Raw genomic sequence first — 55,523 nt, forward strand, 5'->3', positions numbered from 1 at the left:
GGCAGCGCGGTGCCGTAGTAGATGTCATGCATGCCGTCGACGCCGGCCGGCTGCCATTCGTTGACCTCGACGATCACCTTCTTGGCCAGGTCCAGCCAGGTCTTGTTGTTGCCGACCGAGGTGGAGGGCACCAGCGAACCATCCTCGCGGATGGCCGAGACCTCGATCACGGCGGTATCGATCTCGCCATAGAAACCGAACCACACGTGCTGGGCCACGTGGCTGAGGTGGATGTCGATGTAATCCAGCTTGCCCTCGTTGATGCGGTTGCGCGCATCCGGGTCGCTCTGGAACGGCATGCGCATGGCGATGCCATCGGCCTTGGCCAGCGCGCCATCGAGTTCCGGCGCGGTGGAGGCGCCAGTCATCAGGCTGATCTGGAAGGGCTGGCCCTGGGCATGCACCGCTTCGATGCGGCGGGCCAGTTCGACGGGAACGGCCTTGGGATACCCGGAGCCGGTAAAGCCGCTCATGGCCACGGTTTCACCGGGCTGGATCAGCGCGGCTGCGGCCTCCGCGGAGACCACGCGGTCACGAAGACGCGCGTTGGCGATGCGATCAACAGACATGACGACACGTGTTGCTGGGGGGAATTCCGATTATCGGCCATCCTCATCCGTACGGGGGGTTCTACCTTCGTGGAATGGCTTTTCCCGCAGGGGTCACCCAAACCCGCCGGTTTTGTTTTGCAGTGCAGCGTGCAAAGTGCTTCCGCAGCCCGCACGATGGACCCGCATCCCGACGTGGGGGAGGGAGCAGAGCCCGCTGGCAGTTCGCTGCAAGCGGGCTTTTTTATTGCCTGTCGTCCAGTATGAATACGCGGTTCCCATCGGGGGTCGGATCCTTTTGCCACAGGCAAAAGGCTCTGACCCCACCAGCGGCATCAACCGGCGGCATCTCGGGGTCAGAGCCCTTCGCCGTTGGCAAAGGGATCCGACCCCGCGAGAATCAGCCCATGACCCTCGCCCCCGCTGAACTGTCCGCTTCCCTGCAGCCCGTCGTCGACCGCGCTCTGGCGCGTCTGGCCCAGGTCCTGCCCGAGCCCATCCCGGCCAACCTGCTGCCGCTGCTAACCCGGCTGGCGGTGGCCAGCGACTTCGCACTGGACACCCTGGTGCGGCAACCGGCCTTGCTGGCGCAGCTGGCCGCCCCAGGCTGCCCGCCGATCCCGGCGCCGGTGCTCGATCCGCTGCAGCCCAGCGACTGGCCGGCGCAGATCCGGCGCTGGCGCACCGCGATGTCCACACGGCTGATCTGGCGTGACCTGGCCGGCCTGGACGACGTGCCGCAGACCCTCGCCGGTGCCACCGCCCTTGCCGAGGATTGCCTGCGGCTGGCGCTGGACGCCCTGCAGCAGGAATTCGCCCAGCGTCACGGCGTCATCGCCGATGAACACGGCATCCCGCAGCAGCTGGTGGTGTTCGGCCTTGGCAAGCTGGGCGGTGGCGAGCTCAACTTCAGTTCCGATGTGGACCTGGTCTACGCCTACCCGCAGGGAGGTGAATCCGATGGACCGCGTCCGTTGGCGGCGGAAGAATATTTCGCCCGTCTCGGCCAGCGCCTGGCCAAGCTGCTGGATGAAACCACCGTCGATGGCTTCAGCCACCGCGTCGACCTGCGCCTGCGTCCGTTCGGCAGCGCCGGCCGCGTTGCACTCTCGTTCGCGGCGATGGACCAGTATTTCCAGCGCGAGGGCCGTGATTGGGAGCGCTATGCGTGGCTGAAGGCGCGCGCGGTGGCCGGCGATATCGAGGCCGGTGAGGCGTGGCTGCAGACCCTGCGCCCGTTCGTGTACCGCCGCTACCTGGATTTCACCGCGCTCGATGGCCTGCGCGAAATGAAGGCGGCCATCACCGCCGAAGTCGCACGCCGCGAACTGCACGACGACATCAAGCGCGGCGCCGGTGGCATCCGCGAGATCGAATTCCTGTGCCAGGCGCTGCAGCTGATCCGCGGTGGTCGCGAACCGGCATTGCGCGAGCGTCGGCTGCTGGTGGCGCTGGACGCACTGGTGGCCGCCGGGCAGATCGCGCCCGAGGATGGCAGCGCGCTGCGCGAGGCCTACCTGTTCCTGCGGCGCCTGGAAAACCGCCTGCAGATGCTGCGTGACGCGCAGACCCACGTGCTGCCCAGCGACGCGCTTGACCGCGAACGCATCGCTGTTGGGCTCGGGTATCCGGACTGGGAGGTGCTGCGCGCGGCGCTGGCCGTGCAGCAGCAACGGGTCGGTACCGAATTCGCCGCGCTGCTGGCACCGCGCAAGGGCCAGGCCGCGCCCGACGCACTGGCCAACTATTGGCGCAGCCTGCCCGAAGGCAGCAACGCACCGCTGCTGGCCGAAGCCGGTTTCCTCGATGCCAACGGCGCCGACCAGTCGCTGCGCGATTTCGCCCAAGGCACCGGCGTGAAGTCGTTGTCCGATGCCGCGCGTGCGCGGCTGGATCGCGTACTGCCCGCGTTGCTGCATGCGGCCACGCGCTCGCCACAGCCCGATGCCGCGCTCAAGCGCGTGCTTGGCCTGCTGCAGGCGGTGCTGCGCCGGACGAGCTATCTCGCCTTGCTGGACGAACAGCCCAGCGCACTGGCGCGGCTGGTGGACGTGCTGGCGCGCAGCGCGCTGCTGGCCGAACGGTTGGCGGCGTATCCGCTGCTGCTGGACGAACTGCTGGACGTGCGCGTGTCCGGGCCGATGCCGGATGCCGCCGGCATGCTGGCCGAGTGCCAGCAGGTGCTGGCGGTGGAAGATCCCGAATCCGCACTGCGCTGGCTCAATGAAACGCGGCTGGCACTCAGCTTCCGCATGGCGATGGCCACGCTGGATGGCCGCCAGGGCGCGGTCGACAGCACGCGTCAACTGGCCGAGCTGGCGCAGGCCGTGGTGGTCACCGTGTTGGCGATGGCCGAAGCGGACATGCATGCCGCACACGGCGAGATTCCCGGCGGACGTTTCGCGATCATCGGTTATGGCAGCCTCGGTGGTCTGGAGCTGGGCTTCGGTTCCGATCTGGACCTGGTGTTCCTGCACGACAACCCGGCCGGCGTAGACGCCAGTGATGGCGCGCGTCCGCTGGAACCGGGGCGCTGGTATGCGCGCCTGGCGCAGAAGGTGATGGCGCTGCTCGGTGCGGTGACCGCCGCCGGGCGCCTGTACGACATCGACGTGCGCCTGCGCCCGGATGGTGGCAAGGGTTCGCTGGTGTCTTCGTTGGCCAGTTACACCGAATACCAGCGCGAACGCGCGTGGACCTGGGAACACCAGGCGCTGGTGCGCGCGCGTGGCGTGGCCGGCGATGCCAGCCTGCTGGCCGACTTCGAGCAGGTGCGTGCGCAGACGCTTGGGCGTGAGCGCGACACCGGTGTGCTGTATGCGGACGTGCTGAAGATGCGCGGCCGCATGCGCACCGAACTGGACCGCAGCGATGCCGCGCGGCTGGACCTGAAGCAGGGCGCGGGTGGCGTGGTGGACCTGGAGTTCCTGCTGCAGACCGGCGTGTTGGCGCGTAGCGCGCAGCATGCAGCGCTGCTGCAGCCGCGCGACACGCCGTCGTTGATCGATGCGCTGGCCGTTGCCGGTTTCCTGCCGGAAGACACCGCGCAGGCGCTGCACGGAGCACATGCCACGCTGCTGGATGTGGGCCTGGCCTGCACCCTGGACCGGCGCCCGCGGCTGGCACCGACCACGCCCGCGATTGAAGAGGCGTGTGCGGCGATTACGGCAGCGTGCATCGCCGCGGAGCTGCCGTTCGCCTGAGTGGGTGCAAATGCTGCAACAACTTTGGGTGGCTGCCGACCGTTGGTCGGCACAATCTGTCGGCAGCGATGGGTTCTGCAGGGCGTGCCGACCAACGGTCGGCACCCACCGGATCAATGGTCCTGCGGATGGCCCACCGGATCAATGATCTGAGCGTTGGCCCGCTGTTGGTAGGTGCCGACCGTTGGTCGGCACAATCTGTCAGCAGCGATGAACGCTGAAGGAACGTGCCGACCAACAGTCGGCACCCACCGGGTTCAAGGTGTGTGCCAACCAAGGTTGGCACCTACCAGAGCAACGGCGGTCAGCTGGTGGTGCGCAGCGGCGCCATCTTCCACAACAGCGCGCGGAACGGGGCCAGCAGGCAGACGCCAATCGCCAGCTTCACCGCCAGGTCGCCGGCAGCCCAGCTCACCCACGGCAGGGTCGAACCGGCAAACGCGATCGACCAGAAAATGGTGGTATCCACCGTGGCGCTGCAGGTGGTGGCCACCATCGGTGCGCGCCACCAGCTGCCACGGCGCAGGCGGTCGAACACGGTGATGTCCAGCAGCTGGGCCACGATGAAGGCCGAGCACGAGGCAATGGCGATGCGCGGGGTGGCCACCCAGATCGACAGCAGCACCGCCACCGCGAAACCGATCCACGCCACGCGGCGGGCGGGGCCTGGGCCGAAGCGGCGGTTGATCAGGTTGCTGACCAGGAACGCGACCGGGTAACTGAAAGCACCCCAGGTCAGCCAATCGTTGATCGGGTACTGCACCAGTACGTTGGACAGCAGCACCACCGCGCCCATGGCCAGCACCGCCAGCACCAGGGCGCGGGCGGTCAACGGGGCAAACACAGGGGCAGGACGCACGGACATGGCGAGCCAGGGGGACAAAGGGGATCGCCCATTATCCGCCCGGCCCGCGGCAATGCCAAAACCGGCCGTTCAGCTTTACAGCGTTTCGCTCATCACATCGCCGGCGGCATAGGCGGTCGGTACATAGGCCAGCGCCTGGCCCTGCGCGCTCTTCACGGTCCAGCCGGCACCCGCGTCGGTCGGGTCGAAGCGCACCTGCTGGCCGACGACGAAACCGGCAATCGGGTCATCGCCTGCAGCCGCCGGCCATTGCAGCGTTGCGGTCTGGTCGGCCTTGCCGGGCACCTGCAGGTGCACCTGGCGATCACCGGCTGGCGTGGTGGCGACCTGCTTCACTTCCATCGGTGGCAGCGGCACCGCCGGCGTGCGTGCGGCGACCTTGCCGTTGCGCTCGCTGGCCTTGAACGGGGCCTTGGACAGTTCGGCCAGTCCCATCGACGTGGCCAACGGAATCGACAGCACGATCAGCGACGTGACCAACACGCTGGTCTGGCCGCTGTTCAACTGCGGCGCGGCGCCGGCATGGACGGTGGGCACCACCAGCGCCGAAAGCAGCAGGGCAGTGGCGGGAACGCGCAGGCAACGGAACATGGAGACCTCCTGGTCAGGGTGGGGACGGCGGCTCAGCGCCGGGTATCGAAGATGTCGCGCGGGCCGGTGGCCTCGGGCAGATATTCCAGTGGACGGCCCTGGTTGTCCTTCAACTGCCAGCCCTGGTCGGCGCCGGTCGGTTCGAAGTTCACGGTCTGGCCCACGGTGAACTGCACGGCGGGATCGCCGATGCCGCGCGGGTACTGCATCGATGCGGTGTTCTGCGGATCGTTGGCATCGCGCAGCAGCACTTCGCGGCGGCCATCCACGGTGGTGGCGATCGCACTCACCTGCATCTGCGGCAGCTTGATCTGCTGCGGGCGGGCCAGCGGCCGGCCAGCGTCGGCGGCATCCTGGGCTTCCTTCGCCGCCGCCGCGCGGGCCGACGTCACCATCTGTGTGGACATCTCCAGGCTCGGTCCCTGCGGACCCGGGTCATGGATGATCACGATGCGGCGCTCTGCATGAGCGGCCGTGGACCAGGCCAGGCTTGCGACGATCAGCATCGGCATCAGGACGGCGGGCAGGGTACGCATGTCGTTCTCCTTGCTGGATTCAGGGCGTGGCGGCGGCAGCACCAGCTACCGGCACGTGAGGGATCACCAGTTCCTGCTGCAGCTGGCTGCGCTGGTGCAGGAAATCGAACACCGATTCCACCGTCACCACCGAATAGTTGCCGGAGATGCGTTCGCCGGCCGGATGGTCAGTGGTGGTGGCGTTGGCCACGAACAGGCGCGCACCCACGCGCTTGCCGAGGCCGATATGCAGCACGCTGGGTTGGTACTTCTGCTGGCGCAGCCACTGCTGCGCCTGTTCGCGCTTGACGATGGCCGGCGCGCCTTCGGCCTGTGCCATCGCCGCGGCCAGCACTTCCAGCACCCACTGGTTGGAGTTCTGGTAGTCGGTGGCAAACGGGTAGGCAACCACGTTGTATTTGGTTTCGTGCAGCGCCTTCGGCTGGATCGACGGCGACACCAGCATCGCTTTCAACGCGGCACGCAACGGTGCCGATGGCACGCCGATGCGCAGGTCGGTATGGCCGCCGCTTTCGCCGACGAAGTTGCCCAACCCTTCGTGGTACAGCTGCGAGCTGTCGGTCTTGCAGCGGTTGAGCAGGTGCATCGCGCGCCAGCGGCCATTGTCCTCACGCACCAGGAAGGCCAGGTGGCTGTGGCGCAGGCCGTAGCGGCTCAGGTCCTGGCCACCGCGCGCGGCCACCACCACGTCCACATCGGGCAGCGCGTCCAGGCGCTCAGCGGTGGTCCAGGCCACGTCCAGCATCGCCGCCTGCGCGGCCACGCTCGGGTAGCGCTCGCGGCATTCGGTGCTGTTGGCCCAGGCCGGTGCAGTCGCCAGCAGGCTGGCGATCAGCAGCGCGGCGCGGGGCAGGCGGGAGAAACGATCCATGTCGATACCTTCAACGGCGGGCAGGCCCGCGCGCCGATCATACGCCGGTCAGCGCAGGGGACGATCCACGCCCTTGCGCTTGAGTTCCCGGTCACAGGCGTCGCTGATCGGGGCCACCGGCAGCGGCGGGCGCTGGCCCTTCGGATCGCGCAGCGCCGGTTGTTCGCGATACGCGTCCAGCTGCTGCTGGCATTGATACGAGATCGGATCCAGCTCGGTGGGCGTGGTGGAACAGGCAGCGAGCAGGGCCAGGGGCAGCAGGAGCAAGGTACGCATGAAGACGTTCAGAGTGATGGGGGACGCTGGACTCTAACCGCGTAGCCGGATCGAAATGTTCAGAAATCGCTGGGCACCCGGGTAGTGCCGGCCGCTGGCCGGCAACGACAGGGTGTTCGGCAATGGGTACAGCGTTGCCGGCCAGCGGCCGGCACTACCGTGATGCCAGGCGCCGAGGATTGCCGGCCAGCGGCCGGCACTACCCCAATGCCAGGCGCTGTTTCACTTCCGCCGCCACCCGCGCGGTCTCGCGCAGTGGCTCGATGCGGTCGTACTGCCAGTCCAGCCAATGCGCCTGCAGCCGCCCGCGCTCGCGCAGCTGCTGCTGGAAGCGTGCCAGCCGGCCCTGCACGGTATCGGCCAGTGCCACCATCGCCGGCATGCGCGTGGCGCAGGCTTCAGACAGCAGGTTCACTGAATCGGGCGAGACCACCACGCGGTTGGCCCAGCCGAGCAGGCCGCCATAAGGATTCGTACCGTCGCCGCCGTCGCCCCAGATCACGTGCGGCAGGTCGGCGAACGTCGCGCGCAGGATCTCGGCCAATGCCGGTGGCGTGCGCCGCGAAGTCGTGGCCAGCAGGCTGCCGCCCTCAGCGCGGATCTGATCGGCCAACGCCTGGAACACGCCCACCATCGCGGTCTCGTCCCAGGGCGCCAGCGGTGTCGGCCCGCCCACCAGCAGCGCGGTGCGCGGGCCGGGCAGGGTACTGAAGCCAGCGAACGCGGCACGGCCCCAGGCCAGCCAGTCGTCGTCCACCGGGTTGAGACTGCCGAGCAGGGTCAGCACATTGCTGCCACGCAGGGCATCGTGTTCGGGCACCACCACCATGTCCCAGTGGCGGGCGCTGATGCGCGGGTCGAGGATCTGTACCACCTGGCTGCCACGCGCACGCAGCACGCGCAGGGCGCCGGCGGCCTGGCGGCCACAGCCGATCGCCAGCGCCGGAGTCTCGGCGGCCAGCGACGCGAACGCCTCGCCATAGCCGTTCACATCGCCCGGCAGGCGCCGCGGCGACAGCCAGCGCCAGGGCGCACGGGGCTGCAGGACCATCGGCTGATGGGTACCCAGACGCAGCGCCGAGGCCAGCGCGACCGCCTGGCGGACATTGCCGGCACGGCCGTCAGTGACCGTCCAGGGCGCGCTCGATCGTTTCACCATTGGCATTAATTCGTTTCAGTCCTGCTGGGTGTTGCAACAGTCGCGACACTCTACACTGCGGCTCGTCGATTAGCCCCGCGCCGCCCGCGGGCACTGACCTTCCCTTAGCCGCCCTGGAGATCCACTGATGTCCCACGCGCTCGACGCTGCTGCCCTCGACCAGCTGTTCCGCACTGCCCGCACCCAGAACGCCTTCCTCGACAAGCCGGTCCCGGCCAGCCTGCTGCAGGAACTGTACGACCTGGTGAAGTGGGGACCGACCGCGGCCAACACCACGCCGGCCCGTTTCGTCTTCGTCACCTCGAAGGAAGCCAAGGCCAAGCTGGCCCCGGCCCTGTCCGAAGGCAACCACGACAAGACCATGGCCGCCCCGGTCACCGTCATCATTGGCTTCGACCTGGACTTCCACGAGAAGCTGCCGTACCTGTTCCCGCACACCGATGCCAAGGCCTGGTTCGACGGCCCGCAGGAAGGCCGCCACGAAGCCGCCATCCGCAACGGCAGCCTGCAGGGCGCCTACCTGATCCTGGCCGCGCGCGCGCTGGGCCTGGATGCCGGCCCGATGTCGGGCTTCGATGCGGCCAAGGTGGATGAAGCCTTCTTCGCCGGCACCTCCATCAAGTCGAATTTCCTGGTCAACCTGGGTTACGGTGACTCGGCGGGCCTGTTCCCGCGTCTGCCGCGCCTGTCGTTCGACGAAGCGGCGCGCATCGCGTAAGTCGCTGTATCGATTCCGGGCCGCCGCCTTGGCGGTCCCTGCTGTACCCACCCTACGATCCGGAGAGTTCCTGAGATGAGCGCCACCCGTAAACTGCTGCTGCCGCTGGCCCTGACCCTGGCCATCGCCGCCTGCTCCAAGCCGGCCGACACCGCTGCCCCGGCGGCTGACGCCGCCGCCCCGGCCACCACCGAACAGGCTGCCACCCCGGCTGCCGATGCTGCCGCCGCCGCGCCGGCCGCCGAAGCGATCCAGATCGCCTCGGGCACCTACAAGCTGGACCCGACCCACACCGACGTGCTGGCCCAGTGGAGCCACTTCGGCTTCTCCAACCCGAGCGCGCACTTCGGCAACGTCGAAGGCACCCTGGTGTACAACGCCGAAGACGTGACCAAGTCCACCGTGGAAGTGAAGCTGCCGTTGAGCGGCCTGAACAGCTTCACCGCCAAGTTCGACGAGCACCTGAAGAGCGCCGACTTCTTCGACGCCGCCAAGTTCGCCGATGCCACCTTCAAGAGCACCAAGGTGGAAGCGGCCGGCACCAACAAGCTGACCGTCACCGGCGACCTGACCATCAAGGGCATCACCAAGCCGGTCACCCTGGACGTGACCGTCAACGGCGGCGGCGAGCACCCGATGGCCAAGGTTCCGGCCGCCGGCTTCGATGCCACCACCACCCTGAAGCGCAGCGATTTCGGCGTCGGCGCCTACGCCCCGAACGTCAGCGATGAAGTGAAGATCCGCATCACCACCGAAGCCACCGGCGAAAAGCCGGCGGCTTGATGCACCCAACTCACTCGTCGTGAGAAGGCAGAAGGCCCGCTGAAAAGCGGGCCTTCTTTTTGGGGCGTGGGGGACGCCTTGGTAGATGCCAACCTTGGTTGGCACACGAGCACTCCGCAGGCCAACCGAGGTTGGCCACTACCGGTTCATGCAGGGCGGGAGAGTGCTTTGGTAGGTGCCAACCTTGGTTGGCACACGAGCACTCCGCGGGCCAACCACGGTTGGCCACTACCGGTTCATGCAGGGCGGGAGAGTGCTTTGGTAGGTGCCAACCTTGGTTGGCGCACGAGCACTTCGCGGGCAAACCAAGGTTGGCCACTACCGGTTCATGCAGGGCCGGAGAGTGCTTTGGTAGGTGCCAACCTTGGTTGGCACACGAGCATTTCGCGGGCCAACCAAGGTTGGCCACTACCGGTTCGTGCAGGGCCGGAGAGTGCTTTGGTAGGTGCCAACCTTGGTTGGCACACGAGCATTTCGCGGGCCAACCAAGGTTGGCCACTACCGGTTCGTGCAGGGCCGGAGAGTGCTTTGGTAGGTGCCAACCTTGGTTGGCACACGAGCATTTCGCGGGCCAACCAAGGTTGGCCACTACCGGTTCATGCAGGGCCGGAGAGTGCTTTGGTAGGTGCCAACCTTGGTTGGCACACGAGCATTTCGCGGGCCAACCAAGGTTGGCCACTACCGGTTCGTGCAGGGCCGGAGAGTGCTTTGGTAGGTGCCAACCTTGGTTGGCACACGAGCACTCCGCGGGCCAACAAGGTTGGCCACTACCGGGTACGCGTGTTCAGCGCAGCGCGCCCAACCATGCCACGCACGCTTCGCTCGGGCTCTGCTTGGCCTTCACCGTCATCCCACTCACGCGCGCGAAGGTCTGCGCGGCCTGCGCCACCACCTGGCGTGCGATCAGCGCCGCCTGCTTGGTCGCGGCCTGCTGTTTGCGCAGCTGCACGATGTTGATCGACGGCCGACCCACCGGGGCATATTTCTGGTCACGTCGCAGCACGTCGGCCACCTGCGCCACTTCGAATTCGGCCTGCAGGTAGCGGTGTTGTGCCTCCACCAGTTCACGCAGCGGTACGCGCAGGGCAGCGGTGTCGGCGAAGGCGGCCAGTGCGGTATCGCAGGCGGCGTCATCGGCAAAGCGGGTACGCAGCGCATCCACGCTGGCCAGGGTCAGTTTGGCCATGTGGCCCTCGTTGCTGCAGGAAAGGAGCGCGATTGTCGCATTGCTTGGCGTGCTCCGGGCCGGGAGGCCTCCGCTTTGGTAGAGTCGACTGTTAGTCGACGGCTTTTGGCGCGATGCCGGAAACCCCCGCGCTGCGCGCGGTAGTCGACTCTACCTGGCTGGCATTTCAGGCGCAGCCGCATCCACGGAAGGAAGACCCATGCAGGACACGCAGTACTGGTTGAATGAATTCTGGACGGGCCTGAGCGTGCTCGACCTGCTGGGCGGCAGCCTGCTTGGCACGTTGCTTGGCCTGGTGCTGGGCATCTTCGCCTGGCGCTGGCTGCACCGCCGTGGTTGGTTGCAGCGGCGCAAGCGCTGGCATCACTGGCTGCTGGCCAGCTACGTGGTGCTGCTGCCGCTGGCCACCGCCTTCTTCGGCCTGCAGCTGGGCTTCACCGCCGGCGCGCACCGCGCGCTGTTCAAGCAGCTGGATCATTTCCAGCCGCACCTGCAGACCCTGGTGGAAGGCTGGAGCGAAGGCTTCACCGATTCGCTGGACGACCCGCGCATGCGCGAGGCATTGCGCAGCCAGGGCACGGTGGGCGATGTGGCCGACACCATCGCCTCGGCCTACCTCAGCGAACATCCGTTGCCTGGCCTCGACCGTCTGGGCAACGGCCCGTTGGCACGCGGCACCGGCTGGGTGATCGGCAAAGTGCGCGAAGGCCTGCTGCGCGGCATGGTGGAAGACACGCTGGTGGACAAGGCAGGCACGATCGGCCTGGAGCCGAAGGTTGTGCGCGAGGCGCTGACCATGCATGTGGATGAGCTGCTGCACACCCGTGGCGTGCTGCGGCTGGTGAAGGCGCAGATCAACGGCATGATGCCCGGCGTGTACTTCGGGCTGCTGTTGCCGTTGCTGATCATCGCGCTGCTGGTGGCGCTGGAGATCTGGGCCGCGCAGCGGTTCGGGTGGACGCGGCGGGTGGCGTCCAGCGCGGTAGTGCCAGCCGCTGGCCGGCAGCTGCAGGTTCCTGCCGAAGGTTCATGAGGTTGCCGGCCAGCGGCCGGCACTACCCAGCCAGGCAAGAAGGTGCATGAGCGGCGGCGGAGCCCCTGTAGAGTCGAACCTTGCTCGACTCATCGCGCGCAGCGCGATGCGTGCGGGTTTCGGGCTGCTGCCGCTGCTGATCATCGCGCTGCAGGTGGCATCCAGCGCGGTAGTGCCGGCCGCTGGCCGGCAATTGCAGGTTCCTGCCGAAGGTTCATGAGGTTGCCGGCCAGCGGCCGGCACTACCTGTTGCAGGGCGTGCGGACCAACGGTCCGCACCCACCAAGCAGGGTCCGCACCCACCGGCTGCCCGGTCAATCGCCGTCGGTTTCGTCCGGGTGGGCCTTCCAGTAGCCGGTGGAACGGATCCAGTCGCGCGGCACGCCCAGGTGGCCTTCGATGAACTTGCGCATCATCCGGGCGCGGCGCGATTCGGTGGCGATCCAGTAGAAGACATCGCCGTCCGGCGCTTCGAAGTCGGTCAGCATGTCTTCCAGCAGCGTGCTGCTGGCCGCCGGGAAGCCGTTGCGCTCCAGCCAGTGGATACGCACGTTCTCGTACTGCGGCAGGTCCTGGCGTTCGGCTTCATCGCTCACTTCGATGAAGGCCTGCACCTCGGCATCCTCCGGCAGCACGTCCAGCCAGCGGGCGATGGCCGGCAGCGCGGTTTCATCGCCAATCAGCACATAGGCGTCGTAGCTGTCGGCCACCACGAACGAGCCGCGCGGGCCGCCGATCACCAGCGTGTCGCCGGCCTTGGCCTGCTCGGCCCACGGCCCGGCAATGCCCTGGTCGTGCAGCACGAAGTCGATGGCCAGCTCGCCGGTCTCGTGGTCCCACCAGCGCGGGGTGTAGTCGCGGGCCGGTGAGGGCTCCTTGCCGGCCGGATAGCTGCGGCCTTCGGCGGTGACCACCGGCAGCACCATCTCGCCGCTGGCATTGGGGAAGAACAGCTTGATGTGGTCGTCAGCGCCGGGCGAATCGAAACCGGCCAGCTCGGCGCCACCCAGCACGATGCGGCGCATGTGCGGGGTGACCTCTTCGGTGCGCAGCACGGTCAGTTCACGGAAGCGCACATCCAGGCGCAGGCGCGTGTTGTTGTGTTCGGTCATGGGGTTACCTGTAAAGGTGTCGCGCGGGGGCGCGCGGCGTAGGGGCGACCTGGCTGGAGTCAGTCTGGCTGGGTCGTTGAAAAGGATTGGCTCTCGCTACCGGCATTGCCGTTGAGCAGCGCGGACGCCCGCGTCAGCAGCGCCGCCACTTCTTCCGCCTCGCCCTCGGCCCAGCGGCCGTGGTGGTGCACCAGCGCCCGCTTGAACTCGCGCAGGGCGCCGGCCAGCGGCGGCGGCAGCGAGGCCTTGGTGATCTCGCGGGCGCGGTCGAAGGCGCGTCGCTGCGCCAGCCGCACCTGGGTGCGCTGCACCTTCAGCTCGAACTCGCCGGCGGTGGTGATGCGGAAGATCCGCTTGCCATCCACTTCCTCGGCCTCGATCCAGCCGGCCTGCTCGAAGCTGGCCAGCAGCGGGTACATGGTGCCGGCGCTGGGCGTGTAGGCCTGCATGAACTGGTTGCTGATCAGCTGCATCAGCTCGTAGCCATGGCGCGGCTGCTCGCCGATCAGGGCCAGCACCAGCAGGCGCAGGTCGCCGCGGCTGAGTACCCTCGGCTGGCCGTTGCGGCGTGGCACCGCCGGATCGGTGGAGCGGGTTCTGGGAGAAGCGGTACGGCTCATTTCGATATATCGGTAAACGAGTGTGCAAACGATATATCGATATATCGAAGCCGACAATCACCGATCCGGCCACAAGCAGGTCAGTTTTGGGCCACGGCCGGCCCCGCGCACAGCAAAAAGGGCGCCCCTTGCGAGGCGCCCCGGGCAACACTGTGGAAGGGAGTGAGGCAGGGCCAGACGGCGGACCGAAGCGGGCGAGGCCAACACTCAAGGCCTACCCTGAGGGCAGGGCGGGGGGCGATCCAGAGGCAGGTGCGACACGTTGTCGCCCGTTCAGCGCCAGCACGCGGAGCCGATACAGGTGGGCATGGCGCTGCCCTACAACCGTCATCGGCAGCGGTAACACTGCGTCCTGCACATGGGCGCAGCGGCCCGCAAGCGACAGCCCGCGCAGCCAACAAGGCCCGCCGCAGGGCCTTCAGCGGGCCCGGCAAGCCCCTTGCGGACACTGGCCGGTTGCATCCATACGCCTGCGTAGCCAAGTGACGAAAGCCCTTGGTGCGCTACACTTTGCGGTCTAGAAATCTATACAACAGTCGCGCGCGTGCGTGCGGTTATGGGAGCGCTAATGAACTGGTTGAACGAGGTGCTGAACAACGACCCGAATCCTGTGGAAACCCAGGAGTGGATCGAGTCGTTGAAGGCCGTTATTGATGTCGAGGGCTCCGAGCGCGCGCATCAGCTGCTGGAAGGCATGGTGGAACTGACCCGTCGTTCGGGCGCCTACCTGCCGTTCTCTCCCACCACCGAGTACGTCAACACCATCGAGCCGCAGCTCGAGGCCAAGAGCCCGGGCAATGCCGAGCTGGAATGGCGCATCCGTTCGATCATCCGCTGGAACGCGATGGCCACCGTGGTGCGCGCCAACCGCAAGCCGGGTGACCTGGGCGGCCACATCGCCTCGTTCGCCTCCGGCGCCACCCTGTACGACGTGGGCTTCAACCACTTCTGGCGCGCCCCGAGCGAAAGCCACCCGGGCGACCTGCTGTTCATCCAGGGCCACAGCGCCCCGGGCATCTACGCGCGTTCCTTCCTGGAAGGCCGCATCAGCGAAGAGCAGCTGGACAAGTTCCGCATGGAAGTGGACGGCGGTGGCCTGTCCTCGTACCCGCACCCGTGGCTGATGCCGGAATACTGGCAGACCCCGACCGTGTCGATGGGCCTGGGCCCGCTGGCCGCCATCTACCAGGCGCAGTTCATGCGCTACCTGGAAAACCGTGGCCTGATCGAGAAGTCCGACCGCAAGGTGTGGTGCTTCATCGGCGACGGCGAGAGCGACGAGCCGGAAACCCTGGGTGCCATCGCCCTGGCCGGCCGTGAAGGCCTGGACAACCTGATCTTCGTGGTGAACTGCAACCTGCAGCGCCTGGACGGCCCGGTGCGCGGCAACGGCAAGATCATCCAGGAACTGGAAGGCGTGTTCCGTGGCGGCGGCTGGAACGTGATCAAGCTGCTGTGGGGCGGTTACTGGGATGCCCTGCTGGCCAAGGACAGCGACGGCGTCCTGAAGAAGCTGATGATGGAAACCGTCGACGGCGAATACCAGAACTGCAAGGCCTTCGGCGGCGCATATACCCGCGAGCATTTCTTCGGCAAGTACCCGGAAACCGCTGCGATGGTTGCCGGCCTGAGCGACGACGACATCTGGCGCCTGAACCGTGGTGGCCACGACCCGCACAAGGTGTACGCCGCCTACCACCAGGCCGTGAACACCAAGGGCATGCCGACCGTCATCCTGGCCAAGACCGTGAAGGGTTACGGCATGGGCAGCGCCGGTGAAGCGCTGAACCCGACCCACCAGACCAAGAAGCTGGACGACGAAGCGGTGCGCCACTTCCGCGACCGCTTCAACATTCCGGTGACCGACGCGCAGCTGGCCGACGGCCAGGTGCCGTTCTACCACCCGGGCCCGGATTCGCCGGAAGTGCAGTACCTGCAGGAACGCCGTGCCGCGCTGGGCGGTTACCTGCCGCAGCGCCGCCGCAAGGCCGACAAGACCTTCGTGGCGCCGAAGCTGGAAAGCTACGAGCGCTTGCTGAAGAGCAGCGGCGAGCGCAGCTACTCCACCACCATGGCGTTCGTGCAGAGCCTGAACATCACCCTGCGTGACAAGGAACTGGGCCCGCACATCGTGCCGATCGTGGCCGACGAAGCCCGTACCTTCGGTATGGAAGGCCTGTTCCGCCAGATCGGCATCTACGCGCCGTTCGGCCAGAAGTACAAGCCGGTGGACGCGGACCAGCTGATGTTCTACCGCGAAGACCAGAGCGGCCAGGTGCTGCAGCAGGGCATCAGCGAGCCGGGCGCGATCAGCTCGTGGATGGCCGCCGGTACCAGCTACTCGGTCAGCAACGTGCCGATGCTGCCGTTCTACATCTACTACTCGATGTTCGGCTTCCAGCGCGTGGGCGACTTGGCCTGGCAGGCAGCGGACATGCGTACCCGTGGCTTCCTGCTGGGTGGCACCGCCGGCCGCACCACGCTGAACGGTGAAGGCCTGCAGCACGAAGATGGCTTCAGCCATCTGGTGGCCGGTGGCATCCCGAACGTGCGCAGCTATGACCCGACCTTCGGCTTCGAAGTGACCGTGGTTCTGCAGCACGGCACCAAGCGCATGATGGAAGACCAGGTGGACGAGTATTACTACGTCACCCTGATGAACGAGAACTACACCCATCCGGAAATGCCGGAAGGCGCGGCCGAAGGCATCGTCAAGGGCATGTACCTGCTGACCGACGCCGGCAAGCCGAAGAAGGGCGAGCTGCGCGTGCAGCTGCTGGGTTCGGGCACCATCCTGCGCGAAGCCATTGCCGCCGCCGAGCTGCTGGACAAGGACTTCGGCGTGACCGCCGACATCTGGAGCTGCCCGAGCTTCAACGAACTGCGTCGCGATGGTTTCGACGTGGAACGTGCCAACCGCCTGCATCCGGAAGGTGAGCAGCGCAAGGCCTACGTGACCGAGCTGCTGGAAGGCCGCCAGGGCCCGGCGATTGCCGCCACCGACTATGTACGTGCGTATGCGGACCAGATCCGTGCGTTCGTGCCGATGTCGTACACCGTGCTGGGTACGGATGGGTTTGGTCGTTCGGATACGCGTGCGAACCTGCGTCGGTTCTTCGAGGTGGATCGCTACTACATCGCGCATGCCGCGATTGCGGCGCTGGCGAAGGAAGGGAAGATGACCGCGAAGGATGTGGCCCGGGCGATCAAGCAGTACAAGATTGATCCGGAGAAGGCTAATCCTGTTGGGGTTTGATTTCGTCAATTAATTGACGTGAGAAAGGGCGGCCATTGGCCGCCTTTTTTTTTGCATGCCTCGGTTGATAGTATTGAGCGGACTTTAGATGATCAGGGCAAATGGAGCGCTATGCGTCTTACGAGAATTAAGGAAACCTTGGCCGAAGGGCCCGCCGCTGCTTTGGTGTTTTTTCTTCAAGCTCTGGATGAGCAGCTATATGATAGAACTGATCATAGCTACAGGGCCCCGGCACTTAATACATATACGCGGACGTTGGAGTTGCAAGTTCTTGCAAGTAGCAACTTCAAAGCCGGAATTGGTAAGGAGGCGTTGCGACCTTTCGTTGAAGAGCTGAAATGGAGTGTCTCAAGAGATGTCGCATTATCTGCTGAGCAACGAGCGCTTTGCCAGGTGCACGTTGATTCAGCCTTGGACTCCATATCCGAACCGGACAGAATTGCTCGAAGTTTGGCGGGCCTCAGGATATCCCTCGGCAATTATTTCGATCTCGTAAAGAAGAAGATTGAGGACCAGATAGTGAATAGCCCTGAGAAAAGGGGCGATCTCTATCATCTGGCGTCATCCTTCATTGTTCAAGCTGAGGCAATAGGATATCCACGCAGACACACCTACCATACGCTTCAGCGAGTGGGCCACGGTATAACGGATGAGCGGCTTAGAGACCCTCGCTCAATTATAGGATTTTTCTTTTCCCAATTTGAGGGGCGAGCTGAACACGACTGCACGCTAATTGTCTCAAGTGAAGCATCCCGTATGAAGGACCTCATGGGGAGATTCGGAATTCTTCCAATCGAGGGTGATTTGAATCTGGATGGACTTAGTGCTAGGCAGGCAAACTTCGCTGAAATTAGGGCTGCTCAGCAGATGTTTGTAAGGATCGAAGGAATAAAGGCGCCCAGCGTTGTAAGAGCAGCTCAAGTTGCGGGAATACGTTACTCGTCATTCTCAGCAATTGTTCGATCTGTCGATCACGAGTTTGATTCAGGGAATGAGCCGCTAATTCTGGTGGAGCGCAAGTCGGATAATAAGAGGTTTATAGTGAGGGAAGATGGCGATCCGATGCGCCGATGGTCCCCTTCCGCGGGAAAGAATGAAGAATACATGATTCTCCTGGCGGATGCTGTTCACGGAAAGCATTTGACTGAGGAATCGAAGAGGAGGTTGTTAAAGGCTGTTACATATCACAGCTCTGCACTTGACACATCCTCGGTGCCCCACAAGCTGACCACTCTATGGGCTGGGCTTGAAGGCCTGCTCTCTACGCCAAGAAAGGGCATGTCGCGTATTGACTTCTTTGCGGAATGCATACTTCCAGCGTTGAGTCTCAACTATCCTGAGTATCTCCTTAATTCCTTAATGACTAGGCTGTACGTCCTTCCTGGAGTAAAGGAGGAAATCGAAGGTCAGGTTGGAGGAGCGTACTCTGAGTTGGAGAAGTTTGCGAGATTTACTCTGTGCAAGGAGTTTGATAAGAGGCGAGCTAAGGTTACTCATATGATGGGGCATAACGAGCTTTTAATAAGATTTAGGTGCTTTGAGATTTGGGGTAAGCTTAGTTCGGCATCGGCCATGTGCGAGACGATTTCAGCGCACAGGCGTAAGGTTAAGTGGCACATTGAAAGGGTGTATTCAATGCGCAATTCAATCATGCATGATGCATCGGCGCTTCCATATGTTGAGGTGCTGGTTGAAAACATTCATGGTTACATAGATATTCTGATTGAGTCTATTGCAAAAATAGCGGTTGCTGCCGAAGAGTCTGTTTCTATTGAGAGCGCTATTCTCTACATGGCTTCGTTGGAAAAGTATAGGATGGGGTACTTGAAGGGATTGAGTGGGGCGCGCGTTTCTTCTTCAAATATCGATGAGATGATTTTTGGAAAGGTGGTTGGATTGAATCTTGATTTTTGACTGTCTGATGATAGAGGCGCTCCTTGGTCAATGCGGTCCTGAGGAGATTAGGTGGGGGCGGATTCTAAGTTTGCACAGTCACTAGGTTCTCCTGCGGGCGCTGCCTCTGCCAAATGCTCCAATCCGGAAGGAGGGCGCACGTCGTTCTTCAATATGGATAGCTGGTTTCGAGATCTTTAACTGAATCAGACCAGGTATAGTATGTTTTTCTATAGCTGATTAGGCTTGCCGTCAACGATTGTGGGAGGGCAAAGTTGGCGGTCGTGAGTAATCCTCTTCGACTGCCATCATTAGGCCGGATGATATTTATTTTTCGACCTGCTACTCCCGCACCTGCAATCGCTCAATGGCCTGCGCGGTCAACGCCACACACGCCATCTTCAACCCCTCCATCACCCGATCCCCCACGTACTCCTCGGGCGCACCATTCTGCCGAGTCCGCTCCGCAGCCAGCATCAGCTCCGCCACCACGCGCAGCGCCGCCAGTGCGCAATCCGCGTCCGCGAGTTGAAGACAGCGTCCAGGCAGTTGATGCCGTTCCGGCCAAGGCTGGCCGTCTGCAGCCACACCGCTGCCAATGCGGCGCAGCGTGGCGATAAATGCGTTGGGATCGGCGGACGGTTCGCGCTCGGGTTCGGCGTTGTCCGGATCGTACTGCGCGTGCAGGGAACGGAAGTCCGATGTGTTCATGGCAATGCTCCGTACAGAACAGATAGCAGCGCCACCAACAAAGGTGGCGGACGGTGCGGGCTCGAAAACCGGTATGTACCAGACCGGCGGATCCGAAGATCCCCACGCACCGCCCGCCATGGAACGCGAACGGATTGCCAGCCGGCGCCACGCGAGGTGACGCCGGCCGGCAAGCGCATACATCTGGTACAGAGACGGGTTTTCGAGTCCCGCGCCACCCTTTTCCGGTGGCACACCAAGAGATACCCGTGCAGCAACCAAATGCCAAGAAACCATAGGACTGATGATTGCCAGTCCTGACGCTTTCGGCATTGTCGCACACGGTGTTAAGCCAGCAAGCGATTGCACCGCAAGGGTCTTGAAGTGCTTGGCGCTATTGGCCCCAAGCGCAGGAGCGCCCGCAGCGAGGGCGATGGCCTAGGGCCAATCGCGACAGATTGGAGCAGCGGCTCAGCCGGGCGGTGCCTCGGCCGTGGGCGCGAAGGTCAGACGGACCCGTACCCGCGCATGCAGCGCGACGCCCTCAACCACGACCGGATCAAAGCGCCATTGGTCCACTGCGGCAAGCGCCGCACGATCAAGCTCCCGCGATCCGCTGGACCGCGCCACCATCACGTTGGAAACGTGGCCCAGCTCATCCAGTTGAGCAATCAACAGCACCGCCATGGGAGCCTGCAGGAAGGTATCGGGCGGTGTGGCAAGGGCCGTTGAATACACAGCGGCAGGCGCCTGCTGCAGCTTGAAGGTGGGGTTGTCACCGCGCTCCACGAACACTTCAGTGGAAACCTGCGGGTCTGCCGCCATGGCCATGGCAGGTGCAGCGCCCAGCAGCATCAGAACGAGGTTCAGTGCCAGGGCGGTGTTCAAACGGGGCATGCGTGGTTTCCATTCCGGTGCGCTGCCAGCATAGCGGCCATCCCCTGGCATCGCTTGCCTTGAATGCCGGCTTGCAGGACTGCTGCGCGGATCACACAGGCGCGCCCGGCCGTGGCCATAGCACATCGTCGCGCTCCAGGTCGTAGTCGCTGCCGAAGGCCAGTGCAGCCTCGCGTGGCGGGAGGTCCGCGTAGCAGCCCAGCAGGTACTCATCCATGCCGGCGTCGCTATGGTCGATGGCGAACAGGTGGAGGAGCTCCTTGTCGAAGGCTTCCAGCCACGCGGTGTCGAACGTGGTCACGGTCGTCCTCCAGAGGGGGAGCTGAGTTTGGCCGCGGTAGATCTCACAGGATGGAATAGGAGCTCGACAATCATTTGATTTCATTCTGGTCCGATTGCCGGCCCGTGCAAGTCAAGGTAGAAAAGGGCTGCGGCATGTTCGGGGGAACATTCACGGATGGCCTTCACATGATCGGGAATAGGTGGGGAACTTCGCTCCGCCGTCGGAGCGACAATGAGATGGAGGCAGTGCATGGATTCGGTTTCAATCCGCCATCCCCAAAAAGGGGAGTTCTTTCTCCTTGAGCCAGGGGCGATAAGTGGCCCTGCCTGCGGGGTCGTCTTCGAGAACCTGGATCGCCTGTTGTCTCCTCCTCGCATGATCTTGCTGCCGGAGGATGGCGGCGTCCCCTCCCTTCGCGAGCCGCCGCGCCTGGTACTTAGATTGAGCGAAGGACCGCCGCCTGGGGATCTGGAGTCGGGGTTCAGCGGCTACTGGCTGGTCTCTGAGCGGCTGCATGACGTGATGGTCTCCGTCGATCCCCACGCCTTCGCCTTTGCGGAAGCCGACTATCGTCTGGAAGACGGTAGCCGGGGTGATCGCCACTTCCTCTGCACCGTGGTTCAGGTCGTTGACGCGTTGGACGAAGGTGCGTCCAAGCTCTTCATTGACACCACCGAGGAATTCATCAACGGGAAGTTCTACGACTTGGGCGGCGGTGCGAGTGTGACGTTCGACCGGCAGAGGCTGGGGCAGGCCCACGTCTTCAGGACTCCATTCTCCGGCTCTGTGTTCTGTGACCGCGTGTTTAGGGACGCCGTGGCTGCAGCCGGTATAGAGACTGACAGCGATGCCGACGGCGTGTGGTTGACGGATGCCGCGGATATTTAGGGTGTAGCCCATGCCGGCAGAGAATTAATGAGTGGCTGGCCTTCACATAACTGACAGCCGATGCCTTCGCGAAACCCGGCTATGTCTCTACGTTGGAGTGCAAACATCTGGATGAAAGGAAAAAGCATGGAACCGTCGAAGCCGCCCCATTCTGTGCCTGGCGAGTACTTCCTCCTAGTGCCTGATGCCACGCGTCGGAGAAAAGCAGCAGTGCGCTATGCCGGCCCAGTGCGCGGTTGGCTTTCCGGAGGGGACTTCAGGCTGTGAGCACGCGGGAATGACTCGAAGAAGACGTGGAAGGCTGACACCCTCTGATAAGCTCTTCGAACGCCTATTTAGATTGATTCTGAGGTGAGACAAGCAATGACTTCGAATCTGCCAAAGAAGGGCGAGTTCTTCGAGTTGCGCCCAGATGCCCGACGGCGCGGCAAAGGGCATGGCGTCGTTTTTGAGAACGAGTCTTCCCTGAAGACGCCTCCAAATTTCCTCTTGCGTCCCGATCAGGGGGGCTTCCCGCCTCTGCGCGAGACCCCGTGTCTAGTGTATTACCCAAGCGAAGGGTGGCCGCCGGAGGATCTTGAAGCTGGGATGAGCGGCTATTGGCTCGTTTCCGGGCGTCTCCGCGAGGTGATGGAGGCTGTGGACCCAGGCGCTTTTGCGTTCAAAGAGACTGACTATCGGTTGGCTGATGGAGCAATCGGCGGCCCCTATTTCCTTTGCGACGTCATCAGGACCATTGATGCCTTGGATGAGGCAGCATCCCAGCTGAAAATCATCGTTAGCGACGACTATGAAGAGGGAAAGTACTACGGTCTGACTGGCGACGTGCGCCTCGCGTTCAAGCGGGAAGTCATCGGCGATGCTCACGTGTTCCGGCTCTCCTACTACGAAGGTGTCTTTTGCGACCGCACATTCAAGGAGGCGGTCGCAGCCGCGGGATTGGTCGCCGACGGCGCTTCCAACGGTCTGTGGTTCTACGATGCGGTGAACTGCTGAGACTCGGCGCTGCTGGAGTCAAGGATGATTTGTGGCCGGACATACCACTCATTTGCAGGATCATCACGCGATAGAGCAGCAGACGCTGAGAACGCGAACAACTGATGGCAAGCCAGTTGCGGCATGCCGAAGTGTTGCACGGCTCACATCAGCACGCCTGACCGTGGTCAAGGCGCATCGTCGCGCCCCAGGACGTAGTCGCTGCCGAACGCCGGTGCCGCCTCGCGCTGTGGAGGGTCCGAGTCGTAGCCCAGCAGTTACTCGTCCATGCCGGCATCGGGATGGTCGATGGCGAACAGGTGGAAGTGCTCCTTGTCGAAGCCTCCCAACCAGACGGGGCGATCTTGGCCATAGTCCTCCTCCAGAGGAGAAGCTGAGTTTGGCCGCCCATGCCCGCAGAAAATTCATGGACGTACTAAAGACTGTGGAAGCGATTGCCGGTCAAGTATGACCCTTGTCGAGGGCTATCTGCTAGCTGGCTGACCTCTGATCCCACGGGGCGTAGGTGCTACCGTCGCTGCACTGGTAGTTTGCAGGCCTTCACATAACTGACAGCCAATGCCTTCCCGGAACCCGATTATGCCTCTACGCTAGAACGCATGCCTCTGGAAGAGATGAAAAAGCATGGAACCGTCGAAGCCGAACCATCCTGTGCCGGGCGAATTCTTCCTCCTGATGCCTGATACCACGCGCGGAGGAAGGGGGCACGGGGTTGTATTCGAGAACGTGAAGCAGCTGCGCACACCGCCGCGCCTGATCCTGCGACCCGAAAAAGGGAGTTTTCCGCCTATGGCGGAGAAGCCGTCGCTGGTCTACTCGGCAAAGAAGGGGAGCCTCCCAGAGGATCTGGAGGGTGGCATGAGCGGCTACTGGATGGTCTCCGAACGATTGCGCGACGCTCTTGTCTCTGTAGATCCGGCTGGCTTCGAATTTGTAGAGTGCGACTACCGCCTTGCCGATGGATCCGAAGGCCCGCGCTACTTCCTGTGCGATGTGACACGTGAACTCGATGCAGTGGATGAAGGCGCCTCGCAGTTTCGGATCATCACTGATGAAGGCTATCCAGGAGGGAAGTTTTACGATCTCAAGGGTGGAGCCAGTCTGGCGTTTCGGAAGGATGTCGTCGGTCAAGCGAAGGTATTCCGAACGCCTTACTCGGGAGGCCTTGTTTTCTGCAGTAGGGAGTTGCGGGATGCTGTTTGGGATGCCGGCATCGGTGGGCCTGGTGAATCGCGAGGGCTGTGGTTCACCGATGCTGCAGATATCTGATCCAGCTGATTGAGTTCAAGGATGAGGTCGCGCCATGCCACGTAAAGGCCCGGTTCTTCAGAAGCATCATGTACTTGAGCAACAAACGTTTGAAAGCAGCGAGTTTCTACAGGCTTTGGTAGAGGCCGAGCTGGTAGAGAAGGACACCTTCGAAAATCTCCTTTACATGCCTGCGGACAAGAAGCTCGCTGCAGCCATGGGGGTTTCTCCGCATGGAGGGGGCCCACTTAAGGACTATCAGCTGGGCATCAGCCTGCACCTGAATCAGATCGAAGCTTCCGCCGACGGTCAGGCTGCGCTTCGCGGTGATCCGGCTGCGCTGCAGCGGGTGGCGGCGAGGGTCAATAGTCTTCGTGACACCATGACGATCGGCCTCGTCAATGGCGACCTCTACACGAACGCACCTCTTGGCATGGACGCTGACGCGATTCGTCCCAGGACTCGGGCCTTCTTTGGTGCCAGTGACCATTACCCACAGATGCACGCTTCACAGATCGAAGGGCTCGCGGGGCTTGGTCCCATTGAGCGGAATCATCTGTTGGTAACTAAAACAGAGGGTCGCGTTCTGGCTTTGCTGGATTACACCGAGCAGACGGGAGGCAAGCTGACGAAGGGAAGCGACGTTGAGCTGCAAAAGAGCGGATTGTCGATAGCGATATCCAAGGCTCACCAAGATGGTCGGATTCTCATGTCCGAATCGAGCATTCTCACGGTGGAGCGCGTGCTCGGTGAGGAGGCTGCCCATCGCATTCGTAGTCCGCGTTCACACCAGGGTGGTGTTACGTTCGACCTCCTCCTAGGCGAAGCCTCCACCAGCCAACTGACCCGATCAGGCGGCCTGCTCGCCTCCGGCGCCGACGCCGTCATCACCGCCCGCCGCACTTCGCAGCTGCTGGAAGAAGGCAACGGCACCGCTGCTCAGTCTGAACTCACCCATGCCTTGGCGCGCAATGGCGGTGGCTGGATCGGTGGCATGGCCACCGCGTCGGTGATCGGCACGTCCAGCTTCGTCCCTGCGGCCATCGTCGCGGGCGATGCGCTGCTGATGAGCAAGGCGTTTGACAAAGGCGCCGATCTGCTCGACAACCGCGCCGTCTACCGGCAGACCGACAAGGCCGATGTCACGTGGCAGTTCAATGGCCTGAACTGGCAGCGCCAGGCGGTCATGGACAGCGCGGGCGACGGCCTGGGCAATCCGGCTGAGCACAGTGTGGGAGCCAGTTACGAGAAGGCCCGCGAGCTGGGCGCATATGCCCATGTAAAAGCGGTAGAGCTGGCGCTGGGCAAGGCGCCGCCGCCGCAGGATCCTTTCAGCATCCCGGCGAAGGACGGCGAGGGCCGTCTGGACAATCCCAACTGGCACCGCGATGCGCAGACCGAACAGTGGACGCGACAGGTCAAGATTGGCGTGTCCGGCGCCAACGACCGGGGTGTGTACGAGACGCAGACCGCCAGCCCCGAGCGCGCAAACGAGTTGAATCGTGAGGCGGTGCAGCGCATCGAGAACAACATCGCCAACGGCAAGGCCGCGATTGCCGCCAGCTATCTGGAGACCTACGCCGCTACCCGTGCCAGCGACTTCGTGCCGCTGGTGCCGGAGGCGGTGGAGCAGGCCCGTGCCAGGCCCGACGCCATCCAGGGCTCGGACAACCAGCTTTACCAGCGCGATGAAGAAGGGCAATGGCACCACGCTGGCCAGATCGCGCAGGGGAACATGGCGCTGGAGTTGGAGCTGACCCGCACCATCCAGCAGCCGTCGCTCGATCAGTTCAACCAGACCATTGCCGCATTGGACGCGCGGCCATTGCCGTCTGCGGCGGAAGTAAACCAGAACGAGCTGCGCCACAGCTACTACGCTGCGGGCATTGCGCTGTCACCGGCATGGGAGCAAGCGATTGCGCTGGCCACGGCACGCACGCGCGAGCAGCACGGCATTTCGGGTCCTACGCTGCAGGAACTGGGGCCTGTAGCCGAGGGCAATGCGGGCGCCTCTCGGCCCATCACCCATTACCAGGTAGGCGAGGATGGCGTTGCGCGTGCCGTCGCGACCACCGGCACGCTGGAGCTGCAGGCCGCATGGAATGAGGTGCGGACGCGTGCCAATGAGCAAGCGCCGTTGCCCGACTCGCCCGAGCTACGCATTGCAGCGCTGTCGGCGGGTGAGCAGGAGGCGTACCGGCAGGCAATGCAGGAGGCAAATCGGCTGGGTGCTGCGCAGGTGGATGCAGGACAGGCTGCACGAGCGGCCGCGCAGGTGGCACATGGCGACAAGCCATCTGAGCAGAACGTGAGCGTGGAAGTGCGGCCGGAAGAGCCGGCCACTGCGCAGCCCATCGCGCCTGCAGCGGCTGCGGCGGCGCCGCCAGCGGTAGCGGTCCCGCAACCGCCTACGCCCGTCCCACAGGACAAGCCCGAGTTTCAGCGGAACGCCGAGCAGCGCGATCCGCCTCGGCGTGAGGCGGAGCCTCAACCTCAGCCCCATTCAAACAGCGAGGCGCCCACCGAAAACCGTACCGCCTCACAGACGCCGGAACCCACCGGGCCTATGCAGGCGCACCCGGCCGCACCTGAGCGCGCGACGCCACACGCTGCCGCGCCTCTGGCAGCGGCAACGCAGACTGTGCCCACGCAGCGCACGGAGCAGGCACCGGAGCTGGAGCAAATGGCTGCGCCCGAGGTTGCTCCCACTCCACAGCTGGACGTGGCGGTACAGGACGTTGAGCCGGTACCCTTCAAGGAGCCGTTGCCTGCTGAGCCCGCGCGTGATCCATGGCCTTTGGAGCAGGAAGCGGCACAACACGTGCCAGAGCCCGAACCGGCTCCATTGGATGACCTTCAGCCCGTCACTGCGGCTGTCACTGTTCCTGCCGGGCCCACGATAGCGCCAAGCCCTGAGCCGGCCGCGCCCGCGCCGGCACCGGATGAGGCATCGGGCCCGAACCGGGCGCTGCAGGACCCCACGCAGCCCGGCCACCCCGATCACGCGCTGTATCAGCAGATCCGTGAGGGCGTGGAAGCGCTGGACGCCAAGCACGGCCGCAGCTTCGATGAAGTCAGCGAACGCATGACAGCCAGCCTTCTGGTACTGGCCAAGGACAACGACCTGGAACGGGTGGACCATGTGCTGGTGAGCAACGCTACGAGTGAACATCCGGTCGGGCACACGCTGTTCGTGGTGCAGGGCGAACCGAGCAATCCGGCGCATCAGCGCGCTGCGATGCCGACCGAGCTGGCGGCGCAGACATCGGTGGAGGAATCACTGCAGCAGTTCGACTCTGTCAGCCGCGAAGCGCATCAGCGCGCGCTTGCCAATCAGCTGGATCAGCAGCTGGAAGATCAGCGGGTGCAGCACGACATACAGATTCGTGCGGCCAGCGCGGGCTGATCACTGGTCAGGGGCGAACAGGTTCAGAAGTATGGCTGTTGTGAATCACCAAGGACGACACTTATCCCCTGTCCCTCAGTAACTTCAGGTCGTGCTTGTCGTGCTGCTGGTCACTTAATCCCTTGGCGGAATCTGCAGAACTGCGAGCAGCAGATAGCCTTCCAGGGAATCCAGTACGTGATGCGCATTCGCCGGCACGCCAGCGCCAGCCAAGGCATCCTGCGTGGTCAAGGCGACATAGCGAACATGGTGCCCTGGCCGGACGCCGGAGCCTGCGGCTGACAGCAGAGCATGAACGATCCTACGCAGAAAGGAAAAATCGTCCTCGGTGCTGCCCAGGGCTGACTTCTCTTCGAGCAAGCATCTCAATGACTGCGGATATGTGAAGTCGAGTGAATGAATGTCCTCCCAATGCCCCTCTTCTCTGATGTACCAATCCAACCCTCCGCTCACCCCGGCGACCCCAACGCGCTCGCCGTTGCGCCGGAATACGTACTCATACTCTGCAGGTGATGGCCCACCGCCTTGCAGGCGAGCAAGGCTGACCATGACCGCGTTCTGCATCTCGGCTTCTGACGTTGCATCTGGATAGAAAGTACTTGGCATGTGTTTCCCTTGGTTGTCCTTGATGAATTACCCGCGACCCAATTCTTGTACTGCCATCTGGCTCACACATTCAGCAAGCCGGTACCAGCATCCGGCTGTCCTCCACCTGCCCCCATCCTACCTATGCCATTATCCAGCCAGGACCGCAGCACCCATCAAGGCTGAACAGGCATGGAGCAGGAAACACGCTACACGGCAACGCTGTACCTGGCCGCCCCCGGCACCCCACTGAAGAGCGGGGGCATCTCGCCGCGCGGCCACATGTACCTGCAGGTGGCGGCAGGCGACGAGGCCCACAGCTACGGCTTCGCACCACCGCGCCACGCACCGGGCGAAGCCCCCACCGGCGTGCAGTACGCGCAGGTGCGCCACGACGATGCCGACGAGCATCTGGACCCGTATTACAGCCGCACCCTGGAAATCACCGAGGAGCATTACGGCTGCCTGCGTGATTTCGCCGAGGAACCGGCCGAGTTCGAATTCGATGTGGATCGCCCGGCCACCATCAACCGTTGCAGCGACTTCGTCTGGGCGGCGCTGCACTACGCCGGCCTGCATCCGCTGCCGGCGCCGCTGGACGGCGGCAGCAACCTGGGCGAGTTCGCGGTGCTGTTCAATCTGCCGGAAATCCAGTGCATTGCCGCGCCGTTCCCGGGCAGCGATCTGAATGCCGAAACCCACCACGCGATGCCCGAGCGCGAGGCCGAGCACCATCGCCAGGGCGACCGTGCCAGCGATGAGCCGCCGCCGACGCCGATTGAGGTGGCCGGCACGCTGCTGGACCCTTCGCATCCGGACCATCGCCTGTTCGCGCAGCTGATTCAGAAAGTAGCCGAGCTGGACGCCGCGCATGGCCGCCCGTTCGATGCGGCCAGCCAGCGCATCAGCGCCAGCCTGCTGGTGCTGGCCAAGCAGAACAATCTTTCGCGGGTGGACCACGTGCTGCTCAGCCAGCCGACCAGAAGCAGCCATGCCGCCGAGAGCATCTTCATCGTGCAGGGCGATCGCAACGACCCGGGGCACCGCCGCGCCAGCATCGCCACCGAGGTGGCGGCCAAGACCGATGTGGCCGATTCGCTGCGCTTGAAAGAGCAGTAATCCGCGCGCCTGCCATACGCGCGCAGACGCACGCCACGCCCCCCACCTGCTACCATTCCCCCGCTACCCAGCCAGCCCACCCCGCGCAGACAGATGCAGGTCGGGCCGTCGTAGAACGGCCCAGCGAGCCAGGACACCCTCCCGTGCCCATTCAAGGACGCTCGCATGTTCCGTAGTACTCTCTTCCGCTCGGCCGCCCTGGCCGTTGCCGTTTCGCTCAGCCTCGGCGTGCCCTCCGCGTTCGCCGACAACGCACCCGCCGCCAGCGCCACCACCGCGGTGCAGCGCCAGGCCGTGGCCAAGGGTCTGTACGAGCTGGCCTACAGCCCGAAGCAGAACGCCGTGTTCGTGGCCTCCTCTGGCGGCTTCGGCGATGACGCCGGCCCGGCCCAGGTGCTGCGCTTGAACCCGACTACGCTGGCCGTGGAAACCCGCATTCCGCTCGAGCGCAAGGCGTTCGGCGTGGTGCTGGATGACGCCCACAACCGCCTGTACGTGGGCAATACCGTGGACCTGTCGGTGACGGTGGTCGACACCGCGCAGAACAAGGCCGTCGGCACCATCCAGCTGATGGAGAAGAAGACCGGCAAGGACGGCAAGGCCGCCTACACCCACGACCTGCGCGAGCTGGTGGTCGACAGCGCGGCCAACCGCCTGTACGTGACCGGCCACAGCAGCCAGCCGGACGTGAGCAGCGTGCTGTTCGTGATCGATACCACCACGCTGAAGGTGATCAACACCATCGACGGCCTGGGCAATGCCAAGGCGCCGGGCCTGGCACTGGATGCGGCCAACAAGCGCGTCTACACCAGCAACCTGCTGGCCGATCTGGTGGTGGTGGGCACCGATTCGAACAAGGTGGTAGCGCAGCACAAGATCGCCGCCGAGCAGCCGATGAACATCGCGCTGGACCCAGCCGGCAAGCGCCTGTTCGTGACCGACCAGGGCTCGGAATTCCTGCGTGGCTACCAGGCCAAGAGCAGCGGCCTGGTCAGCAAGCACCCGGGTCAGCGCGTGCTGGTGCTCGACCGCAGCACCGGCAAGGAACTGGCCAGCATCCCGACCGACGCCGGCCCGCTGGGCATCCTGCTGGATGCACCGCGCAAGCGCCTGTACGTGACCAACCGCGAAGCGGGCACGGTGACGGCCTACAACAGTGACAGCTACCAGAAGGTGGCCACGTACACCGTGCCGACTCACCCGAACAGCCTGGCGCTGGATGCGAAGAACAACGTGTTGTTCGTGAGCATCAAGAACGGCGAGAAGGATGACAAGGGTGCTGACGAGAGCGTGGCGCGCATCCAGCTGTAAGGGAGTTGCCTAAAGCCGGGTAGACCGAAGGCAGGGCATTGCCCTGCCTTCTTTGCATCTGGCGAAAGCGTGCCGATTGCGACACCGAAATGTACTATTCCCGTCTCGAGGCCAATAGGCCGCGTCAATTGGACGAGTCAGGGGAATTGGCATGGCGTACTGGTGGGTTAACCAGAACAGCACGTTCGGCGCCTCAGCTAAGGGTGGACTATTGTGGTCGCCAAAAAGAAAGTCGGATGGCAGGCGTAGTCCCTTCTATGACCATATGACCCAGGTGAAGCCGGGTGACGTGGTGTTCGCCTTTGCCAAACAGAAGATTGGCGCTGTCGCGTTGGTGAGTGGTCCGCATGGCGAACTGAAGTGTCCTGAGAGCTTCAAGGGCAATGAGCATAGTTGGAGTGATGATGGCTGGATGGTACCGGTCCAGTACCGTTTGATTGATGAGCCGCTTGAAGTGCGTAAGCACATGGAGAAGTTCGAAGACTATTTGCCATACACGCACTCGCCCATCGGCATGAGCGGTAGGGCGAACATCGCCTACCTGTGTCCTGTGCCAGAGGGGATGGCGAACGTTCTTCTTTCGCTACTGAATATCGATAGGGAAGATGTTCGTGGGTGGCAAGAAGAAGTGTCAACGTCTAGCGCAGTAAAGAGAATTGAGGAGGACGGGACCCTCACGTCGACCGAAAGACAGCAGCTGATCAAGGCTCGCGTCGGTCAGGGTGTCTTTCGCATGAAAGTATGTGAGGTGGAGCCCGCTTGCCGCATCACAGGCACGACAGATCCAAAGTTCCTTGTCGCCAGCCATATCAAGCCTTGGGTCGAAAGCGAGAACCATCAGCGGTTGGATGGCAATAACGGACTCATGCTGGCGCCGCACATTGATCGATTGTTCGATCGGAAGCTCATCTCGTTTGCAGATGACGGAACGCTAATCCTCAGCCCGGCACTGCCTGACTCCATTCGGGCGGAGTGGCGATTAGAGCAGAAACTTCCGCCTAAGCCCTTTAGCTCGGAGCAGATTCAGTACCTTACCTATCACCGGGAGCGACTGGTACTGAAGTAGAAGTTAAGCTGCCGGAGGACCTTGGTGCTCCAAGCGGGCACTCCAGAGGGGCACCTTCGACAGCTCACGCGCATCGAGTGCGGCCACAGCAGCCTTCGGGAGAGGGCTGCTAGTCCTAGCAGTCTTCGTCTTCTACGATGAGTGTCCGGCTGCCTTTGTAGCCGGACACTCTCCCTACTGGCATCCTGGCATCAGTCTTGGTCGAACAGGCGGAGACGTTCGGATTCCCGTCGTACCACGTCAACAAGGAAGTCACACCTGTCCCGGATCTCCGGGAACTCCTCAGCCATCCACGTCGCTGAAATGTACGGGTGACCATCCATCATCGCCACTACAGTGGGTCGATATTTTGCACACCTCATCACATCTTGTTCGGTTCCTGCCAGCAACGCGGGTAGAAAGACGGTTCGGTCATTCTTAGATACGCCAAGAGTTAGAAGCTGCTTTGGAAAGCTCTTACCGGTGGGTTGCTCAAAATCAATCCAGTACATTGATATGTATCTTCACTTGGTGTGTGCCAGTGAAGGATGAGGGCTGAATCGATTGCATTCAATTGGGTGCCCCTGTGGTTGCCACACTTACAGACCATCCCCATGCCGCCCGCGAGCATCAAGAGCGGCGAGAAGGATGACAAGGACGCTGACGGAAGCGTGGCGCGGATTCAGCTGTAAGGACGGTTCGCAGTCTGAAAGCGAAGGGACAGGGCGCAATGCTCTGCCCCTTCTTGACGCCGCAGTGCTTACCCCATCCGCGGCGCGGGATTCTGCATCTCCTGCGCCTGCGCCTCGGCCGGCCGCTGTACACCCAGCCCCAGCTTCTGCATCGACTGTTCCACCGGCGTCTGCGCCGCCAAAGCCGTCGGCATCATCGCGCGCAGGTGCGCTGGATTGGCCGGGTCGCCCTGCACCACGAAGACGTTGTGCCCAGCCGGATGATTGCCCGTGGCGTTGCTGACCAGCACATGGTCGACCTGCTGCAGGCCCTGCTCGCGGGCGAGCACGGTCAGGCTGGCAGTCAGTCGCTCACTGGTCTGATCGAATGGGCGACCATGCTGGGCGTCCAGTGCGGCCACGCCGTGGCGGATCTGCTGGTTGAGGCCGTACTCGGGATGGTTGGGGGTGATCTCTGCCATGGCGATCGAACGGTAGCGGTGGGTCGTGGTGGGCCCCGCCAGTATAGATACGGCCCGTGAAGCGCGCCCGAGGGGTCAGTCCGCCGGGCGATGGTCGTAGCTGATCACCCGCTCGGCCAGCCAACGCCCATCAACGCGGCGCCAGATCTGGATGAAACGGGCCTGCCCTACCCAGCGCTCCACGCCGTCCTTGCCGCGTTCATGGAAGCGGTGGTCGCCGATCTCCAGCGCCCGTTCGTCATGCAGCGGGAACACCTGCAGCGAAGGTTCCACCAGCTCACGGCGCAGGCTCCAGCCGCCCTTGCGCGCATTGCTGCACATGTTGCCCACGCTGCGGCGGAAGTCCTCGCGGCTGCTGGCAGACTTGCCGTCCTTGTCATGGAAGAACTCCATGTCTTCGGTGGTCATCGCGGCGGCCCTGTCGGCATCGCAGGCCTCGAAGGCCACAGCAAAGAGCTGGGTGTCGGCCTGGCGGATCTGTTCGCGCAGGTCATCGGTGGACGGCGCTGTGGCGACGAGGCCGGCAGCCAGCAGGGGCAAGGTAAGCAGCAACATGGAGAGGCTCCAAGGGTGGTTCACGCAGGCTCGCACGGCGTTTGGGCCGCCGCAGCCGGCTTCCGACGAAACGGCCCTTCCACGGAGCGAATGCCCGCATTGGCGGCCCGGCCGAGGCGGCGTCACCTGTGCAGGCGATGTCATGGCGACCGGCGATTCCATCACGGTCGCGATAGGCGGTGGCCAATAGCCTGAAAGTCTTCCCTTCCACAGGAGCCCCCATGCCTGCTTCCCGCATCCGCCTGCACGTTGAAGACAACAGTGGCGACGGCCGCCCGGTCATTCTGATCCACGGCTGGCCGTTGTCCGCCGATGCCTGGAAGACGCAGGTGTCGATCCTGCGCGATGCCCAATATCGGGTGATCAGCTACGACCGCCGTGGCTTTGGCCGTTCCGACAAGCCGGCCGAGGGCTACGACTACGACACGCTGGCAGCGGACCTGGCCGGGGTGATCGAGGAGCGTGACCTGCGCGACGTCACCCTGGTCGGCTTCTCGATGGGCGGCGGTGAGGTGGCGCGCTATGTGGCCAACCACGGTCAGGAGCGCCTGCACAGCGTGGTGTTTGCTGCTGCCGTGCCGCCGTATCTGCTGCGCAGTGATGACAACCCACATGGCCCGCTCACCCAGGAAAAGGCCGATGAAATGCGCAGCGGTCTTGAGAAGGATCGTGAGGCGTTCTTCGATGGCTTCACCCGCGATTTCTTCAGCGCCCATGGCCAGTTGATGGTGACCGAAGAGACGCGTCAGGCGGCGATCGCGCTGTGCCATCAATCCGACCAGACGGCGGCGCTGGGGTGCATGAAGGCGTTTGCTACAACCGACTTCCGCGAAGACCTGAAGAAGATCACGGTGCCGACCTTGATCCTGCACGGTGACAGCGATGCCATCGTGCCGTTTGAAGGTTCTGGCCAGCGCACGCACCGAGCCATCCCGGGCAGCGAAGTGGTGATCCTTGAGGGCGCGCCGCATGGCTGCAACACCAGTCATGCTGATCACTTCAATCTGGCGCTGTTGAACTTCCTGAAGCAGTAAGCTGCAGCCATGCGTGAACCGAAGACGCCCCCGTGGAAGAAGCCCAATCCCAAGGGCCAGACGTCGCAGCCGTTGTCGCCTGCGCAGAAGGAGGCAGCCCGGCAGCGTGCGGAAGAGAACGGGCGGCGTTATCCGAATCTGGTGGACAACATGTGGGCGGCGAAGCTGCCACGCGGATCCTGATCTGTGGAGTCGAGCCATGCTCGACTCCGCTCTGCATCCATCCATGCATGGCGTGGATCTACTGCAACAGCAGCCGAGCATGGGCTCGACTCTACAGGTCGGCCAGCGGCTTCCAGCCGGGTTCCAGCCAGGGTGAGATCTCGCGCTGGCGGACGTTGATTGACTCCGTCGGCACCCCAGCCAGGCGCGCAAGCTCCGCACGCAACCGTTCGGGGTCCACCGGCACGGCCGTAGCCACCTGCAGGCGATCCCCCTGATGCCTCACCTGTACCGCTAGCGTGGCGTGCGCATCATGCTCGCCGCCGGTGCGTCCGATCGGGTAGCGCATCGTTACCGGCCGCGACAGTTGCGCCAGTGCTGGCTGCCAGGCCTGCAGCACAAGGGGTTGCCCGGCAGCGGGAACATGTACTTCCGCAATCGTAGCCGGGTAGCCGGTGATGCTCTCGACCATGACCTGGAAGCGCGCGCCATCCGGCACGACCAGCACGGTGGCGATCAACGTGAAGAGCGAAACGAACACCGCTGCGAGGTTCCAGCTGCGCGGCTCGGAGGCCGGGCGCGTTGCGGTACGCAGACCTGGCTTGCGCCACAGCTTGCGCGCGTAGATGCGCCGGTCCTTCCTGCGCGGGCTGCTGCTGTGCTCGGGCAGGTTCAAGGGAACCCGTGGAAGGCGCGCCACGCGGGCCTTGATCAGGCGCGAAAGCAGCATCCACGCGATCACGAACGCCAACAGCGGAAGCAACGTTCGCACCCACAGATACAGCGTGACCATCCACAACACCTCTACAGACGACCATCCATGCTCATCCACATCCTACCGGGACCGCGTGCCGGTTGTCGTATCCGCCAGCCGACAAGCACAGGGCGCTTGGTTAGGATGGTCCTTTGTTGTCACGGATGAACCGATGGTCTCTGCTGCTACCCGCTTCTGTCGCATCTGTGGTCCCGGCCCGATCCTGATGGTGCTGCAGGTGGTGGCGCTGCTGTCGATGGCGCTGGCAGCCGGCTTCTTCCATTACCGCGTGGATCTTCTGCTGGAGCCGGTGGATGAAACCTGCGGCGGCCCGGATTCGGTGGCACGCATGCAGGTGGCGGAGCAGTTGATGGCCCGTTCGCTGGCGCTTGAGCCTTGGCAGCCGTTGCATTGGATTCCGCTGGCTGGCGTGACGCTGGCCATGCTGGGAGCGATGTCGATCAGTCTCTATCGGCTCGGGCGCCTGCCGGGGAGACTGCGCGTGGCCAACTGGGGAATGATGGCACTGCATGGCGCGATTCTGGCATTGGCCGGTTGGGCGCTGCGTCTGTACGACACGGCATGGACCAGCGTAGCGACGCTGTCTCCTGCGGCGTGCCTGGTGGAGCTGGGCGAGCAGGGCCGGTTGCCGCTGGCACAGGCACAGCAGGTGGTGTTCGAGATTCTCACCCATGAGCATGCACCGCTGCTGCGCAATCCCGATGATCTTGCCCTGGTGCTGGTCGCGTTGATGCTGATTGCGATGGCTGCGGGATTCATGTTGTGGCGGGCGATCGTGCGCGAACGTCAGGAGCAGTCGCCCGGCCCATAGCGGGTGTGGGGCCGGCCGCGCGCCCGCAATCGCGCTAGAGTCAGCACTTCGCCCCTGCAAGGATGTGCTGATGCGTTGGTTGCTGCGTGCGGTGCCATTGCTGCTGTGTTCGTTGGCGGTACACGCCGCCGAGGTGGATCGCCGGATCGCGATGACCATCGACGACCTGCCGTGGGCGCGGGTGGACGAGATCGTTCCGCCGGACCTGCAGTCGCGGCACGAAGCGCTGATGGCACAGCTTCGCCAGGCGGGTGTGCCGGTGGTCGGCTTCGTCAACGAGAACAAACTCGAGATCGACGGGCAGGTGCAGCCGGCGCGGGTGCAGATGCTGCGCGACTGGCTGGACGCCGGGTATGTGCTGGGCAACCACACCTATTCGCACATGGATCTGAACGCCAGGGGGGTGCCTGCGTTCCAGCAGGATTTTCTGCGTGGTGAAACGGTGCTGCGGCCGCTGCTGGCCGAGCGCGGACTGAAACCGCAGTGGATGCGCCATCCCTATCTGCGTGCCGGACGCACACCGGAAGAACGCGCGGAGATGGACGTGTTCTTCAAGCAGCATGGCTACCGCGTGGCGCCGGTGACGGTCGACAACGGTGAGTGGGTGTGGGCCTTCGCCTATGCCAACGTGATGAACGAGCAGCCTGATTCCCCGGCGCGCGAGGCGATGCTGGCGCAGCTGCGCAAGGGCTATGTGCCCTACATGCTGAACAAGCTGGACTACTACGAGAAGCAGTCGCAGGCGCTGCTGGGCTATGCGCTGCCGCAGGTGTGGTTGATGCACGCGAACGAGCTCAATGCAGCCACGTTCGCAGAACTGGTGGCGGCGACGAAGCGCCGCGGCTATCGCTTCATTTCACTGGATGAGGCGATGCGCGATCCTGCTTACGCGCGTGGCGCCGAGGGCTACAGCGGTCGCTACGGTCCGAGCTGGCTGCACCGCTGGGCGATGGCCGAGAAGAAGCCGAAAGACTTCTACGCCGGTGAACCCGAGGTGCCGGCGTGGGTGATGAAGCTGGCCAAGGTGGATTCGGAGTGAGGCTCAGCGCTTGACGGCAAGCACGCCGTCAAGCGCCAGTTCGGCCTTGAAGCCGGCCTTTTCCAGGCGCTTGGCTACTTCACGCGGCACGTCGCGGCCGCTGGTCAGCTTGTTCGGCGCGCCGGTGTAGTGGAACAAGCGCCCGCCTTTGCGGATGACGCGGGCGAGGTGGTCGTAGAACACCTGTGAGTACAGTTCGCCGGCGATGCCGAAGCGCGGCGGGTCGTGCAGGATCGCGTCGACGCTGTTGCTGGCCACCTGTTCAATCTGCTGTGAGACATCGCCGTGGCTGAACTGCAGGCGTCCACCGGCCGCGGCCGAGTCCGGATCCGGGGACCACGGGTTGAGCGTGCGCAGCCACATCACGTCGGTGTTCTTCTCGAACGAGCGGATCTGGCCGACACCGGCCTCCAGCGCGCAGGCGGCGAAGTAGCCCAGGCCGCCGCAGGTATCGAGGATGACCTTGCCGGCCGGGGCGACCAGCTCGACCTTGCGGCGCGCATCCTCGAACGGTGACAGCTTGGAGGTCGGCAGCATCTTGATGCCGTCGATCTCGAAGGTCGGTGCGCCCCATTCGGTCGGCACCAGCTTGATCAGCGAGCTGCTGTAGCGCGAGATAGGTGCGAAGTCCTCGCCATCCCAGTAGTACAGCGTGCGGTCCTTCAGCTTGCCCGGCCACGGGTAGCGCTGGCCACGGAAGTGGAAGCCGTCGGCATCCAGCACCACGCTGTCCTCGCTGCGGCCAAGGTCGAGCGAGCCCTGCCAGTCGGCAGCGCCCTTGTCATGGGCACGGCGCAGGGTGTCAGCGCTGTCGCGGGTCAGCAGGGGGCCGGTGTAATGGGGCACGGCGGGTACCGGGGCGGTTCGGGGGAGGGCATGGTACCGCAGCTGTTGCCGGGGCCACGCGTGGCTGCTGCAGTAGATCCACGCCATGCGTGGATGTAGACGGGAGGAGCCGAGCGTGGGCTCGGCGCTACCGCTGGCTGGTGCAGCTGAAGCCGTGCGTGGCTCCTTCTCCTGAGATCATGTTGACGCCACGCGAAGGCCGCATGCCCTGCAGCGCGCACGACTGACGGTGGACCTCCTGGGTTTCCGGTGGCTGCCGATCAAAGTCGTAGCGCAGGCTGCCGTCTTCCTGCAGCAGCCAATGCACGGTAACGCGCTCGTGGCGACCATCGCCGAGATCCCAGTCCAGGGTGCGCAATATCAGTGTCTGGCCGTCGGGCAGTTCCCGGACTTCGTCATAGGCACCCTGGGTCTTCGGCGCGCTTAACGCAAGCAGCAGAAACAGCAGCATTGGCATCGCTCCTCAAAGAAGACAGGATGTGCCCATATTGCCCTGAGCCGCCATCAGAATCATTGCGTCTTACGGGCACTTGACCGCATACACCGGCCCGGCTCCGATCAGCATCAACGCCATGTAGTCACTGTCGCTGGCCTTGCCCTTCAGCGTCGCGCCCTTGTTGAAGTGGAAGATGCCGAAGCCACCGGCCATGCGGATCAGGGCGCTGTCGATCTGATCGGCGTCGTCGCGGAAGTAGCGGCTGATCTCGCTGCGGGTGGCCTTGTGCAGGGCATTCGGCTCGCGCTGCCACTGTTCGCCACGGCTGAAGGAGACGAAGTACTGGCCGCCTTCCTTGTCGATGCGGAAGTCAGCCGGTTTGCGCGCGCCGGTGGCGAAGCAGCCCTGCAACGGGTCGGCGCTGAAAGGAAGCCCGGCATCACCACTGCAGGCGGTGAGCAGCAGGAGGGCACCGGGCAGCAGCAGGCGGAGCGTGCGCATGGGATGTCCCGACGGGGCAGGTGCGGCTAGTGTAGGCAGCACACGGGCGTGGTCCGTACAGAAATTCGGCAAGGACACAGGGGTTTTCGGATGGCGAAGGGCAAGGCACCGTGGTGCGGCGTGGCGAGTTGGCTGGGGATCGTGGTGGGCTGGGGCGCGGGTACGCTCGCAGCGCAGGCGGCGGGAGACAACAGCCTGGCGGCGGGGCTGGGCGTTGGCGTGCTGGGCGCGGCGCTGGTGGGCTGCGGTCTGGCGGTGGCTTCGCGCGTGCGCGGTGAGCGCTGGCCGTGGATCGGCATTGCCGGCGCGGTGCTGAGCGCGCTGCCGCTGCTGATGTACCTGCTGCGGATGATGTTGAAGCTCTAGCGGTAGTGCCGGCCGCTGGCCGGCACCAACAGGGTGCATCCGTCGTTCATGAGGTTGCCGGCCAGCGACCGGCACTACCCGGCGTGGATCATGCGCTGCGGTGAATCTCCACCGTCACGTGCACCAGCTCCTCATGAATCGCCAGCGCGTTGCGCACGGCATCGGCATCCAGACTGACGTCGCTGGTGACCACGCTGGCGCTGACCGCGTACTTGCCGCGACCCACTTGCCAGACGTGCAGGTCCGCCAGACGTGCCGGCCACGGACCCTGTTCGATCACTTGGCGGACTTCGGCCACCACCGGTGCATCCATCTGCGCGTCGAGCAGGATACGACCACTGTCACGCAGCAGGCCGATCGCCCAGACAGTAACCAGCACGGCGCCGACCAGGCCCATCACCGGGTCCAGCCAGGTCAGGCCGAGCAGCTTGCCGCCGAGCAGGGCGACGATGGCCAGTACCGAGGTGGCGGCGTCGGCCAGCACGTGCACGTAGGCCGAGCGCAGGTTGAGGTCGTGACCGTGTGCATGGCCGTGATCGTGGTGTTCGTGGTCATGTCCGTGATGATGGCCATGGTCATGCCCGTGGTGATGATGCGCGTGGCCCGGGCTGTCGTGCAACCACCAGGCGCAGAGCAGGTTCACGCCCAGGCCCACCGCTGCGATGGCGATGGCTTCGTTGTAGTGGATGGGGGCGGGCACCCACAGCCGTTCCAGCGATTGCACGGCCATCAATGCGGCGACGCCAAGCAGGGCGATGGCGCTGGTGTAGCCGGCCAGGATCTCGATCTTCCAGGTGCCGAAGGCGAAGCGCGGATCGTGTGCGTAGCGGCGCGCGCAGCGGTAGGCGAACACCGAGAGACCCAGCGCCAGCGCGTGCGAACTCATGTGCCAGCCGTCGGCGAGCACGGCCATGGAGTTGAACCACCAGCCGCCGACGATCTCCACCAGCATCATGCCGACGGTGAGCCACAGGGCGCGGCGGGTATTGCGTTCTGCCAGCGGGTTGCCATCGTCGAAGCGGTGTTCGTGGCGGCGGGCGGCGGCGAGGGCGTCCAATTGCATGGCGGTGGGAGCTGGAGTGGATACCCCCATAGGGTATATGATCCCGCCATGGCCCATGTACACAAGAATCGAAAGCAGCTGCTGACACGGGTACGCCGTATCGCGGGTCAGGTGGCGGCGTTGGAGCAGGCGCTGGACACCCCCGAGGGGGAAGTGGGTGACTGCGCGGACGTGCTGGTGCAGGTGGCCGCCGTGCGCGGTGCAGCCCACAGCCTGCTGATGGAGCTGCTGCACGAGCACCTGCAGGAACACGTAGTGGGTGCCGACGACCCGCAGCAGCGGGCGGACGAGGCTGCGGTGCTGGTGGAGCTGCTGCGCCGCTACGGCAAATAGCAGGGGTAGTGCCGGCCGCTGGCCGGCAACTGCAGGTTGCGTCCGAAGCTCATGCGGTTGCCGGCCAGCGGCCGGTACTACCCGTGGCGTCTGAAGTTCATGCGGTTGCCGGCCAGCGGCCGGTACTACCCGTGGCGTCCGAAGCTCATGCGGTTGCCGGCCAGCGGCCGGCACTACCCGCGGCGTCCGAAGCTCATGCGGTTGCCGGCCAGCGGCCGGCACTACCCGCGGCGTCCGAAGCTCATGCGGTTGCCGGCCAGCGACCGGCACTACCCGCGGCGTCCGAAGCTCATGCGGTTGCCGGCCAGCGGCCGGCACTACTCGTGGCATCCGAAGCTCATGCGGTTGCCGGCCAGCGGCCGGCACTACCCGTGGCGTCCGAAGCTCATGCGGTTGCCGGCCAGCGGCCGGCACTACCCGTGCCGGTGCCGCGCGTTCCAGACATGCGTGGTGGCCAGCAGCAGGCTGCCGGTGACGGTCATCGGTGTTTCCCAGACGTGTGTCGGCAGCGCCAGTGCGCCGGCCAGCAACAGGCCCAGACCGACGCCGGCGGTGGCCCAGGCCAGCACCGGCAGCGGGTGACGACGCTCGGCCCGCCACAGCGCGTAGCCGGTCAGTGGCAGGGCGATGGCCACGAACAGCAGGTGCACCCATTCCGCTTCGGCCCACGCGCCGAACAGTGGCAGCGCGGCGGCCAGCAGGGGCAGCGCCAGGCAGTACAGCAGGCACAGGCTGGACAGGGCGACCGCGCCGGCATCGAGCAGGACGGCAGAAGGCGACTTCATCGGAGGAGGTTCCTTGCGCGACAAGTGTTATACAGTAACCTTTCCGTTCCGCAGCCAACCCGCTCCGACATGAACACTGTTTCCCGCGCCGACCGTCGCCTTCCGGTCACCGTGCTGTCCGGCTTCCTCGGGGCCGGCAAGACCACCCTGCTCAACCAGATCCTGCGCAACCGTGAAGGCCTGCGAGTGGCAGTCATCGTCAACGACATGAGCGAGGTCAACATCGATGCGCAGCTGGTGCGCGAGGGTGGCGCCGAACTGCGCCGCACCGAAGAGACGCTGGTGGAATTCAGCAATGGTTGCATCTGCTGCACGCTGCGCGACGACCTGCTGCAGGAAGTGCGGCGCCTGGCTGATGCGGGTCGCTACGACTACCTACTGATCGAATCGACCGGCATCGGCGAGCCGATGCCGGTGGCGGCCACCTTCGCGGTGCGCGACGAGCACGGCTTCAGCCTGAGCGACATCGCGCGGCTGGACACGATGGTGACGGTGGTCGACGGTAGCGCGTTCCTTGCCGACTTCGGTTCAACCCTGCGCCTGGCCGAGCGCGGCCAGCAGGCCGGGCCGGACGATGATCGCGGTGTGGTCGATCTGCTGTGCGAGCAGGTGGAGTTCGCCGACGTGATCGTGGTCAGCAAGGTCGACCAGGTGGACGACGAGGTGCTGCAGGACACGCTGGCGGTACTGCGTGGCTTGAACCGGGATGCGAAGCTGCTGCTGTCCAGCTTCGGTGATGTGCCGTTGGCCGAGCTGCTGGATACCGGCCGCTTCGACATGGAGCGTGCGCAACGCGCGCCGGGTTGGGTGAAGGAGCTGCGTGGCGAGCACACACCGGAAACCGAGGAATACGGCATCGGCAGCTTCGTCTACCGTTCGCGGCGTCCGTTCCATCCCGCGCGATTCGCCCGCGCGCTGCAGTCGGGCATGCCCGGCGTGATCCGCAGCAAGGGCTGGTTCTGGCTGGCCAACCGCATGGATTGGGTAGGCGAGTTGAACACCGTGGGCGCCGCGACGCGCACGCAGGCGGCGGGCTTCTGGTATGCCGCGCGCGACCGCGTGCGGGCTGGGCTGGAAGACACCGCGCCATTGCTGCCACCGACACCGCTGCCTTACAGCGACCTGGGATGGGCGCGGCAGCAGGCCGATTGCTGGAGTGCGCCGCTGCCGGGGCTGGAGGAATTCCCGGATGCAGCCGCGCACACGGCGATGCAGCGGCTGTGGCACCCGTTGTGGGGGGATCGCCGCCAGGAGCTGGTGGTGATTGGCGTGCACATGGATGAGCGTGCGGTGCGCGCGGAGCTGGATGCGTGCCTGCTCAACGACCAGGAGCTGCGTGCGGGGCCATTGTTGTGGCACCAGTTGCCGCAGGCGTTCCCTGTGTGGAAGCGTTGACGGTGCATTGATGATCCATGGGTTGCCGGCCAGCGGCCGGCACTACCCCGGGTCGATACGCCATGCGTGGATCTACAAGGCGTCACTCCACTGCCAACCTTCGTTGCTCACCTGCAGCACCTGGGTCGGCCGCAACGCCTGCAGCAGATGCCGGTCGTGGCTGACCATCACCAGCGCGCCTGACCACGCCGCAAGCAGTTCTTCCAGCGCCTGCAATGCACTGAGGTCCAGTGCATTGCCAGGCTCATCCAGCAGCAACAGCTGCGGCGCGGGATCGGCGTAGAGCAATCTTGCCAGCACCCCCTTCACCCGTTCGCCATCGCTGAGGCTGCGGGCGGGGCGCTGGATGCGTTGTGCATCCAGTCCCAGCAGCGCGAGCCGTGTGCGCAGTTCGCCCGGGTCCGCACCCGGATTGGCCGCCTGTACGCTATCGAGGATGCTGCGCTCGCCGGACAATCCCAGCAGCTGCTGGTCGAGCAGCGCCAGTGGCGCATGCCGTTGCACGATGCCGCTGCGCGCCGGCAGCTGGCCGGCCAGCACACGCAGCAGGGTGGATTTTCCACTGCCGTTGTCACCGACCACGGCGATGCGCTGCCCTCGACGGATCTCCAGCTGCAATGGTGCGCTGCAGCCATGTGGCAGGACCAGATCCTGTACCTGCAGCAGGCGTGCGCTGCCACGCTCGCCATCGGTGGCGAACAGTGCCAGCTCCGGTGCCGCATGAACCGCCGACGCCGCTGCGCGCAGCTGCTCTGCACTGGCCTGCAGGCGTTCTGACTGCACCTGCTGCGCGCGCCCATGACTGGCTTCGGCGCGCTGCTTCTGGCGGCCGAGCAGGATCGGTGCCTGGTTGGCCTGCTTCGCATCGCGGTTGCCACGTGCCTGGCGTTGCTGCTGGCGCTCGTGCTGTTCGCGTGCACTGCGTTGCTGCAGCCGATGCTGCGCACGCGCATGGTCGAACTGGGCGGCGGCGGCTTCACGTTCGGCGGTGCGCACTTCGGCATAGTGCTGCCACGGCCCACCATAGCGATGCAGCCCGCGCCCATCGAGCTCGACGATCTGCTGCATGTGCGCCAGCAGTTCGCGATCATGGCTGATCGCCAGCAGGCCGCCGCGCCATTGCTGCAACTGCTCGTACAGTTGCTGGCGATGACGCGCATCAAGGTGGTTGCTGGGTTCGTCCAGGATCAGCCAGTCGGCACCGCTGGCCCACGCGCCGGACAGCGCCACCTGCATCGCCTGGCCGCCGCTGAGGCGCGCAGCAGGCTGGGCGTGATCGAGATCATCGGGCAAGCCCAGCGCCTGCCATTGTTGCTGCAGGCGTTCGCGCAGGTCCCAGCGCTCGCCTAAGCAAGTGAAGTCGGCCTCATCGACGCTGCCGGCTTCGATGCGTGCGAGCGCGGACAGCGCTTCGCCCACACCGGCCAACTCGCCCACGGTGCCGGCTGGTGGATAGCCCGGTGTGGGCAACAGGAACACGCGGTCACTGCCACGCACCTGGCCACTGTCGGGCGACAGCCGCCCGGCCAGCAGGCGTGCGAGCACGCTTTTGCCGGTGCCATTGGCACCGACCAGGCCGGTGGCGACCGGTTCGAAGGAAAACGACAGATCGGAAAACAGCACTCGGCCGTCGGCCAATCGATACGACACGCGATCGAGCGTGAGGGAATGCGGGGTCATGCGACCTCCATGGATGCCGGGTTCTCCCCTGCGCGCAGGGGCGGGAAGAGTCAGGCCGTCTAGTGGGAAGACGGCGGCATCAATGGCGCATTGGTCGCGAGCCTCTGGGAGGAATGAGCGGCCAGTATAGCGGGGTTGGCTGAATGGTCGGGTGCGGCGGCCGCTGGCATGGCCCGGCGCTACCAGTGTTCGGGTGGTTCCGTTGTAGAGCCGAGCCCATGCTCGGCTGCGCTTCGCTTGGCATGCGGTGAGTCGAGCATGGCTCGACTCTACAAGAGGCATCCGCGCATGGCATGACCTACGGCACGGTTTCCAGGCGTGCGCTGACAAAGTCGATGAACACCCGAAGCTTCGGAAGCACGTGGCGGCCGGACGGCCACAGCAGGTGGAAGATACCGCAGGAGTGCACATGCTCGTCGAGCACGGTCACCAGCCGGCCATCGGCCAGCGCATCGCGTACCGAGTGCACTGGCACGAAGGCCAGTCCGATATCGCGCAGTGCCAGCGCCACGCGCGCTTCGATCGTGTTGGCCACCATGTGCACGGGCAGTTCCTGCGGGGCTTCATTGCCGGGCCACTGGATCGGCCACAGCTCCAGCTTGCCGGTGCTGGGGAAGCGGTAGTGCAGCAGGGTGTGCTGCAGCAGATCGGCCGGCGCACGCGGAACACCGCGGCGCTGCAGGTAGGCCGGCGAGGCGACGATGCGGCGCGGGAAAACGCCCAGGCGTCGGGCGTTCATGCGTGAGTCGCTGGGTTCGCCGACGCGCAGCACGGCGTCGAAGCCTTCCTCGATGACATCGACCAGCCGGTCGCTGAAATCCAGGTCCAGACGGATGTCCGGGTAGGCGGCCATGAACTCGGCCATCAGCGGCAGGGTCAGGTCACCCACCAGCGGCAGGCCGATGCGCAGCGTGCCACTCGGTGTGGCGTGCGGCTGCGCCAGTTCGGTGCGCGCGGCATCGCGCTCGTCGAGGATGCGCCGGCAGCGTGCCAGGAACAGCTGGCCCTCGGCGGTGAGGGTGATGCTGCGCGTGCTGCGGTGGAACAGGCGCACGCCCAGTGCGTGCTCCAACCGTGCAACGCACTTGCCGGCGGCCGAGGCCGAGATGCCCTGCAGGCGCCCCGTCTCGACGAAGCTGCGGGTGTCGGCGGCATGCACGAAGGTCTGCAGGTTGGCGAGGTTGTCCAGGACTGACATGGGCGTGTGGGTAATGAAAGCGGCAGGGTAGGTGGCGGCGATCGCGGAGGCAGGCGCCGCCACCGCAACACTGTGGTGCGGGACGATGCGGCGACCGTTGCGGCCTTGCAGTTCCGGCCATCATGCCGATTGCGGACTGCACGGTCCATGATGCCCGGAGCGGCAACCGGCTTTTTGCACGGTGACATGCTGCCTAACGTGGCGGCCTCTCCCCACGGATCACCGCGATGAACGCCGCCCTTTCCCTTGACCCCGCGCCGGCCCTGCCGTCGGTCCAGCGGTTGCTGCAGCAGGTCCACCCACAACGCCTGGTCGGCGCGGTGGTGCTGGTGCGCGAGCACGGCGTGCTGCGTCATGCCAGCGCCACCGGCCTGGCCGATCGTGAATCGGGCGCCGCGATGCAGCGTGACCAGTTGTTCCGGCTGGCGTCGGTGAGCAAGCCGCTGCTGACCACGGTGATCCTGCGCCTGGTCGCAGAGGGCGTGCTCGACCTCGATGCACCAGTACAGCGCTGGCTGCCGGACTTCCGCCCGGCGCTGGCCGATGGCAGCACGCCGCCGATCAGCCTGCGCCAACTGCTCAGCCACAGCAGCGGGCTGGGCTACCGCTTCCTCGAAGCCGATGTGGATGGCCCGTACGCCCGGGCCGGCGTCAGCGATGGCATGGATGCGAATCCGCTGACATTGGCCGACAACGTGCATCGCATCGCGCAGGCGCCGCTGCTGTTCGCACCGGGCAGCCAATGGTTGTACTCGTTGGGCGTGGACGTCGCTGGCGCCGTGGCTGAAGCAGCGACCGGTGAAACGCTGCAGGCACTGTTCGAGCGCTTGCTGGCCGCGCCACTGGGGCTGGCCGACACCGCATTCGCGACCACCGATGCCGCGCGGCTGGCCACGCCGTATGTGAGTGACGCACCGCAGCCGCATCGCCTGCAGGAAGGCGAAGTGGTCGCACCGTTCGAGGGTACGGTCGGCATCGAGTACAGCCTCGCCCGTGCTACCGATGCCAGCCGTTTCCCTTCGGCCGGTGCTGGACTGATTGGCAGCGCCGATGAGGTGATGGCGGTGCTGGAAGCACTGCGCGACGTACAGGCCTCGAATCTGTTACCGCCCGCGCTGGTGGCGGAGATGGCCACTCCGCAGGTGGGCGAGCAGGGACCGCCTGAGCCGGCCGGCTGGGGCTTCGGGCTGGGATTTGCGGTGCTGCGCGATGCCGCCGCCAGTGGCACGCCACAAAGCGAAGGCAGCTGGCGCTGGGGCGGTGCCTACGGCCACAGCTGGTTCGTTGATCCCGCGCGCGGGCTGAGCGTGGTGGCGCTGACCAACACCCTGTACGAAGGCATGGATGGCGCCTTCGTCGATGAACTGCGTGACGCCGTCTATGCTGATCTGGAGACTGCGCGATGAGCGGCCATGCCATTGATGCGGCGAGTCCTGCCGGCGAAGCCACACGCCTGCCGTGGGCCGGCCTGCTGGCGCTTGCGGGAGGCGGCTTCATCACCCTGCTGACCGAGACCCTGCCGGCCGGCGTGCTGCGACCGATGGGAGAGAGCCTGGGTGTGAGTGATGCGGCGGTGGGCCAGCTGGTCAGCGTATATGCACTGGGTTCGGTGATGGCCGCACTGCCGATGACCGCGCTGACCCAGCGCCTGCCGCGGCGGCCGTTGCTGCTCGCGGCGATTGCCGGCTTCGTGGTGGTCAACACGCTGACCGCCGTGAGCAGCAGCTATCCGCTGATCCTTGCGGCGCGCTTCCTTGCTGGCGTCTGTGGTGGCCTGCTGTGGTCGCTGGTGGCCGGCTACGCCGCACGCATGGTGGTGCCGTCACTGCAGGGCCGCGCGATTGCAGTGGCGATGGTCGGTTCACCGCTGGCGCTGTCGCTGGGTGTACCGGCGGGCACGTTGATGGGCCAACAGATCGGCTGGCGCTGGGCGTTCGTGTTGATGAGCGTGCTGGGTGTCGGGCTGCTGGCGTACGCGCGCTGGACACTGCCGGCGTTGCCGGCTGCCGTTGCCGGCCAGCGCACGTCATTGGGCACGGTGTGGCGCATGCCCGGTGTACGCAGCGCGTTGCTGGTGATGGTGCTGTACGTGCTGGCGCACAACGTGCTGTACACCTACATCGAACCGCTGGCGGTGGACGCCGGAGCCGGTCCATGGCTGGACCGTCTGCTGCTGGCCTTTGGCGTGGCTGCCATCGTTGGAATCGGCATTGCCGGCTGGGGCGTGGACCGTCATCTGCGCACGCTTGTGTGGGCGGCCGTGATCGGTTTCATCCTGCCGGTGTTGACCCTGCTGTTGTGGCCAGGACAGGCCACACCGCTGCTGCTGGCGACGATCCTGTGGGGCATGGCGTTCGGGTCGGTTGCGACCCTGTTCCAGACCGCGCTCGCACGCCGTGCCGGTGCTGCCGCGGACCTGGCGCAGTCGATGCTGGTGACCGGCTGGAACCTGGCGATTGCGGGCGGCGGCGTAGCGGGCGGTGTGCTGCTGCAGGCCAGCGGCCCGAGCCAGCTGGGCTGGCTGCCGTTGCTGTTGCTGGCGGTGAGCGCGGCGTGGCTGCTGGCACGGCCGAAGGCCTGGGCGTAGGCGCAGACCAGACGTTACCGAGGTGCCGGCCAGCGGCCGGCACTACCGTGGTCCACGTCATCCACGCATGGCGTGGATCCACCGAGCGCAGCGACCCGCGTTTGCTTTTGCTCTCTTCTGTTGATTCCGTGGTGGGACGCCACCGCAATGTGTCCGTGGCCGGGTGGGTGGGCTGCGCAGGGGCGTGAGCCGCATGGATGCGGCGACCGAGCTTACATGGACGTACTTGCAGCGCCCCCTGCGCAGCCCACCCACCCGGCCCACCCCGACGGTTCCGCCGAGTGCGACCCACCACGAGGGGCTCCGCCGTTGGCCGTCCTACTCGATCCCCTCACGCTCGATCGGCACGCTCCGCGGGTTCTGCATGTGCTCCCGCGCCGCGCCATAGCGCTGCTGCCGTTTCTGATGAAACACCACGAACTCATCGCGGGGCAGCGGCCGCGAGAACAGCCAACCCTGCGCGAACTCGACCTTCCGGGTATGCAGATACGCCAGCTGTGCCTCGGTCTCCACGCCCTCGGCGACCACCCACAGGCCCAGCTCCTTGGCCATGTCGATGATGTGCGGCGTGACCGGGCTGGTGGCGCTCTCGGTGCCGATCGCATCGATGAACGACTTGTCGATCTTCAGTGCATCCAGTGGCAGCTGCTCCAGGTACTGCAGGCTGGAAAAGCCCACGCCGAAGTCATCGATCGCCACGCTGTGGCCGGCCCGGCGAGCCTGCGCCAGCATCGTGCGTGCGCGGTCCAGGTCGAGGAAGCCGTGCTCGGTCGCTTCCATCCAGATCTGCTGCGGCAGGATGCCGCTGCCGGCCATGTGCTTGGCGATCAACTTCAATGCACGACCACTGCTGATGTCCTCGGCGGCGAGATTGATCGCGATGTGCGCGCTGCGGTCGGCCACCAGCAGCTCGCGCATGTCGCGCACCACGTTCTCGATCACCAGGTCGGTGATCGCGCCGATCATGCCGGTCTCTTCGGCCAGGGGAATGAACAGGTCGGGGCGGACCTGGGTGCCATCCTGACGCTGCCAGCGAATCAATGCTTCGGCGCCGACGCAGATGCCGGTATCCAGTTCGATGATCGGCTGGTAGTGCAGGTACAGCTCGCGGCGGCGGATCGCCGTGGCCAGTTCGCCGCGCAGCGACAGCCGGCGGCGCGACAGCCAGATCACCAGGCCGGCACCCACGGCAGCCATCAGCAACCCGAGCGGTACGTACAGCCATGCCTGCTGGCGGAAGGTGGCGGCCAGTGCCGTGCGTGGCGTGGTGGCGATCGCCAGCCATTCGCCATTGCGGGCGGTGGCGTAGAGGGTGTTGTGGTCCAGCCCTTCGCCCGGGTTGCGCAGCAGAGTCTCCAGCAGCGCCGGATCCATGCCGTCCTGCTTGGCCAGCAGGCGGCCGTCCGGGCTGGCCAGGGCCAGGCGCACGTTGGGGTCTGCGATGACATCGACGAAACGGCGCGGGTCGACCAGTACGTCGTAGGCGCCGTACAGGATCGACAGCACCTGGCGGCGGCCGCTGGCTTCGGGGCGCACGTCCACCGCGATGCCGGCCCCTTCGCTGGTCACATGGTCGGCCTTGGGCTGCTTCACATCGGCCAGGAACGGGCCCCACGACGTGCACCGCAGCGTGCCGCCTTCGAAATAGCCCATCTGGTCGATCGACGGCGTGGTCATCACCAGGGTCTGCATGCGCTGGATATGGTCCGGGCTGCACGGCACATGGGCGCCCGCCTCCGCCGACTTCAGCGCGGCCAGCGCGTCATGGTAGGACTGGTCGGAACGGCGCAGCGCGCGGCCGGCGATGTCGCGCAGGCGCTGCTGCTCGACACTGACCGCACGGTCCCAGGTGGCATAGGCCATCACCGCGATCGGCACCGCTGCGGCCAGCAGCGCCAGCGCGGTGCCACCAATGATGATGCGCAGGCGGCTCATGGCTGGAGCTCCGGCGGGGCAGGCAGGTCAGGGCGCATGGGCGGGGCCGGTCCTTGGGCAGGTGCGGCTATCTGAGCATGGCGCCGGGCCGGGCGGAATGGGACGAATCCGGTATTCGGTCACAATGTGATGAAAGCGACCGTGATTGACGTAATCGGGCCATCCGGCGCTGGCGCTCCGGGCCGGGGAGGACTAACGTCGAACGCTTCGCCCGTCCCAGTGCACGCCCATGACCGAGCCCGCAACGCCCCCCGAGCACCTGCGCCGCAGCCTGTCCAACCGCCACCTGCAGCTGATCGCCATCGGCGGTGCCATCGGCACCGGCCTGTTCATGGGCTCGGGCAAGACCATCAGCCTGGCCGGTCCGTCCATCGTCTTCGTCTACCTGATCATCGGCGCGATGCTGTTCTTCGTGATGCGCGCGATGGGCGAGCTGCTGCTGTCCAACCTGCAGTACAAATCCTTCATCGACTTTTCCACCGACCTGCTTGGTCCCTGGGCCGGCTTCTTCTGTGGATGGACGTACTGGTTCTGCTGGATCGTCACCGCCATCGCCGATGTGATCGCCATCGCCGCCTATGCGCAGTTCTGGTTCCCGGGGCTGGATGCCTGGATACCGGCACTGGCCTGCGTGATGCTGTTGCTGGCACTGAACCTGGTGACGGTGAAGTTGTTCGGCGAGATGGAATTCTGGTTCGCGCTGATCAAGATCGTGGCGATCTGTGCGCTGATCATCACCGGTGCGGGCCTGGTGGCGTGGGGCTTCACTTCGCCCAGCGGCCACACCGCCGCGCTGTCCAACCTGTGGAATGACGGCGGCATGTTCCCGATGGGCCTGGTCGGCTTCTTCGCCGGTTTCCAGATCGCGGTGTTCGCCTTCGTCGGCATCGAGCTGGTTGGCACCACCGCCGCCGAGACCGCCAACCCCGAGCGCAACCTGCCCAAGGCGATCAACTCGATCCCGGTGCGCATCATTATTTTCTACGTGCTGGCGCTGATCGCGATCATGGCGGTCACCCCGTGGCGCCAGGTGGTGCCGGACAAGAGCCCGTTCGTGCAGCTGTTCGTGCTGGCCGGCATTCCCGCCGCCGCCAGCCTGATCAACTTCGTGGTGCTGACCTCGGCCACCTCCTCGGCCAACAGCGGCATCTTCTCCACCAGCCGCATGCTGTACGGCCTGGCCGAAGAGGGCCACGCGCCGCGCGGGTTGTCGAAATTGTCACGCGCCGCAGTGCCCGCCCGTGGCCTGCTGTTCTCCTGCCTGTGCCTGCTCGGCGGCACGCTGCTGATCTACCTGATCCCCAACCTGGTGACCGCCTTCACCCTGGTCACCACGCTGGCGACGGTGCTCTTCATCTTCGTCTGGTCGCTGATCCTGGTGGCCTACATGGTCTACCGCCGCCGCTACCCGGAGCGCCACGCCGCCTCGATCTTCAAGATGCCCGGTGGCGTTGCGATGTGCTGGGCCTGCCTGGTGTTCTTCGCTGGCGTGCTGGTACTGCTGAGCCTGCAGGCCGACACCCGCCAGGCCCTGATCGCCAGCCCGGCATGGTTCGTGCTGCTGGGCGTGGGGTACTGGGTGCGACGCAGGACCGCGAAGTAACCCAGCATTTGCGTTCCATCGATTGATCCATTGTCTCCAGACGTTTCATCCACGCATGGCGTGGATCTACGGTCCGCTGCATGGAACTGTCGAGGGCGGGTGGGTGTGGCTCGGCAGGACCGTTGGCGCCATGGATGGCGCCATCGAGCCCCCATGGATGGGTTTACGGCGTGTCCTGCCGGGCCACACCTACCCGACCAGCCCTCAACAGCCCAGCGCTGCTCTGGATGTTGACGTTGCCTCTGCGGGTGCAGGGCGCAGCCCTGCCGGCCCCCATTCACTTGGTGTTAGCGGGCGCGGCCGGATCATCCGGCCGCCATGTCCCGCCACCCCTTCCTGCTCGCGCTGTTGCTGCTGCCCAGCCTGTGGCCCGGGCTGGCCGCCGCACGTACGGTCTACCGTTGCGTGCAGGGCAACACCGTCAGCCTGGCCACCGCGCCCGAACCCGGCTCGCGCTGCACGCCGAAGGAGATCGACGACAACGCCGTCCAGGCCCCGAATCTGTGGGGCAACATGGGCGTGTTCAGTGGCGTGCTGTACGAACGCGAGCAGGACGGCGCGCTGGTCTATTCCACCCGCAACCTGCCCGGTTCGCGGGTGTTCCTGAAGTTCACCGTGGCCACGCCACCGGGTGAGCCCGCGCACGAAGGCCTGGGCAAGGTCGGCAAGCCGCAGCTGGCGCAGCATGCCAAGCAGTTCAAGGCCGCGGCCAAGGCCACCGGCGTCGATGACGCATGGTTGCGCGCGATCGCCCACGCCGAAAGCAATTTCGATGCGCTGGCGGTCTCGACCAAGGGCGCACAGGGCGTGATGCAGCTGATGCCGGATACCGCGCAGGAGTACGGGGTGAGCGATCCGTTCTCGCCGCAACAGTCCATCGATGGCGGCGCCCGCTACATGCGCGCGCTGCTGCGCCGCTACAACGGTGATCGGCCACTGGCCGCCGCCGCCTACAACGCCGGCATCGGAGCGGTCACCCGCTACAAGGGCGTGCCGCCCTATGCCGAGACCCTGGCCTACGTGGACAAGGTGATGGCCCTGTATGCGCGCTACCGCGAAGCGATGGGCATCCGAACTGAAGTGCCCGCGCGATAGGCTCGTGGTGCTGGATGTGTCGTGTAGAGCCGAGCCCATGCTCGGCTCATGGTGCCGGCAGCCGAGCATGGGCTCGGCTCTACAGGGCGTCTGCTCAGCGTGAGGTCGCGCTGCCGACCAGTTCGTAGCGTTCGATGCGGCCGACGCGGGTGACTTCTGCCTGCACGTCGGCGCGCTGCTTCAGCGCACGCCAGGCCGCATCGATCTTCACGTCACCCGGCAACGACGGATAGATGCGCATGTCCTGCAGGCTGGCCAGTGTTTCGCCTCGCTCGACGGGGGAGCGCAATTGCTCGATCAGCACGGCGGCCGCGCCATCGAGATTGCCTTCGTCCAGCAGCATTTCGCGATGGAACAGGCGGGCGTCATCGCCCTCGGCGAGGATCGCCGCGCGAGCGGCGTCCATTGCCTTGGCATCGCCACGTTCGCGCGCGGCGGCAAACTGCAGCAACGCCTGTGCGGCCTTGCCGTAGCCGCCGAGGCCCTGCATGTCATTCACCGCTGCGGTGGCGTCCTGCAGGCGGCCCAGCGAACTGAGCACGAAGCCGACGTTGAACTGGTGCTCGGCGCCATCCGGGCCCAGCGCACCGATGCGCGCAGCCAGCTTCGCGGTGGCCAGCGCGTCGTCGGTGCGTCCCAACCGACGCAGCGCGGTGAACCGGCTGTTGAGCAGCCACGCGACCCATTCGGCTTCGGCCGCCGACGGGGATTCGCCTTCGGCCGCTGCGCGGGCCATGCCATCGGTCAGGGCCAGGACTTCCTCGTTGCGGTCGAGCATCAGCAGCGTATTGCTGAACTCGGCCATGCGCGCGTCCAGGGCGCGGTCGAGCAGGCCAGACACACGCAGCTCATCGAGATGCTTCTGTGCGGCCTGCACCGGATCGAAGCGTGCATCGCCGCGGTCGACATAGCGATCGAAGCGCTTGTCACTGCGCAGGCGGATGATTTCGGCCGGGCCATTGATGCGTGCCAGCGTGGTCGGGATGTCGTCGCCGCGGCCGTTGTCGGCCTGCAGCGTGGCCAACGCCAGCCACAGCCCGGTCGGCTCCACGCCACCGCCCTTCCAGCCGTTGTCGAACAGCGCCTGCAGCAGTTCCATGCGTCGTTGTGGCTGGTCGCGCAGGCGGTACTGCAGGTAATTGATCGGCTGGCGCTCGATCGGCAGCGGGCCCTCGGCGTGCTTCAGCGCCTGCACCAGGTACCGGGTAGCCGGAGCAGGCTGGTTTTCGGAAAGTTCCAGCGACACCAGGGTGAGCAGGATCTGTGCATCGTCCGGCAACGACTCCTGCGCCTGCTGCAGATAGCGCCGGGCCTGTGCCGGCTTCTTCTGCATCAATGCGGTCCAGCCCGCCACCTGCGCGGCGCGACCACGATGCTCGGCATCGAAATCGTCCAGCAGCGGATCTTCCATCAGCTGCTCCATGGCGATCAACGCGCCCAGCGTGTTACCGCTGCGTGACTGCTGGATCGCTTCGTCCCAACGGGCGGCATAGGCCGCATGCACCGCGTCGCCGGTGACGGACGGCTTCTGTGGCGCCACCGCGATGGAGGCGGAGGCAGGGGTAACCGACAGTGCGGCCAGCAGCAGGGCGGTGAAGGGGAGAAAGCGGGGCATGGAGATTCTCCATCCGTGGGAAGAGCATTGAACCTGCTGCAGCCAGCGAGGACAAGCGCGATGGATGGAACTCTGGCGATCAGGAGTACGTTTGGCCATGGCGGATCGCGCGCGCAGCGTCTATCGTCGGTGCCTCTTCAGATTGCAGGCAGAGGCAACGCAGCACGATGGCACGGTGGCAATGGATGGCGGCAGGGGTCGCGTTGGCAACGGCGGTGGCATTGGCCGCGACCTGGTGGGATTCACCACTGCAGACGCTGGCTGAACCGGCAGGCCCGGCGCCCACGCCGCTGGCCTGGACCGCGCAGATCGAGCCGATGGCCGGCGACGGTCATCCCGGTGACCGCGATGGTGCGTCGGCGCAGGCCCGCTTCGCCGATCCCTATGCGTTGCTGCGAAGTGCCGATGGCAGCATCTACTTCACCGATGCCGGCGACAACAACCGCATCCGCCGCCGCCTGCCGGATGGCCGCATCGAGACCGTGGCCGGGCAGGGCGAGGGGCGCATCGATGGCCCGGCGCTGCAGGCCAGCTTCAATACGCCGTCGGGCATCGCCGCCGATGCGCAGGGCAACCTGTACGTGGCCGACACCGGCAACCACGCGATCCGCCGCATCGGCACCGATGGCCAGGTGACCACGCTGGCCGGTGGCGAGCAGGGTTACGCCGATGGACCGGCCGCGCAGGCGCGCTTCGATGCGCCGATGGGCATCGCGGTGGACGCGCAGGGCCAGGTCTATGTGGCCGACACCTTCAACGACCGCATCCGGGTGATCGGCACCGACGGCAACGTGCGTACCCTGGCCGGCGGCGAGCGCCCGGGGCTGGCCGATGGCCTGGGCGTCGCGGCGCGCTTCGATACGCCGGTGGCGCTGGCCTTCGATGCCCATGGCGCGCTGCTGGTGGCCGACCTGTTCAACAACGCGGTGCGTCGGGTCGGTGCCGACGGCACGGTCAGCACGCTGCTGGGCGATGGCGGCGTGATCAATGGGCCGCTGTCGCTGGCCACCACGCACGACGGCGTGCTGTACGTGGGTGACCTTGATGGACGCATCGTGCAGGTGACGCCGCAGGGCCACCAGATCGCGCTGGTGGGCAACGGCCGCCTGCCACGCCTGGCCCGCCCCAGTGGCCTGGCGATGGATGCCGATGGCAGCGTGCTGGTCGCCGATTCCGCCAGCTATCGCCTGCACCGCCTGCGCCCGCTGCCGGTGGGTGACCTGCCGGCACCGGCGCTGGTCGGGCCCGCTGCCGATGCAGCGTTGCCGGACACCGGTGGGCGCTGGCCATTGGCACCCCAGGACGGCTGGCATGAAGTGGTCGGCACGCTGGGCGAGGTGCGCGGCAACTTCAAGGGCGAGAGCCGCCACCACCTGCACGGCGGTTTCGATGTGCGCGGCGATGTCGGCCAGACCGTGCTGGCGATCGCCGATGGCAA

At 65.2% G+C, this 55,523-nt stretch carries 53 protein-coding genes and 1 pseudogene (2 of these 54 running past the window's edge); 26 read left to right on the top strand and 28 right to left on the bottom strand.

All coding sequences use genetic code 11. From position 1 onward, the window contains the following. Positions 1-569: the beginning of a succinyl-CoA:acetate CoA-transferase ScpC gene (scpC, locus tag AC3ITW_RS01845; protein ID WP_099551328.1), read on the bottom strand. Its footprint begins 946 nt before the window's first position; 569 of the gene's 1,515 nt are visible here — the first part of the coding sequence; the start codon lies at positions 567-569; its stop codon lies beyond the left edge, outside the window. Positions 570-955: 386 nt separating this feature from the next. Here scpC and glnE point away from each other — a divergent pair, with 386 nt between their 5' ends. Next, positions 956-3,751: a bifunctional [glutamate--ammonia ligase]-adenylyl-L-tyrosine phosphorylase/[glutamate--ammonia-ligase] adenylyltransferase gene (glnE, locus tag AC3ITW_RS01850; RefSeq protein ID WP_489390003.1), complete on the top strand. Its 2,796-nt coding sequence runs from the start codon at positions 956-958 to the stop codon at positions 3,749-3,751. 304 nt (positions 3,752-4,055) lie between these two features. On the opposite strand, the gene AC3ITW_RS01855 is transcribed toward glnE, so the two are convergent. From AC3ITW_RS01855 to AC3ITW_RS01880, 6 genes are all read right to left on the bottom strand, one after another. Beyond that, entirely contained in the window at positions 4,056-4,616 is a 561-nt protein-coding gene (locus AC3ITW_RS01855) for a queuosine precursor transporter (protein ID WP_004139497.1), read from the bottom strand. 75 nt (positions 4,617-4,691) lie between these two features. Then, complete coding sequence (locus AC3ITW_RS01860) at positions 4,692-5,207, bottom strand: hypothetical protein (protein WP_004139500.1); 516 nt, start codon at positions 5,205-5,207, stop codon at positions 4,692-4,694. Between the two features lie 32 nt (positions 5,208-5,239). Continuing rightward, positions 5,240-5,743 carry a hypothetical protein gene (locus AC3ITW_RS01865; RefSeq protein ID WP_489390004.1) on the bottom strand — a complete coding sequence of 168 codons (504 nt, stop codon included), beginning with the start codon at positions 5,741-5,743 and terminating at the stop codon, positions 5,240-5,242. 19 nt (positions 5,744-5,762) lie between these two features. Then, on the bottom strand, positions 5,763-6,614 hold the full coding sequence (locus AC3ITW_RS01870) for a DUF2145 domain-containing protein (protein WP_121504740.1): 852 nt from the start codon (positions 6,612-6,614) through the stop codon (positions 5,763-5,765). 48 nt (positions 6,615-6,662) lie between these two features. Continuing rightward, the gene (locus AC3ITW_RS01875; protein WP_012509868.1) at positions 6,663-6,890 is read right to left on the bottom strand and encodes a hypothetical protein; all 228 of its coding nucleotides are present in this window, start codon (positions 6,888-6,890) and stop codon (positions 6,663-6,665) included. 199 nt (positions 6,891-7,089) lie between these two features. Next, entirely contained in the window at positions 7,090-8,049 is a 960-nt protein-coding gene (locus AC3ITW_RS01880) for a mitochondrial fission ELM1 family protein (protein WP_489390005.1), read from the bottom strand. A 127-nt stretch (positions 8,050-8,176) separates the two neighbouring features. Between AC3ITW_RS01880 and AC3ITW_RS01885 the strand changes: the two genes are divergently transcribed. Together AC3ITW_RS01885 and AC3ITW_RS01890 are read left to right on the top strand one after the other, a co-directional pair. After that, positions 8,177-8,767 carry a malonic semialdehyde reductase gene (locus tag AC3ITW_RS01885; protein WP_004139510.1) on the top strand — a complete coding sequence of 197 codons (591 nt, stop codon included), beginning with the start codon at positions 8,177-8,179 and terminating at the stop codon, positions 8,765-8,767. Positions 8,768-8,842: 75 nt separating this feature from the next. Further along, a complete protein-coding gene (locus AC3ITW_RS01890; RefSeq protein WP_012509871.1) occupies positions 8,843-9,550 on the top strand; it encodes a YceI family protein in 708 nt (235 codons plus the stop codon). Between the two features lie 784 nt (positions 9,551-10,334). Here AC3ITW_RS01890 and AC3ITW_RS01895 read toward each other — a convergent pair. Then, the gene (locus AC3ITW_RS01895; protein WP_065724827.1) at positions 10,335-10,736 is read right to left on the bottom strand and encodes a hypothetical protein; all 402 of its coding nucleotides are present in this window, start codon (positions 10,734-10,736) and stop codon (positions 10,335-10,337) included. Between the two features lie 199 nt (positions 10,737-10,935). Between AC3ITW_RS01895 and AC3ITW_RS01900 the strand changes: the two genes are divergently transcribed. Both AC3ITW_RS01900 and AC3ITW_RS01905 read left to right on the top strand, forming a co-directional pair. Beyond that, positions 10,936-11,769 carry a hypothetical protein gene (locus AC3ITW_RS01900; RefSeq protein WP_489390006.1) on the top strand — a complete coding sequence of 278 codons (834 nt, stop codon included), beginning with the start codon at positions 10,936-10,938 and terminating at the stop codon, positions 11,767-11,769. 46 nt (positions 11,770-11,815) lie between these two features. Continuing rightward, positions 11,816-11,989, top strand: a complete 174-nt coding sequence (locus tag AC3ITW_RS01905; RefSeq protein WP_004139579.1) for a hypothetical protein — start codon at positions 11,816-11,818, stop codon at positions 11,987-11,989. A 94-nt stretch (positions 11,990-12,083) separates the two neighbouring features. On the opposite strand, the gene AC3ITW_RS01910 is transcribed toward AC3ITW_RS01905, so the two are convergent. Continuing rightward, positions 12,084-12,881 carry a siderophore-interacting protein gene (locus AC3ITW_RS01910; RefSeq protein ID WP_004139602.1) on the bottom strand — a complete coding sequence of 266 codons (798 nt, stop codon included), beginning with the start codon at positions 12,879-12,881 and terminating at the stop codon, positions 12,084-12,086. Positions 12,882-12,940: 59 nt separating this feature from the next. Then, the gene (locus tag AC3ITW_RS01915; protein WP_004139603.1) at positions 12,941-13,501 is read right to left on the bottom strand and encodes a PadR family transcriptional regulator; all 561 of its coding nucleotides are present in this window, start codon (positions 13,499-13,501) and stop codon (positions 12,941-12,943) included. Between the two features lie 568 nt (positions 13,502-14,069). On the opposite strand from AC3ITW_RS01915, the gene aceE reads away from it, so the two are divergent. After that, positions 14,070-16,757, top strand: a complete 2,688-nt coding sequence (aceE, locus tag AC3ITW_RS01920; protein ID WP_489390007.1) for a pyruvate dehydrogenase (acetyl-transferring), homodimeric type — start codon at positions 14,070-14,072, stop codon at positions 16,755-16,757. 111 nt (positions 16,758-16,868) lie between these two features. Beyond that, positions 16,869-18,671: a hypothetical protein gene (locus tag AC3ITW_RS01925; protein WP_489390008.1), complete on the top strand. Its 1,803-nt coding sequence runs from the start codon at positions 16,869-16,871 to the stop codon at positions 18,669-18,671. A gap of 321 nt (positions 18,672-18,992) precedes the next feature. Here the strand turns inward: AC3ITW_RS01925 and AC3ITW_RS01930 are convergent, their stop codons facing one another. The 3 genes from AC3ITW_RS01930 to AC3ITW_RS01940 form a co-directional block, all read right to left on the bottom strand. Further along, on the bottom strand, positions 18,993-19,361 hold the full coding sequence (locus AC3ITW_RS01930; protein ID WP_489390009.1) for a hypothetical protein: 369 nt from the start codon (positions 19,359-19,361) through the stop codon (positions 18,993-18,995). 450 nt (positions 19,362-19,811) lie between these two features. After that, on the bottom strand, positions 19,812-20,237 hold the full coding sequence (locus tag AC3ITW_RS01935; RefSeq protein WP_489390010.1) for an energy transducer TonB: 426 nt from the start codon (positions 20,235-20,237) through the stop codon (positions 19,812-19,814). A 91-nt stretch (positions 20,238-20,328) separates the two neighbouring features. Beyond that, on the bottom strand, positions 20,329-20,538 hold the full coding sequence (locus tag AC3ITW_RS01940) for a hypothetical protein (RefSeq protein WP_489390011.1): 210 nt from the start codon (positions 20,536-20,538) through the stop codon (positions 20,329-20,331). 231 nt (positions 20,539-20,769) lie between these two features. Between AC3ITW_RS01940 and AC3ITW_RS01945 the strand changes: the two genes are divergently transcribed. Together AC3ITW_RS01945 and AC3ITW_RS01950 are read left to right on the top strand one after the other, a co-directional pair. After that, entirely contained in the window at positions 20,770-21,408 is a 639-nt protein-coding gene (locus AC3ITW_RS01945; RefSeq protein WP_412704658.1) for a DUF1629 domain-containing protein, read from the top strand. A 363-nt stretch (positions 21,409-21,771) separates the two neighbouring features. Continuing rightward, the gene (locus AC3ITW_RS01950; RefSeq protein ID WP_489390012.1) at positions 21,772-22,404 is read left to right on the top strand and encodes a DUF1629 domain-containing protein; all 633 of its coding nucleotides are present in this window, start codon (positions 21,772-21,774) and stop codon (positions 22,402-22,404) included. 167 nt (positions 22,405-22,571) lie between these two features. Here the strand turns inward: AC3ITW_RS01950 and AC3ITW_RS01955 are convergent. After that, a pseudogene (locus AC3ITW_RS01955) lies at positions 22,572-22,769 on the bottom strand (hypothetical protein). A 259-nt stretch (positions 22,770-23,028) separates the two neighbouring features. On the opposite strand from AC3ITW_RS01955, the gene AC3ITW_RS01960 reads away from it, so the two are divergent. Both AC3ITW_RS01960 and AC3ITW_RS01965 read left to right on the top strand, forming a co-directional pair. Next, positions 23,029-23,673 carry a DUF1629 domain-containing protein gene (locus AC3ITW_RS01960; protein ID WP_489390013.1) on the top strand — a complete coding sequence of 215 codons (645 nt, stop codon included), beginning with the start codon at positions 23,029-23,031 and terminating at the stop codon, positions 23,671-23,673. A gap of 34 nt (positions 23,674-23,707) precedes the next feature. Then, the gene (locus tag AC3ITW_RS01965; RefSeq protein WP_489390014.1) at positions 23,708-27,058 is read left to right on the top strand and encodes an XVIPCD domain-containing protein; all 3,351 of its coding nucleotides are present in this window, start codon (positions 23,708-23,710) and stop codon (positions 27,056-27,058) included. 114 nt (positions 27,059-27,172) lie between these two features. On the opposite strand, the gene AC3ITW_RS01970 is transcribed toward AC3ITW_RS01965, so the two are convergent. Then, positions 27,173-27,664 (bottom strand): hypothetical protein, encoded by a 492-nt coding sequence (locus tag AC3ITW_RS01970; RefSeq protein ID WP_489390015.1) that lies wholly within the window; start codon positions 27,662-27,664, stop codon positions 27,173-27,175. Positions 27,665-27,835: 171 nt separating this feature from the next. Here AC3ITW_RS01970 and AC3ITW_RS01975 point away from each other — a divergent pair, with 171 nt between their 5' ends. The 3 genes from AC3ITW_RS01975 (at position 27,836) to AC3ITW_RS01985 (ending at position 31,139) form a co-directional block, all read left to right on the top strand. After that, positions 27,836-28,762, top strand: a complete 927-nt coding sequence (locus AC3ITW_RS01975; protein ID WP_489390016.1) for an XVIPCD domain-containing protein — start codon at positions 27,836-27,838, stop codon at positions 28,760-28,762. 165 nt (positions 28,763-28,927) lie between these two features. Then, entirely contained in the window at positions 28,928-30,073 is a 1,146-nt protein-coding gene (locus AC3ITW_RS01980; RefSeq protein WP_489390017.1) for a YncE family protein, read from the top strand. Between the two features lie 151 nt (positions 30,074-30,224). Then, on the top strand, positions 30,225-31,139 hold the full coding sequence (locus AC3ITW_RS01985) for an HNH endonuclease (protein ID WP_489390018.1): 915 nt from the start codon (positions 30,225-30,227) through the stop codon (positions 31,137-31,139). Between the two features lie 191 nt (positions 31,140-31,330). Here AC3ITW_RS01985 and AC3ITW_RS01990 read toward each other — a convergent pair whose 3' ends face one another. From AC3ITW_RS01990 to AC3ITW_RS02000, 3 genes are all read right to left on the bottom strand, one after another. Further along, positions 31,331-31,630, bottom strand: coding sequence for a hypothetical protein (locus AC3ITW_RS01990; protein WP_489390019.1), 300 nt, complete (start codon positions 31,628-31,630; stop codon positions 31,331-31,333). Positions 31,631-31,878: 248 nt separating this feature from the next. Then, positions 31,879-32,271 (bottom strand): XVIPCD domain-containing protein, encoded by a 393-nt coding sequence (locus AC3ITW_RS01995; RefSeq protein ID WP_489390020.1) that lies wholly within the window; start codon positions 32,269-32,271, stop codon positions 31,879-31,881. 75 nt (positions 32,272-32,346) lie between these two features. Continuing rightward, on the bottom strand, positions 32,347-32,826 hold the full coding sequence (locus tag AC3ITW_RS02000; protein WP_489390021.1) for a nuclear transport factor 2 family protein: 480 nt from the start codon (positions 32,824-32,826) through the stop codon (positions 32,347-32,349). 221 nt (positions 32,827-33,047) lie between these two features. Here AC3ITW_RS02000 and AC3ITW_RS02005 point away from each other — a divergent pair, with 221 nt between their 5' ends. Next, positions 33,048-33,860 carry an alpha/beta fold hydrolase gene (locus AC3ITW_RS02005; protein ID WP_489390022.1) on the top strand — a complete coding sequence of 271 codons (813 nt, stop codon included), beginning with the start codon at positions 33,048-33,050 and terminating at the stop codon, positions 33,858-33,860. 9 nt (positions 33,861-33,869) lie between these two features. After that, positions 33,870-34,043 (top strand): hypothetical protein, encoded by a 174-nt coding sequence (locus AC3ITW_RS02010; protein ID WP_097048477.1) that lies wholly within the window; start codon positions 33,870-33,872, stop codon positions 34,041-34,043. A 91-nt stretch (positions 34,044-34,134) separates the two neighbouring features. Here the strand turns inward: AC3ITW_RS02010 and AC3ITW_RS02015 are convergent, their stop codons facing one another. Next, positions 34,135-34,815 carry a hypothetical protein gene (locus AC3ITW_RS02015; protein ID WP_489390023.1) on the bottom strand — a complete coding sequence of 227 codons (681 nt, stop codon included), beginning with the start codon at positions 34,813-34,815 and terminating at the stop codon, positions 34,135-34,137. Between the two features lie 133 nt (positions 34,816-34,948). On the opposite strand from AC3ITW_RS02015, the gene AC3ITW_RS02020 reads away from it, so the two are divergent. Both AC3ITW_RS02020 and AC3ITW_RS02025 read left to right on the top strand, forming a co-directional pair. After that, positions 34,949-35,608 carry a hypothetical protein gene (locus AC3ITW_RS02020; protein WP_489390024.1) on the top strand — a complete coding sequence of 220 codons (660 nt, stop codon included), beginning with the start codon at positions 34,949-34,951 and terminating at the stop codon, positions 35,606-35,608. Positions 35,609-35,678: 70 nt separating this feature from the next. Continuing rightward, the gene (locus AC3ITW_RS02025) at positions 35,679-36,647 is read left to right on the top strand and encodes a polysaccharide deacetylase family protein (protein WP_489390025.1); all 969 of its coding nucleotides are present in this window, start codon (positions 35,679-35,681) and stop codon (positions 36,645-36,647) included. Between the two features lie 3 nt (positions 36,648-36,650). Here the strand turns inward: AC3ITW_RS02025 and AC3ITW_RS02030 are convergent, their stop codons facing one another. From AC3ITW_RS02030 to AC3ITW_RS02040, 3 genes are all read right to left on the bottom strand, one after another. Then, positions 36,651-37,493: a class I SAM-dependent methyltransferase gene (locus tag AC3ITW_RS02030; protein ID WP_489390026.1), complete on the bottom strand. Its 843-nt coding sequence runs from the start codon at positions 37,491-37,493 to the stop codon at positions 36,651-36,653. Positions 37,494-37,620: 127 nt separating this feature from the next. Further along, entirely contained in the window at positions 37,621-37,944 is a 324-nt protein-coding gene (locus AC3ITW_RS02035) for a hypothetical protein (RefSeq protein WP_458074927.1), read from the bottom strand. A 69-nt stretch (positions 37,945-38,013) separates the two neighbouring features. Next, a complete protein-coding gene (locus tag AC3ITW_RS02040; RefSeq protein WP_121504771.1) occupies positions 38,014-38,430 on the bottom strand; it encodes a hypothetical protein in 417 nt (138 codons plus the stop codon). A 90-nt stretch (positions 38,431-38,520) separates the two neighbouring features. Here AC3ITW_RS02040 and AC3ITW_RS02045 point away from each other — a divergent pair, with 90 nt between their 5' ends. Continuing rightward, positions 38,521-38,796, top strand: coding sequence for a hypothetical protein (locus AC3ITW_RS02045; RefSeq protein WP_489390027.1), 276 nt, complete (start codon positions 38,521-38,523; stop codon positions 38,794-38,796). A gap of 88 nt (positions 38,797-38,884) precedes the next feature. Here the strand turns inward: AC3ITW_RS02045 and dmeF are convergent, their stop codons facing one another. Continuing rightward, positions 38,885-39,859, bottom strand: coding sequence for a CDF family Co(II)/Ni(II) efflux transporter DmeF (gene dmeF / locus AC3ITW_RS02050; protein ID WP_489390028.1), 975 nt, complete (start codon positions 39,857-39,859; stop codon positions 38,885-38,887). Between the two features lie 48 nt (positions 39,860-39,907). On the opposite strand from dmeF, the gene AC3ITW_RS02055 reads away from it, so the two are divergent. Next, positions 39,908-40,192 (top strand): metal/formaldehyde-sensitive transcriptional repressor, encoded by a 285-nt coding sequence (locus tag AC3ITW_RS02055; protein WP_489390029.1) that lies wholly within the window; start codon positions 39,908-39,910, stop codon positions 40,190-40,192. Positions 40,193-40,605: 413 nt separating this feature from the next. Here the strand turns inward: AC3ITW_RS02055 and AC3ITW_RS02060 are convergent, their stop codons facing one another. Continuing rightward, positions 40,606-40,977 carry a MerC domain-containing protein gene (locus AC3ITW_RS02060; protein WP_489390030.1) on the bottom strand — a complete coding sequence of 124 codons (372 nt, stop codon included), beginning with the start codon at positions 40,975-40,977 and terminating at the stop codon, positions 40,606-40,608. 69 nt (positions 40,978-41,046) lie between these two features. Here AC3ITW_RS02060 and AC3ITW_RS02065 point away from each other — a divergent pair, with 69 nt between their 5' ends. Beyond that, positions 41,047-42,372 carry a GTP-binding protein gene (locus AC3ITW_RS02065; protein ID WP_154354597.1) on the top strand — a complete coding sequence of 442 codons (1,326 nt, stop codon included), beginning with the start codon at positions 41,047-41,049 and terminating at the stop codon, positions 42,370-42,372. Positions 42,373-42,444: 72 nt separating this feature from the next. Here AC3ITW_RS02065 and AC3ITW_RS02070 read toward each other — a convergent pair whose 3' ends face one another. After that, entirely contained in the window at positions 42,445-44,052 is a 1,608-nt protein-coding gene (locus AC3ITW_RS02070; RefSeq protein WP_489390031.1) for an ABC-F family ATP-binding cassette domain-containing protein, read from the bottom strand. A 298-nt stretch (positions 44,053-44,350) separates the two neighbouring features. Further along, entirely contained in the window at positions 44,351-45,250 is a 900-nt protein-coding gene (locus tag AC3ITW_RS02075) for a LysR family transcriptional regulator (RefSeq protein WP_100433958.1), read from the bottom strand. Between the two features lie 227 nt (positions 45,251-45,477). Between AC3ITW_RS02075 and AC3ITW_RS02080 the strand changes: the two genes are divergently transcribed. Beyond that, positions 45,478-46,656, top strand: coding sequence for a serine hydrolase domain-containing protein (locus AC3ITW_RS02080; protein ID WP_489390032.1), 1,179 nt, complete (start codon positions 45,478-45,480; stop codon positions 46,654-46,656). Next, entirely contained in the window at positions 46,653-47,837 is a 1,185-nt protein-coding gene (locus AC3ITW_RS02085; RefSeq protein ID WP_489390033.1) for an MFS transporter, read from the top strand. The genes AC3ITW_RS02080 and AC3ITW_RS02085 overlap by 4 nt, the downstream gene beginning before the upstream one ends. A gap of 318 nt (positions 47,838-48,155) precedes the next feature. On the opposite strand, the gene AC3ITW_RS02090 is transcribed toward AC3ITW_RS02085, so the two are convergent. Further along, complete coding sequence (locus AC3ITW_RS02090) at positions 48,156-49,772, bottom strand: EAL domain-containing protein (protein ID WP_004139826.1); 1,617 nt, start codon at positions 49,770-49,772, stop codon at positions 48,156-48,158. A gap of 229 nt (positions 49,773-50,001) precedes the next feature. Here AC3ITW_RS02090 and cycA point away from each other — a divergent pair, with 229 nt between their 5' ends. Further along, positions 50,002-51,375 carry a D-serine/D-alanine/glycine transporter gene (gene cycA, locus AC3ITW_RS02095; RefSeq protein WP_004139828.1) on the top strand — a complete coding sequence of 458 codons (1,374 nt, stop codon included), beginning with the start codon at positions 50,002-50,004 and terminating at the stop codon, positions 51,373-51,375. Between the two features lie 318 nt (positions 51,376-51,693). After that, positions 51,694-52,470, top strand: a complete 777-nt coding sequence (locus AC3ITW_RS02100; protein WP_046987900.1) for a lytic transglycosylase domain-containing protein — start codon at positions 51,694-51,696, stop codon at positions 52,468-52,470. A gap of 94 nt (positions 52,471-52,564) precedes the next feature. Here the strand turns inward: AC3ITW_RS02100 and AC3ITW_RS02105 are convergent, their stop codons facing one another. Then, on the bottom strand, positions 52,565-54,085 hold the full coding sequence (locus AC3ITW_RS02105; protein ID WP_489390034.1) for a tetratricopeptide repeat protein: 1,521 nt from the start codon (positions 54,083-54,085) through the stop codon (positions 52,565-52,567). 167 nt (positions 54,086-54,252) lie between these two features. Between AC3ITW_RS02105 and AC3ITW_RS02110 the strand changes: the two genes are divergently transcribed. Next, a protein-coding gene (locus tag AC3ITW_RS02110) for a gluconolaconase (protein WP_489390035.1) crosses the window boundary here: on the top strand, positions 54,253-55,523 show its 5' portion. The gene runs 811 nt beyond the window's last position; only the first 1,271 of its 2,082 coding nucleotides appear in the window; its start codon is at positions 54,253-54,255; its stop codon lies beyond the right edge, outside the window.

It is taken from the genome of Stenotrophomonas sp. KH_052 (assembly GCF_057838755.1).

Coding starts and splice junctions, on each gene's coding strand:
- AC3ITW_RS01930 (WP_489390009.1), bottom strand. CDS start 19,361: ATGAACACATCGGACTTCCGTTCCCTGCACGCGCAGTACGATCCGGAC.
- AC3ITW_RS02075 (WP_100433958.1), bottom strand. CDS start 45,250: ATGTCAGTCCTGGACAACCTCGCCAACCTGCAGACCTTCGTGCATGCC.
- AC3ITW_RS02090 (WP_004139826.1), bottom strand. CDS start 49,772: ATGAGCCGCCTGCGCATCATCATTGGTGGCACCGCGCTGGCGCTGCTG.
- AC3ITW_RS01950 (WP_489390012.1), top strand. CDS start 21,772: ATGACTTCGAATCTGCCAAAGAAGGGCGAGTTCTTCGAGTTGCGCCCA.
- AC3ITW_RS01880 (WP_489390005.1), bottom strand. CDS start 8,049: ATGGTGAAACGATCGAGCGCGCCCTGGACGGTCACTGACGGCCGTGCC.
- AC3ITW_RS01860 (WP_004139500.1), bottom strand. CDS start 5,207: ATGTTCCGTTGCCTGCGCGTTCCCGCCACTGCCCTGCTGCTTTCGGCG.
- AC3ITW_RS01965 (WP_489390014.1), top strand. CDS start 23,708: ATGCCACGTAAAGGCCCGGTTCTTCAGAAGCATCATGTACTTGAGCAA.
- AC3ITW_RS01895 (WP_065724827.1), bottom strand. CDS start 10,736: ATGGCCAAACTGACCCTGGCCAGCGTGGATGCGCTGCGTACCCGCTTT.
- dmeF (WP_489390028.1), bottom strand. CDS start 39,859: ATGCAATTGGACGCCCTCGCCGCCGCCCGCCGCCACGAACACCGCTTC.
- AC3ITW_RS01960 (WP_489390013.1), top strand. CDS start 23,029: ATGGAACCGTCGAAGCCGAACCATCCTGTGCCGGGCGAATTCTTCCTC.
- AC3ITW_RS02045 (WP_489390027.1), top strand. CDS start 38,521: ATGGCGAAGGGCAAGGCACCGTGGTGCGGCGTGGCGAGTTGGCTGGGG.
- AC3ITW_RS01970 (WP_489390015.1), bottom strand. CDS start 27,664: ATGCCAAGTACTTTCTATCCAGATGCAACGTCAGAAGCCGAGATGCAG.
- AC3ITW_RS02040 (WP_121504771.1), bottom strand. CDS start 38,430: ATGCGCACGCTCCGCCTGCTGCTGCCCGGTGCCCTCCTGCTGCTCACC.
- AC3ITW_RS01990 (WP_489390019.1), bottom strand. CDS start 31,630: ATGTACTGGATTGATTTTGAGCAACCCACCGGTAAGAGCTTTCCAAAG.
- AC3ITW_RS02105 (WP_489390034.1), bottom strand. CDS start 54,085: ATGCCCCGCTTTCTCCCCTTCACCGCCCTGCTGCTGGCCGCACTGTCG.
- AC3ITW_RS02020 (WP_489390024.1), top strand. CDS start 34,949: ATGGTCTCTGCTGCTACCCGCTTCTGTCGCATCTGTGGTCCCGGCCCG.
- AC3ITW_RS01945 (WP_412704658.1), top strand. CDS start 20,770: ATGGATTCGGTTTCAATCCGCCATCCCCAAAAAGGGGAGTTCTTTCTC.
- AC3ITW_RS02035 (WP_458074927.1), bottom strand. CDS start 37,944: ATGCTGCTGTTTCTGCTGCTTGCGTTAAGCGCGCCGAAGACCCAGGGT.
- AC3ITW_RS01995 (WP_489390020.1), bottom strand. CDS start 32,271: ATGGCAGAGATCACCCCCAACCATCCCGAGTACGGCCTCAACCAGCAG.
- AC3ITW_RS01985 (WP_489390018.1), top strand. CDS start 30,225: ATGGCGTACTGGTGGGTTAACCAGAACAGCACGTTCGGCGCCTCAGCT.
- glnE (WP_489390003.1), top strand. CDS start 956: ATGACCCTCGCCCCCGCTGAACTGTCCGCTTCCCTGCAGCCCGTCGTC.
- cycA (WP_004139828.1), top strand. CDS start 50,002: ATGACCGAGCCCGCAACGCCCCCCGAGCACCTGCGCCGCAGCCTGTCC.
- AC3ITW_RS02015 (WP_489390023.1), bottom strand. CDS start 34,815: ATGGTCACGCTGTATCTGTGGGTGCGAACGTTGCTTCCGCTGTTGGCG.
- AC3ITW_RS02070 (WP_489390031.1), bottom strand. CDS start 44,052: ATGACCCCGCATTCCCTCACGCTCGATCGCGTGTCGTATCGATTGGCC.
- AC3ITW_RS02025 (WP_489390025.1), top strand. CDS start 35,679: ATGCGTTGGTTGCTGCGTGCGGTGCCATTGCTGCTGTGTTCGTTGGCG.
- AC3ITW_RS01925 (WP_489390008.1), top strand. CDS start 16,869: ATGCGTCTTACGAGAATTAAGGAAACCTTGGCCGAAGGGCCCGCCGCT.
- AC3ITW_RS01900 (WP_489390006.1), top strand. CDS start 10,936: ATGCAGGACACGCAGTACTGGTTGAATGAATTCTGGACGGGCCTGAGC.
- AC3ITW_RS01865 (WP_489390004.1), bottom strand. CDS start 5,743: ATGCGTACCCTGCCCGCCGTCCTGATGCCGATGCTGATCGTCGCAAGC.
- AC3ITW_RS01980 (WP_489390017.1), top strand. CDS start 28,928: ATGTTCCGTAGTACTCTCTTCCGCTCGGCCGCCCTGGCCGTTGCCGTT.
- AC3ITW_RS02005 (WP_489390022.1), top strand. CDS start 33,048: ATGCCTGCTTCCCGCATCCGCCTGCACGTTGAAGACAACAGTGGCGAC.
- AC3ITW_RS01910 (WP_004139602.1), bottom strand. CDS start 12,881: ATGACCGAACACAACAACACGCGCCTGCGCCTGGATGTGCGCTTCCGT.
- aceE (WP_489390007.1), top strand. CDS start 14,070: ATGAACTGGTTGAACGAGGTGCTGAACAACGACCCGAATCCTGTGGAA.
- AC3ITW_RS01885 (WP_004139510.1), top strand. CDS start 8,177: ATGTCCCACGCGCTCGACGCTGCTGCCCTCGACCAGCTGTTCCGCACT.
- AC3ITW_RS01855 (WP_004139497.1), bottom strand. CDS start 4,616: ATGTCCGTGCGTCCTGCCCCTGTGTTTGCCCCGTTGACCGCCCGCGCC.
- AC3ITW_RS01905 (WP_004139579.1), top strand. CDS start 11,816: ATGAGCGGCGGCGGAGCCCCTGTAGAGTCGAACCTTGCTCGACTCATC.
- AC3ITW_RS02060 (WP_489390030.1), bottom strand. CDS start 40,977: ATGAAGTCGCCTTCTGCCGTCCTGCTCGATGCCGGCGCGGTCGCCCTG.
- AC3ITW_RS02080 (WP_489390032.1), top strand. CDS start 45,478: ATGAACGCCGCCCTTTCCCTTGACCCCGCGCCGGCCCTGCCGTCGGTC.
- AC3ITW_RS01870 (WP_121504740.1), bottom strand. CDS start 6,614: ATGGATCGTTTCTCCCGCCTGCCCCGCGCCGCGCTGCTGATCGCCAGC.
- AC3ITW_RS02010 (WP_097048477.1), top strand. CDS start 33,870: ATGCGTGAACCGAAGACGCCCCCGTGGAAGAAGCCCAATCCCAAGGGC.
- AC3ITW_RS01875 (WP_012509868.1), bottom strand. CDS start 6,890: ATGCGTACCTTGCTCCTGCTGCCCCTGGCCCTGCTCGCTGCCTGTTCC.
- AC3ITW_RS02085 (WP_489390033.1), top strand. CDS start 46,653: ATGAGCGGCCATGCCATTGATGCGGCGAGTCCTGCCGGCGAAGCCACA.
- AC3ITW_RS02000 (WP_489390021.1), bottom strand. CDS start 32,826: ATGTTGCTGCTTACCTTGCCCCTGCTGGCTGCCGGCCTCGTCGCCACA.
- AC3ITW_RS02055 (WP_489390029.1), top strand. CDS start 39,908: ATGGCCCATGTACACAAGAATCGAAAGCAGCTGCTGACACGGGTACGC.
- AC3ITW_RS01935 (WP_489390010.1), bottom strand. CDS start 20,237: ATGCCCCGTTTGAACACCGCCCTGGCACTGAACCTCGTTCTGATGCTG.
- AC3ITW_RS02065 (WP_154354597.1), top strand. CDS start 41,047: ATGAACACTGTTTCCCGCGCCGACCGTCGCCTTCCGGTCACCGTGCTG.
- AC3ITW_RS01890 (WP_012509871.1), top strand. CDS start 8,843: ATGAGCGCCACCCGTAAACTGCTGCTGCCGCTGGCCCTGACCCTGGCC.
- AC3ITW_RS02100 (WP_046987900.1), top strand. CDS start 51,694: ATGTCCCGCCACCCCTTCCTGCTCGCGCTGTTGCTGCTGCCCAGCCTG.
- AC3ITW_RS01915 (WP_004139603.1), bottom strand. CDS start 13,501: ATGAGCCGTACCGCTTCTCCCAGAACCCGCTCCACCGATCCGGCGGTG.
- AC3ITW_RS01975 (WP_489390016.1), top strand. CDS start 27,836: ATGGAGCAGGAAACACGCTACACGGCAACGCTGTACCTGGCCGCCCCC.